Genomic DNA, 44728 nt, shown 5'->3' with positions numbered 1-44728 from the left:
ATACGCTGTCTGAGGCTTTTTTTTCCATGATTGATTAAGATTTAGAATGAAACATGGAATAAAAATAAGCTTTATGCCTCAAAATGAGAACAATACGTCCTGCTTTGAAATGGACTGCCGACGCAGTCGGTTTAGTTCAACATTTTTATGAGGTAATTGCTCATCTTTTTTCCGGACATAAAAGAGATCAGCGGGATGGTGAAGTCGTTGGTGGTAAGCTTACTATTGGCGGAGTCTCTACTGTAAAAGTCGATTTTATCTTTGTCAAAATCGCAATAGGCCGCAGTCATGCCGTAGAGCGCTCCGGCACTGGTGCCTCCCAAAAAGTCAATTTCTACCCCTTCCTCATAGAGTGCTTTGATCACGCCGAGATGAGCAAACCCTTTGGCCCCACCACCACCCAAGACCAGTCCAATGGCTTTGTTTGCCAAAATCCTGGCAAAGCGCCGGATATCCGGCCCATGATTTTTCCGGTAGTGAATGTGGAGATCTATTCTCCGGTCGACAAACCATCTTCGTGTATTTTCGGGAAATTTTGCCCTTTCGGGGTGAAGCAACAAAAGATAAATCTTCTTATTGAGGATGTTTTGGGAGTAAAGGTCTAAGTGCTTTTCAATTTCCTGGAGTCCACTTTCTTCATAAAAATCCGTAGCCAATACGACCAAATCCGCATAAATAATACATTGACTGGACCAGGCTAAATCTGCATCGCTGCAGACCAAAAAGTTTAATCCCGTATGCTCCTCCAGCGTATCATACATTTCCTGTGTCTCCAGATTGGCATGGGAATCATGATCCAGTATTTGGATGCTGACATTCAACGATTCAAACTCTTTTTTTACTGCTTCGGTGTATTCTGATATGTCGTTTGCCGACTGGAGATTTATGACTGCTATATTTTTGGCAGAAGTTTCCAGATGTTGCTGAAGTGCATTGCGACGGAGTCGGTTGACCACAAACCGGGTCAGTTTGCTGGAAAATGCGGGATGCTTCGACACGATGTCCAGATACTGGCTTTCTTTGATTTCCAAAACCACGGACTTTCGGATAGCCACGACAGATGCAGATCGGGGTTCGGCCATAAAAAGTGCAAATTCCCCGATAGGCTCGCCCTCTCCGATATCTCCGAGCGCATGCAGGAATCCGTCGTCCTGCTTAGCTAAGGCCCGGAATCTTCCGGAAATGACGATGTAAAGTGAATTATCTGTGTCCCCTTGATGAAACAAGAAGGTTCCTGTCTCCAGCTCCAGACTTTTCCCGTTTTCGAGAATTTGAGCTAATAACTCTTCCTCAAGTTCACCAAACAGGCGAAGGAGGATTTTTCTGTTGTGTGCGTTTTTACTGAGGTTAGGATCCAAGCTGAAAGAAATTAAGATGTAATGAGCGCTCTTTTTGCAAAAAAAGAGTTAGTCTAAAGTAAGAATTAATTGAAGCGAGGACAATTGCTTTTTTGAAAAATGTCGTTTTCATACAAATCTGTTGGGACGTGGATGAATTGATGTTTTTTCATGCCTTAAAAACAGCTCTCAAAAAAGAATTTAATGGGGGTAATGACCAATTGAATGATGGTCTGATTTGTGTTAACCCCGGGATCAGCCATAAGTTTTTAAGTTGATTTTTCCCCAAGTTTTACTTTTGGAAGTAATATGCTGAATCGGGTAAATTCTCCAACTTTTGATTCGATAGTCAATTTGCCTTCGTGGGATTTGATGATATCATGGGTGATACTCAGCCCAAGGCCAGTACCTTCGGTTCCTTTTTTGGTGGTAAAGAATGGCATCAGGAGCTTATCCCGAATCTCGTCCGGTACACCGGGACCGTTATCTTCCACTTTGATTAGAATATGATCTCCTTGGTCTTTGGTCTGGATTTGAATCTTGGCTTTGTAATCATTACCAAGGGCTCCGATTTTATCCCGCATGGCATCAAAGGCATTTTTGACCAGATTCAGGATGACCCGACTGAAGTCCTCTGCATTAAGATGAATAATGGGAAGGCTTTCATCCAAATCCAGCTGAATATCCACATTGATAGGATTTGGGTTGGCTCGCATTCCATGAAATGCCAAGTTTGAATATTCTTTGATCAGCGCATTGAGATCTGTAGGATCCATAGTCCCTGTGCCCCCTCGGGAATGCATCAGCATTGACTTGACAATACTGTCTGCCCGAGATCCGTGGTGCCGGATTTTGACAAGGTTGGATTTGACGTCTTCCAGCAGTTCGAGGATATTTTCTTTTTCCTTACTGTCGGATATTTTGGCCATTTCCTCACCGATTTCTTCTAAAAAGTCCACGCTCAGCTCCGAAAAGTTATTGACAAAATTCAGGGGATTCTTGATTTCATGTGCTATTCCGGCAGTCAATTGACCTAATGAGGCGAGTTTTTCCTGCTGGATCAATTGCTCTTGCGTGGATTGAAGGTGGTCAAGGGCATCTTGAAGCTCTTCTTTTTGTTTGAGAATCTCAGATGTACGCTCGGCGACCAGGGTTTCCAATTGGGATTTCTGTTCTGCAGTAGCTTTAAGTTGGCGCTCTTGTTCCTTTAAAAAAATCCGTTCGATCTCAATTTCCTTCATTTGCTTGCGGTGATTCAGCCACATCGTCACAGCCCAGATCAGTGCAAAAAAACCCGCGGCATTTAGATAATTTTCGAGGGTGTTATAAATGGAAGGACTGATCGTTTCGATCAGATATTTTAATAGTTCTACCCCCACTATCGGAAGTGGAGTGATGGCCATCGTTTTTTGAGATTCGAGCTCAGGAGTTAATAAGATTAGATAAACTATTCCCCCAACCAGAACAAAAGAAAGCAACTGAAAAAGAATCTGGGGAGGAAGATCAATAATTGCAATGCCAATTAATACCCCGGCAGCGATCATTCCATAGTTGAAGTATCGCTTAAGCTGGGCAGGAAATTCCTGAGTCCCACTGCTTTTTTTTAGGTAAAAAAGAAGGAAAAGTGAAATGACGTTGATCAGAATCATGGAGTTGTGCGGGCTGTCTTCTTTAAGTGATAAGTTTGCTCAGCGGGTACCTGTTTCGGCCGGGCTTTGAACTTGGGGATTATAGGTTTAATTGAGTGATTTCGGCGATTTCCTTTTTCAGATTTTCAAAATTTACGGGTTTTGTATAAAATTCCTTCGCCCCTGACTCCATTGCTTTTTTATAGTTTGCCTCATCTCCGTACGCAGAAATCATAGATACCTGAATCTTAGGGAACTTTTCTTTGATGATATCCAGCATTTCCAAGCCGCTCATTCCCGGCATATTGATATCCGAAAAGACGTATACCACCTTTGGGGGATTTTCACTAGCCAAAATCTCCAAGGCTTGTTTTGCTGAAAAAGCAAACTCTAGTTCCAGGGTTCCGCTTCGGATTTCCTTTCTCAGTTTTTGACGGAATAGATCTTCTACATCCCGCTCATCGTCGACGATTAAAATTTTCATAATTCAAAAGTTACAAGTTTTTACATAGGTAATAAAATTTCGAACGTAGTTAACTTTCCCGGCTTGGATTCGACATGGATTTCCCCTCCATGCACTTTCACAATATCATAGCTCAAACTCAAACCCAATCCTGTTCCCTGCCCGGTAGGCTTGGTAGTGAAGAAAGGCTGGAAGATTTTGTCTTTGATGGAGTCGGGGATGCCGGGGCCGTTTTCAGAAAGCGATATTTATACCCCTCCCGATTTATCGGGACGCACTGCCACCCTGATGATTTTGATGTTTTAGCAAAAACCGCTACCCTTTTAGAGGTTGAAATAAGACAAAGTTTCTTGGCAAGGAACCGGCCTTCCTTATTAATCTAACTTATTTTTTTGCCCGTATGCGCACGAAAATGTTCGGATAAATCTATGTTAATGTTCATTAACATGCTATTTACTCCACCTGAGGCCGTTTGACCATGGTATAAATTTGGTGTATTTCTGAAAATACAATCCCTTAATAAAAGTTGGAATATTCAGTTTCACCTTTATAAAGCCTTCTCTTATGTTAAAAAGTTATTTCTTAATTGGGATCCGTAATCTTATAAGGGAAAAGTGGTTTTCGCTTATCAAAATACTCGGTTTGGCTTTGGGGCTGGCCGCTACCTTCATCCTGGGATTATATATTCAGGAAGATCTTTCATTTGACAGGTTCCACCAGGATTCCTCGCAGATCTACCGGGTACTTACACTGGACATGGCTGAAGGGGTCAGTAGTAAATTAGTGGGTGTAACCCCCGTTGCCCTAGGCCCCGCAATGGTGGAGGAACTTCCTGAAGTCACCAACGCTGTAAGGATAAGACCTCTGGGGCGATTGAACATCAGTTATGAAGACAAGCTGCTAAGATGTGAGGGCTGCTTCCGGACTGAGTCTTCCTTTTTTGAGATATTCAACTTCCCCGTTTTGGATGGGAAAAAAGAAGGTGTATTGGACGAACCCAATACCATTGCCATTACTGAGACATTATCGAAAAGGATTTTTGGGGAAGAAAGCCCAATTGGGAAAACCATTAAGGTTAACCAAACTCTCGAACTTTATATCGTAGCCCTGCTGGCCGATCCACCTGCCAACTCCCATATCCAATTTGACCTGCTCAGGTCAATAGTGCCCGGACAGGATGAGGAGAACTACCGACAAAGCCTGCTACAATGGGGAGGCCTCAATACTTATACCTACCTGAAGTTTGATAGGGAAATAAATAAGGACGAGGTCGATGCCAAGATACAGGCTATAGCCCGAAAAAATGAGGCGGTGGAAGTCTTTGTCCCTACTTTGCAGGCAATGAATGATGTTCATTTGGGATCAAAAGAGATTCTTTTTGAAAGCAACTTCAATAAGTCCGACATGCAAAATGTGGTCACACTATCTATTGTAGCTGTCCTGATTTTATTTTTGGCCATCATTAATTTTGCCAATCTTGTCACTGCAAAATCCACCTCAAGAGCTAAGGAAGTTGGAGTCAGAAAGGTAATAGGTGCCTACCGTTCACAACTGATAGGACAGCATCTTTCAGAGTCCATTCTAGTGGTATTGTTATCCGCGATCATTGCCTATATACTGGTTTTGGGATTACTTCCTGTATTCAATGACCTATACCAACGAGGAGCGGAGACCCAGGCAATGTTCGATTATCAGAATCTTTTGATCATTGGAGGAATGGTCATTGCGGTTGGTTTAATCTCGGGATTGTATCCGGCTTTTGTACTTTCGGCCTTCAACCCACTTTCAGTGATGAAAGGGGCTTTCAAAAATACGGAAAGCGGAAAATCCCTTCGAAAATCCCTTGTCGTTTTTCAGTTCACCATCAGTATTGGTCTGATAGTGGGTACTGTCATCGTGTACCAACAGATGGATTTTATTTTCAATACAGATCTGGGTTATGACAGGGATCAGATCATTACCATTTCGCAAAATACCAGCAACAGCGAATTTCTCAAAAATGAGCTGACCCAAAACCCAAACATTCATGCCATAGGTACTTCCTCAGCACAGATCGGGCAACAGCTTCCAAGGGGCGGAGTAACGCCGCAAGGAGCCTCAGAGGAATCCACCTACATAGTCAGCGAAATGAATATTGACGAAGCATTCATTCCTACCATGGGCATGAGCATACGGGAAGGAAGGAATTTTTCATTGGAAACGTCAGACTCCTTATCCATCATTATCAATGAGGAAATGGCAAAGTTATTTGAATGGGAAGAACCTATTGGGATGAAGGTGGATTTAGGAAATGTAACTGTAGAAGTGATAGGGGTTGTGAAAGACTTTCATTTTGCCACCATTCGGCATAAAGTAGAGCCTTTGATGATGTTTTTCAATGCTCAAAACAGCCAAATGGCATTGAAGGTAGATGCACATAACCTCAACCAAACATTGGCTGACATTGAAGCTACCTGGAAATCGGTCAACCCGGAAACTCCCTTTGAATATAATTTCCTCGATGCGGAATTTGCCAACCTTTATCGAAACGATCAGGCCTTTTCTTCCATGTTTTTACATTTTGCCATTCTCGCGATTCTTATTGCATGCCTGGGATTATTCGGGTTGTCTGCTTACACGGCAGAACAAAGGCAAAAAGAAATCAGCATCAGAAAGGTGTTTGGCGCATCTCCGGGCAATATTATGGTGAAACTTTCTTTGGAATTTATTGGATTAGTTAGCATTGCCATTGTCCTCGCCACCATCCTCTCCTATTTTGCTATGAGCCAATGGCTGCAGGACTTCCAGTACCGGATCCAAATTCAACCATTGGTATTTCTCGTGGCAGGATTGATGGCCATACTCATTACATTATTGACCATAAGTTTCCAAACCGTTAAAGCCACTTTCAGTAACCCGATAAAATCATTGAAAAGTGAGTGAGGATTGCCGGGGAAAGGTTTGCCAAGTACTTTGTGAAAATACACTATTGGGTGATGAATTTTTTCTCGCAAAGATGTAGAGGCGCAAAAGAGTTAGTGAAAAAGCATTTTATAAAGAGATTTCCTATTTAAAACAACTTAGGTAGTGTGTGATGGGAAAGGTGTAAAAATCTTTATCAGTATCACTTGAAACCTAAAATATTTGATATGAAAAATGTAATCTTCATCATCCTTGTCTTCGGTTTGGAATTTTCTGCCTGTAGCGTCAACCATTCAAGACTTGACAGTACGTTGAATGAATCAGGTAAATTAGCTTCAATGTCACTAAAGGAACCTTCGGGCAATGTTTCCAGAGAAATCCCCATAGCAGAAGGCACATTGATTCCGGTTAAAAATATGCACTTCGCACGTGCAGCACATACAGCAACTTTATTGAACGATGGGACAGTATTGATTTGCGGAGGTTTTGTTGGAAATAGCAATAATAGTTTGTCTAGTGTTGAACTATATATCCCTGCTGTAAAATCATTTTCAAAAATCAACTCATTAATAACACCTCGATTTAACCAATCAGCAACCCTTTTGCCAAATGGGAAAGTACTTATTGCCGGGGGTTACAATGGCAATGCTCTTTCCGTTACCGAGATTTATGACCCTAAATCAAAAACCTTTTCCCAGGGACCGAATATGAATACTCCCAGGTATGGCCATACTGCAACCTTACTTCATGACGGAAAAATACTTATGACAGGTGGGGTGGGAACAGAATGGACTTTTCTGTCTTCTGCAGAAATATATGATACACAAACTAATAAATTTACGACTGCCAGTCCAATGAGCTTTGCCCGCGAATCGCATACCGCCACGCTTTTGAAAAATGGAAACGTACTGATAACAGGAGGACACAGAGACAGGAGAGAAAATTTAAAAGTTTACGATGTTGCGGAAATATTTGACAGCAAATCAAATCAATTCACGCCAACAGGAAGTATGAATATCCCCCGCCATAAACATGATGCAGTTTTGCTTTCTGATGGAAAAGTATTGGTCAATGGAGGTGCGGACAAACGGGATTCCCTGTATGCTTCTGCTGAAATCTACGACCCCAATACTGCCCAATTCACTTCCATATCAAACATGAATTACCCCCGTTTCAAACACATAGGGACGAGCATTTTGTTGTCGGACAACAATGTTTTGATTGGGGGCGGTTCTGACAAGGCCGAGATTTACAATTTCAGGACCGGTACATTCACCCCGCTTCAGGGCAACTTGGGCACCACCAGACTGTTTTCCAGTGCGACACTTTTGGAAAATGGAGAAGTGTTGATCACAGGCGGATATGATGACAGGATCACAGCAAGGAGTGAGTCGCAGTTATTTGTGAAAAACAAACCATAAAGCTTGTTTAATGTGTTGCCTTTACTTGCCCTGAACCATAAGTATTGGAAATAGCTACCAACAAATGCTGATAATCGGGCTGAGAAGTTTTTGTCAAGGCATCATTTTCCATAAAAGAAATTTTAAGAAATAGTTGTTGGTAAGATGATGGTGAAGGTTGAACCTACTTCTTCTTTGGTTTCAACCTTCAATTCCCCCCCATGTGCCTTCACAATATCATGTGTAATGCTCAGCCCAAGTCCCGTACCTTCGGTTCCTTTTTTGGTGGTGAAGAAAGGCTGCAGGATTTTGTCTTTGATTTCATCGGGGATTCCGGGGCCGTTATCCGCTATTGATATCCTAACCTGGCCATTTTCAAGATTTGTAGACACTACCAGTTTTGGCAGGTAGTCCAGGTCATTTCCCTCCTCTACTTCGTACTTGGTACTTTGTACTTCATACTTTTTGACTCGCATCGCGTCAAAAGCATTATTGCACAAATTGATAATCACCCGAATAAAATCCTCTTTGATCAGTGGTACTTCTTTTATTTTGGGATCGAGCTCAAAGTCAATTTCGACATCGATGGGATTTTTTCCTGCACGCATTCCGTAAAAACTCAGGTTGACATATTCCTTGACCAAAGCATTAAGATCAGTAGGGTCAAGTTTGCCCGATCCTCCCCGTGAATGCTGAAGCATCGAAGTCACTATGCCGTTGGCACGAGAGCCATGTTCATGAACTTTTTTGAGATTGGACTTAATGTCTATCAGAATTTCATCCACCAAAGACTCATCCCTTGCTTCGGGACCTTTGCTTCTCTCTTCAATAGCTTCATCAACCAGTTCAATCGACACCTCGGAGAAGTTATTCACAAAATTCAGTGGATTCTTGATCTCGTGGGCAATGCCTGCAGTGAGTTGGCCGAGGGAAGCAAGTTTCTCCTGTTGGACCAGTTGGGATTGAGTGGCTTTGAGTTCGTTCATGGCCGATTCTACTTCAGCTTTGGCCTGTTCCAGCTTGACAAAATCCTCGTACCTGGCGTATGCAATTGAAAATGCCTTGGCCAATGCCTGTACCAATTCCAATTCCTTTTCATCCAATGGATTTTCTGAACCCACATAGAGCATTCCCTGTGCGAAAGGAACAAAATGGAGATCGAGTGATTCCGGAGGTGCGGCCGATCCCTGATAGGTGCTGCTGTCCTGGATCTGATCCTGCTCCATCAATTGGTTGATCCACTGGACAAAGTCCTCCTTATTCCAGTGCTGTCTGTAAATCACTCCTTTACGCCAAGCCACCACTGTCTGATAGGTGAGTTCGCTAGCCTGATAAGGAAGTCTTAAAACACCAAGCGAGTTGCCATCCGGTGAGGAAAGATAAGCTTCAACAATTTCTTGCTTCTCCTGGATGATAAAAACCCCACAGCGGATAAATGGAATACCCAGCGTGGTCAATTCATGAAAGAAAAGCGGGGTAATTCTGTCCAGATCATCAGCATGCCGCATTGAAGAAATTTCTGCACGGACACGGTCCAATGATGCCTGCCGCATGGCGGCCCGTGCACTGGCTTCGGCCATTTGTAAATCCCTGAAACGGGTATAAGCAAATGAGAATACCGCTGTGGCGCGTTTCAAAACCTCCCAGCTTTCAGTCGAAATCTCTCCGGGAGCAGCGGCACCGATGTAGCCATTGGAAAATTTATACAAATGATAAGTCCGATCGGGTATAGTCTCTCCATAAAAATTGCTGGTTCCAAAAAGCTCAGTTTTTTCTTCGCAATAGCGGATCCATTCGATCCGTTGCCCACCCTGCATCAGAATGGAAGTGTGATTGGAGGGAGAGTGATAAAAATCAAGCATTTTCCTTCCCACCCAAGTATCCTGAAGGTCTAAGGTCATTTGATCAGTTATTGCCTTGCCTGGGTTTTGGGAATTCTTAATCGTGAACCAACATTGGGTTGTATTGCTGTCATTATCATGAATATAAATGGAGCTGGTCTCCAGTTCTTCCACCCCCAATGCCCCCATTTCTTCTCGGAGTAGTTGCGCCACCTCGATCAGTTCGTCAGGACTTTGCATGGCCAAAGATCTGGAACGAACTTTTTCAAGAGCATTTTCTATTTGCGCTTCCCGAGCCTGAGCTTCTGCTTTTTTCAGATCCAGAAAACGCGTGTAGGTTTGGTCAAAAACATTGGTGAATCGTTTGAAAATGGCATGTGATTCGGGCACCTTTTCATAGGTGATGAACAGAATAAATCCACCGTTGAATTTGCAGAGGTGGTTGATCTGATAGGTGGGTAGAGAAAGTCCAAGCCTGTCAATTTCGTCAAAAGTGGGCTTCAGGTCCGGGAAGGATTTCATGTGGGCATAGTGCTCCTCCAACGCTGTTCCGCCAAGTTCCTGTACCAACATGGCATGATCATTCAGGACGAATTCACCCATTTCTTCGAATGAATTTTCTCCCCATAAACGAAGCTGAAAGGGCGTTTGAAGGGTTCCTTCGCTACTCATGCAGCAGGTAGCTGATTTTTTATCCTCAGCGAGAATATTGTATCCACAGCTCCATGCATGGATTCCAAGTGCTCTCACTTCAGTAAAAAGGAGATTTGCTACCTCAGGCAGTTCATCACTGCTCTGCATGCCCATGGTTCGTGAGCGGACTTTTTCAAGGGCAGTTTCTATTTTGGCCTCCTTTGCCTGCGCTTCTGCTTTTTGGAGGTCGAGGAAGCGGGTGTAGGTCTGTTCGAAAACTTTACCGAGTCGCTTAAAAATATCATGGGCTTCCGGCACTGGTTCATAGGTAATAAACATCACGCTAACTTTGGCACCAAACACAAAATGTTCATACTGCTGAGAAGGGAGGAGCCCATCCTTCACCATTCTATCATACTCTTTCTCATCAATCCCGCTAATTGCCAGGTACAATTCTTTGATCTTTTCTTCCTCCACATACAGGACTTCAAATTCTACCCCGCTTTTCCTGGCATTACTGAGATCCTTTAATGCCTCAGCCTTTTCTGTGTGGACGGTATTAGGCCCAAAAATTTCTCCATTAAGACTTAAATAGTCCACGTAGGAGTTATTGTCTTCGCTCCACACATTAAAGCCGGCGGTCCATGTTTTAATACCCAAGGCACTGACCTGATTAAATAACAGACCTGCAACATCTGTCAATTCATCGCTGCGCTGCATCGCCATGGTTCGTGATCGGACTTTCTCCAATGCATTTTCAATCTGCGCTTCCCTTGCCTGTTCCTCTGCTTTTTGAATATCAAGGAAACGGGTGTACGTCTGCTCAAAGACTTTGGCGAAGCGTTTGAAAATATCATGTGATTCATAGGCAGGTTCATAGGTGATGAAGAGGACATACCCATATTTGAAAAATGCCACATGGTCAATCTGTGAGGTTGGAAACGGGATTCCGGCAGCCTTCATCTGAAGCAATTGTTCTCCTACCCCGGGCAGGCTGCACAGGTATTCATAATGCGCAGGACAGGCTTCCTCCCCGATTTCATTGACTAAGAGAGTTTCTCCTCTTTGGCCTGCTTCAAAATACCTCAGAAATACGCCTTCCCGTGGAGTTCTGTATTGGGGAAATGTACCCTGACCATTGCTTCCCCATTCCACAGACCCTCGGGGGTCATCATCGTAAATGTTAAATGCACAAAACCAGCTTTCCATGCCCAAAGTCTGCACCTGCTTGACCAACTCTAGTGAAATATCCGCCAATTCCTCACTTCGGTGCATAGCAAGGCTTCTTGCCCTCACCCTTTCCAAAGCCAACTGAATCTCTGCTTCTTTTGCCTGTGCTTCTGCTTTTTCCAAGTCGAGGAAGCGCTGGTACACATTTCCAAACTCATTGGCAATACGTCTGGTAATCTCTTTTGCTTCATCTGAAGGAGCTTTGCCTGCGCTGTAGCCTAAGTAGCCATATTTACAGTATCCATCAATGACGTATTCACCATTCGGATAATCCTTCTCTATTTGAGGACGTGCATCTTCCGGTAGTTTTTCAATTATTTCTTTAAAAATTTCTGCTATCTCTGGGAGATTTTCGTAGGGAATATAGAGTACATCTACATCGTTGGGATGGCCGGATTTCCAGTTCTCTACCTTTTGTTTCCATACAGGTGAAGCATCCAGATCTATTTCCTGTGTGGCAATTAAAGTTGCCCCATTTGTGCCGGTCATCCTGAAAATGCTTCGATTATTATCAATATCGAAAAAAGAGAGGAGGCAGTTTACAGGACGTAGGTTAAGCACCTCAAATTGTTCAAAAACGACAGTAAGGAAATCACTGAGTTCATCACTTTGCTGCATGGCCATTGCCTTTGCCCTGATCCGCTCGAGTGACAATTGGATCTGCGACTCACGTGCCTGTGCTTCGGCTTTTTCTAAATCGAGGAATCTCTGGTACACATTGCCGAATTCAGTCGCAATACGCCTTGTAATCTCCTTAGCTTCATCTGATGGAGGCTTATTTGCACTGTAACCTATGTAACCATATTTGCAGTATGCATCAATTACATGCTGACCGTCAGGGAAATCCTCTAGTTGAGGGCGTTCTTCTTCTGGAAGTTTATTTACTATTTCCTTAAAAATTTCGGCCACTTCAGGAATATTTTCCTTAAGAATATACAATCCCCCCACTTCGTAGGGATTTCCGGATTTCCAATTCTCAACATTTTGTTTCCACAAGGGAGTCGCATCCAGATCTATTTCCTGTGTTGCAATAATTTTTGCTCCCTTTATTCCCGTCATGCGGTAGGTGAACTGATTATTTTCAATATCGAAAAAAGAGAGATGACAGAATACAGGGTTTAGATCGAGCACATCAAACTGCTCAAACACAACCGTTAGAAAATCACTTAGCTCATCGCTGTGCTGCATGGCCATCGCTTTTGCCCTGATCCGCTCGAGTGACAATTGGATTTGTGCTTCCCGTGCTTGGGCTTCAGCTTTTTGGAGGTCGAGGAAACGGGTGTAGGTTTGCTCGAATACTTTAGCGAATCGAAAGAGTACGGCATGTTCCGCTTCTGAATATTGTATGCCTGAATAGTTTTGAATTCCCAAATAGATTCTATCTAAATACACTACCAATCTGGACCAGGTGGGTGCGGAGAGAACAAATTTCCTTCTCTCTTCAGGGACGTTTGTATGCTTGAAAAAATAATTAAAAAATTCGTTCTTCTCTTCGAAGGTGAAGTTGTCAGCAGATAGGGTGAGTCCCGCTTCCTTGGCGTATTTAACGGAATTGAATACGGGATTATTGAAGTATGGAATATGCTGTCGGGTTGGATAGGGTTGTCCGGGGACAGCTGTCCAAATGTTAATGTCGTCACTCTCCCGGAAGTTCACGTCAAACTGAGCGGAGTCTATATTGAAGTTCAATTGCCTTAGCTGCTCGAATACAAGTTGAATGACCTCAGGAAGTTCCTCACTCTTGTGCATGGCCAATGATCGCGAGCGCACTCTTTCCAAAGCCGCTTCAATCTGGGCTTCTCTCGCTTGTGCTTCTGCTTGCTTTAGGTCTGCAAACCGTCGGTAAGCTAACCCAAATACATTGGCAAACCTCCGAAGCAATTTGCGGGAAGATACTTCAGGTTGTTCAACAGTTACCATCAAAAGGGATCCTCCCGAAAAATCAGCAAATGACCAATAAGCCCGGTGCTCCTCGGAAGCTTCTATTCTCTCAGATTGTTCAATGACATCAAGTACCTCCGGTGCTACCTTCTGAATAAATTCGTACCATTGCCTGATCTTTTCGCCTTCATTAATTAGGACATAATCTCCTCGTTTTGAATAATAGGCTTGTAACTCTTCTTCTATGATCAGCAAACCCTTTTTTGGAATCCCTGCTGTTGAAACCATAATTTCTTCTTCACTGTCAGGTGGTCTCAGTGCTGCCCATCCGTAAATAAAGTCAGGGGATTCTTCGAGCAAATGGATGACACAAGTGTCCAAGTCTTTTTGTCCAAGCATGCCCATTTGCTTTCTGAGCTCATGGACTACGCTGCTAAGTTCCTGTGATTCATGCATGGCCATTGCCTTACCGCGAACCCGCTCCAGAGCCGTTTCAACCTGCGCTTCTCTTGCCTGTGCCTCTGCTTTTACCAGATCCAAATACCTTCGATAGGTCTGTTCAAAAAGCGAACCGAAGCGCTTAGTAATTTGAATCAGTTCAGGTTGAAATTCATAGGGAGTAAACGCATAAAAAAATCCATGCTCGAAGATGAAACAGTGTTGGATCTCTTTTTTGGGTAATTTCTCAATCGGTATCTGAATCTTATAGTCAGGCGCGGTATTGAGCATTCGGTAATAATCCAGCAAATCCTCTCCCTCCAGCACATACTTGTGGATGGGAACCTGCGCTTTCCATGCTTCCCGGGCACTTTTTAGTAGAGGATGCCAGCTCATATCCAGGTTCCCGATATGCATGTTGACTTCCTCTCCGTCTTTTCTGGCAGTCCAGAGCTGATTGTTTTCATTATCATGGTTCAGGATGCCGATTCCAAAGCGGGTCCCTTCATCCACGCCCAAGGCGGTAAGTTCAGCGAACATCTTTACGACGCAATTGCCCACATCCTCGCTATTGTGCATGGCCATGGTCTGGGCCCGGACCCGCTCCAAGGCAAGTTCGATTTCAACCTCCCTGGCGCGGGTTTCTGCTTTTTGAATATCTTGAAATCTGGAATAAGCCAGCGAAAAAACCTGATGGAATCGCTTGAACAATTCCAATGTTGAAGTATCCATTGGCTGGTAAAGCGTCAGGCCTAACCCCCCCTCACCTATGGACAAAAAACAGTGGCTGATTTCTTTGGATTCGTCCAAAATTGGGTCGGGAAAATGTTCTTCTGCTTTTCTGTGCTCTCTGAATTCCTCCAGTTCTCTTCCTGAAAGTGTCCCGGTGAAATGTCCGTCCTTCGATGCCAACATCTGCCTGACCATCCCATGTTCCACGGGGCTTTTGAGATATTCTGTACGTTCTACGGCCTCTTTGTCATAAGGGGTAAAATACTGGTAACAGAGATAGATTCCTTTCTCCTCATCGATGATAGCTGTCTGAATATTCCGGATTTTTTCGACTCCGAATTGCCGCAATTGCTCCGAAATGATGCGGCAGACATCGAGCATATCTTCGGGTTTTTTCATACCCATCGCAACGGTCCTTACCCGCTCGAGCGCTGCTTCGATTTCCAGTTCCCGGTTTTTTTGTTCCAGTTCGACGGTGCGTCGCTTGACCGCATCCCGTAGCTCCAGGTTTTCTCTGGTGATTTTTTCCAGGGCCAAAGTTTCCCCGTCCTGCACCCGCATGTCGGGCAGAGAACCGTGTTGCTGAATTACTTTCCAGCCGGTGTTAGTTTCATGGAGCAATGTGGATATTCGGATCTTGGAGTAAAACATCCATTCCGGTTCGGCCAAGACATAGATATCGCAGGTCTCATTGATCAAAACCATATCATCCAAAGGCTTAGCAGAAATCTTTCGGTTTCTCATTTCCGCTTTTCCCACGACTTCGGCCATCTGGGCCTTATAAAATTCGATGCCTTCCGATTTGCTGTGAGCAACTTCACTCTCGGAAGTACCAATCATTTCAAAATCCTCATCAAGAGTGGAACAGAAGATTTCAAAGTTTCCTTGGATATAGCTTTCCCAGTATTTTTCGTAAATACTTCTTGCCAGGGCCAGTTGATCGTTTGTTAATGCCATGAATTAGTCCTCAATGGGTAAAAAGATGATCATCTCTGTTCCCTCTCCCTCTTCGCTTTTGACGCGGAGATCACCGCCATGTGACTTGATTATGTCGTAGCTTAGACTGAGGCCGAGGCCGGTTCCGCTTCCTGTGGGCTTGGTAGTGAAAAAAGGCTGGAAGATTTTGTCTTTGATTGCCTTTGGGATTCCTATCCCATTGTCTTTGATGCACAGTTCTACTCCTCCATGAGTGCTAGTGAGCTCAACCGAGCGGGTCAGTACAGATACTTTTGGTTTGTAGGTTGATAAGCTGTCTTCGGAAGACTTTCGACTCCGCTCAGCACAAGCGTAAAATGCATTGTTGATCAGATTCAAAATGACCCTTCCCACATCCTGAGCGACCACATTTACGAGGGGTAGATTTGGGTCAAGATCGGTTTCGAAGTCAGCGGTGAAACTCTTGTCCTTGGCTCTCAAACCATGATAGCTCAGCCTTAAAAATTCATCAGCAAGCGCATTGATGTCTGTTGGTTTTTTGTCAGTAGTACTTCCTCGGCTGTGCTCCAGCATGCCTTTCACGATAGAATCGGCCCGTTTGCCGTGATGATTTATCTTTTTAAGGTTTTCTTTGAGGTCGTCTGATATTTCCACCACGCCTTCCATGTTTCCCTTTTCCAGTTCCTCCTTCATTTCATCGATGAGTTCGCTGCTTACTTCGGCGAAGTTGTTGACAAAATTTAATGGATTCTGAATCTCATGGGCTATGCCTGCGGTGAGTTCTCCGAGCGAAGCCATTTTCTCGGATTGGATGAGCTGAGATTGAGTGGCTTTAAGGTCGTCAATGGATTTTTTAAGTTGTTCGGTACGATGACTGACCTTTTCTTCCAATATGCGGTTTTCTTTTTTCAGGAACTGGGACCTCACATAAGCCATGGCATAAGCCAATCCTCCAAAGAGGGCAACAAAACCTAAATAGGCCCACCAGGTTTGCCACCAAGGAGGAAGGATGTTGAAGCTCAGCGATTCGGGTTCACTCCAGACCCCGTTGAATCCCCGTGTGGCAACTCTGAAGGTATACTCTCCTGGAAGTAAATTATAATAAATCCGCGAAGCAGGTTTCGGGCTTACATCTGACCATTCTTCATCCTCACCTTCGAGAATGTAGCGATATACGATCTGATCCCTGCCTTGGGCAGCCTGATTGACAAAGGAGAAATTAAAGGAATTCTGATCGTAAGGTAGTTTTAGGCCAATTGGAAGGTGAAAACCTTGGCTGATGCTATCCCATTGAATTTTGTTATGCGTTAGGTAGCTGCTGTCTGCTGGTAGATTTGACCTCGTCCATCCCTTGGAAAAGTCACTCTGCCATAAAGTATCGCCTTCCTGAAGTCCTGCTTGGTAAAAGGAGGGTTTTAGAAAAACCGGATTTTGATCCATGATATTCATGCCCTTAATGTGCACTATCGGTGCAATGCTGTCGATCCTTGGATCTTGGTGATTAACCACCAAAATAGGTGCAGCACCCCACCATACTTCACTGGTGGAGCTGACATAAGACGTCGCCTGATTATGATCGTTGTAAGGAAGTCCGGATGATTTGCCAAAATTCGTAAAGCGCCAAAGGGAATTTGCGAAATTTTTATCAGGCCTTTCCACCACAATGATTCCGTTTTCGGAGCCGACCTGAATTCTGCCCATGCTCTCATTCATGTCATAAAGGGAAGGGGGATTGATTCCTGATTTTCCGGATACGTGCATAATGGTTTTTTCTTTTTGGTTGAAAATGGAAAATCCCATATCTCCGCCCAGAATGATTTCACCTTTCGAAGTCTCAAAAAGCATGGAATTGTAATCCGTCATTAATCCGGTGCTTTTGTTTAAGACCCGTTGTGAACCACCCTTTGGGTCAAATAAATGAACTCCGGTATCTGTACATACCCAGATTTGGCCCATTTTATCCTTCTTAACTACAAAAGCCATATCCGATGTAAGGCCATTAAATTTCCCGAGTTGTTTGACAGTATTTGTTTGAGGATCAAATACAATTAGCCCAGCACCTGAACCCATCCAGATTTTACCATCTGCGGTTTTCTCCCCAATGAAAATGGTAGGTATTCCCATGGAAATTCGGGTGTCATAAATTGTTGCTGTATTGGATTTAAGGTCAAAAATGGAGAAGCCTCTTGCCATTCCCACAAAAAACAAATCCTCACCTATTTTATTAATTTGTCTGAAATCATTAGTCAGCTGATCACCGGGGAATTGGAAAAGGTAGAGCCGTTCTTTTTGGGAATCATAGATGTTCAGCCCTCTGTAGGTTCCCAGCCAAATTCTTCCTTTCGAATCTTCATTGATTCCCCAGACATCATTGCTGGCAATTCCGTTTTCGACTCGGAAATAATCCGAAAGCATTCCTTTAGGATTCAGAAGGAGGATCCCAACCTTATCTGTACCCAACCAAATAGTACCATCCCTTCCTACCATAGAAGAGGAGGGGAAATTATTGTCTCGGGTAACAGCGCCCGTGACAAGTTTTTTCATGAAGCCAGTTTGCGGATCCAAGATCCTGACAGTGTCCTCGGAAATGAGCCAAAGCCGTTTGCTTTCATCCAAAAGCACATCTGCGGTGCGTCCAAAATATCCTTGCTCCGGTCCCAAGTTTTGAATGGTTTGGCTTTCAAGATTTATTGAAAAGGCTCCTGGGGAAAAGGCTGAAATCCAAATATTCCCCTTTGGGTCTTCCGTGAATTCGTAAGATGTCCTTACAAAAAGACCCTCCGGGTCTCCAATCAGCCGGATGGATTTTTTGGCGGGATCCATGATCCCTATTTTTTGACCCAGACCAATCCAAAGATTTCCTTTCGAATCGTTTTTGACACCAAATACCGCTGTGTAGGTGTTTTCTCCGGACTTCATTTCTACATGTGTGATCAGTTTTTCATCCAAATCCATCAGATAAAGGCCACCGTTAACTCCCCAAAGTTTTTCTTGGGAATCAAAATTCATTCGGATAAACCCATTCTCAATCTGGAAATGCTCTACCAAGCCCAAGGTGATATCCAGGCGATAAACACCTGTCACCATACCTGAAATGATCAGCCTTCCCTGCTGATCAAAAATCAGCTCCGAAATTATCTCAACCGAGCCGTTATCTGCCCTGCCAAAAAAATTGTAGGTCAAAAATTCTGACCCATCGTATTTGGTTAATCCTCTATCTGTAGAAATCCACATGCTTCCGTAGGGATCGTTGACCATAGCATAGACTTTGTTTCCGAGCAATCCTTCGGTTTGGCCTAATCGGACAATGGCCGCAGTACCTCCCTGCCACACCGAAGGGACCGAGGCGGCTGAGATAATTGGAGCCGGCAACAAAAACTTTTTGACAGGGATGGCTTTACCGGGAATGGTATCCAAATCAAAAGAAATGGTTTCCAGCTTGTCCCATTCGAATGAGTTAGTCTTAGCAAGGGCCTTAAGTGGTCTGAATTCATTTGCAGAAAATGGCTTGTAAGGGAGGCTTTCCAGGTTGAGGTTGAATTTGACCCCTTTTGGTACACTGTCTGGAGGAAAGAATTTCCAGTTGACAGGTTCTGGTTTTGGTAATTCGAAAGGAACGGATTTGGGGATTTCAAAACCGGAGGGATTTTCGGGAAAAGGAATGTCAGAGTCCTTGGCACAGGAAGTCAAGCCGAGAAAAACAAGAAAAATAAAATTAGACGCATGAGCCAATTGAGAAGAAACCTTCATAGGTGATTAGATTAAAATTGAGCGCAATTATCCCTTGGAATACCAAGGCAATCTTGCTTGGATATTTCTGAGTTTACCTGATTCTTTGTTCCATCCTGGGCAACAATTCTTCTTGGATGTAGTGTAGGAACAGGTTTAATATCGCTTCAGGGCAAACCGGTTACCCTTAAGAAATAAGCTCAGATCTCTTGTGAATAGTAAAAAATAGTGGTACCCTCAATTTAGGATAAGTTTTTGAAATAAAGCAGGTTTGAATCGAGGCCGGAGATATAAATCGCATATTTAAGTTAGGGAAATACAAAAAAATGACTGTATTCAACTAAAAGGGAAGATCCCATGGGAGTGGTAATAATGAAGTTTGTCTACTCCCTAACTTGGCTTATGGTACCTAGGGTGATCGAATGTAAAATGTAGAAATGCCCCAATTTTGAATCTTTTCAATGGGAGAATGTATTCAGGAATTTTTTTGAGGCAATAGAGATCCTGTGTTTCAACTACATACTGGCTTTTTTGCAAAATTATTGTTTAAATTATCTATTGATAACCTTCATTAAATTTTGAAGATTTCAATTTAAACGAAACCCAAATCAACCATGAAGCCTACCAATACCCGGGATCCGGAATATTATCACAAAGTGGTGGATTGCCAATATGCCTGTCCGGCGCATACTCCTGTTCCTGAATACATCCGACTGATTGCAGCTGAAAAATATACCGAAGCCTACATGATCAATTGGGAGTCCAATGTGTTCCCCGGGATATTGGGTAGAACATGCGACCGTCCCTGCGAGCCTGCCTGCCGAAGGGTACGCGTAGAAAAGGAGCCTGTGGCCATCTGTAGATTAAAGCGGGTTGCCGCAGATCAAAAAGGTGAGGTAAAAAGCTTAATGCCCCAAGGTCCTTTTGCTTCCAATGGAAAAAAAATCGCCCTGATCGGCGGGGGTCCGGCTTCACTCACGGTCGCCAGGGATTTGGCTCCTTTGGGTTATGAAATCCACCTCTTCGATGAGCAGATTGCCGGAGGTGGGATGATGCGGAGTCAGATTCCATCATTTAGACTACCGGAGACTGTGCTGAATGAGGAAGTGGATTATATTCTTGACATGGGAATTCACACCCAATTTTTAACATATGTCAGTAGTCTAAAAGATGTGCTTTCTAAGAAGTACGACGCGGTTTTTGTAGGTACAGGAGCTCCAAGAGGAAAAGATCTACCCAAGTTGCCGGGAAGAAAAGATGGTGCTGCGGGGATTCATATTGGAATTGAGTGGTTGGCAAGCGTGGCGTTTGAACACACCAAATCCATCTCCCCCAAGGTCATTGTGCTGGGAGGGGGAAATACCGCCATGGATTGCTGCAGAACCGCCAGGAGACTCGGAGGGAAAGATGTCAAAGTGGTGGTCAGGAGTCCCTTCAAAGAGATGAAAGCTTCGCCTTGGGAAAAGGAGGATGCCATGCACGAGGACATACAGATTTTTGACAATCATGTGCCGTTGAGCTTTGAAGTAAAAGACGGAAAGCTAATCGGGATGAAATTCCAAAAAGTGAGAGCCGTCTATGATGAAAAAGGTAAAAGAGAGCTCATTCCCACAGATGAACCAGAGGTGCTCATCGAAGCGGATGAGGTATTGGTGGCCATTGGACAGCAAAACAGTTTTCCATGGATCGAGCGGGATTTAGGATTGGACTTTGACGAATGGGATATGCCTGTGGTGGACCGAAAAACCTTTCAGTCCACCCTGCCCAAGGTGTTTTTTGGAGGAGATGCAGCTTTTGGGCCGGAAAACGTCATCACTGCCGTGGCGCATGGGCATCAGGCGGCAGTTTCCATCCATTTGTTTTGTCAGGGAAAAGACCTTTTGGACAGGCCCTCTCCCTTTACAAATCTGGTCAGTCAAAAAATGGGGATCCATGAATGGAGCTACGATAGCCAAATAGCCGCTGACCAAAGGTATATAGTACCCCAGGCGAGAAAATCCATCACACTCAAAGACCGGAAGAAAGAGGTCGAACTGGGTTTTGACATTCAAACTGCCTATAAAGAAGCACAACGCTGTCTCAATTGTGATGCGCAGACTGTATTTTCCGAAGATCGCTGCATTGAGTGTGATGCCTGCATGGATGTATGTCCTACTTCCTGCATCACCTTCACTGCAAACGCGGAGGAGGATGAGCTTCGGCAGAATTTGTTGGTGCCCGCGGAAAATAAATCTCAGGATCTGCTGGTCTCCGACACCTTAAAAACCGGACGGGTGATGATCAAAGATGAAGACGTCTGCCTGCATTGCGGACTCTGTGCCGAGCGATGCCCGACATCTGCTTGGGATATGCAAAAATATTTCTACAGTGTCACCAAAGCCTATCAGATACCGGCTTCCTTACCCGCAATCCAAAAATGAAAACCCGCATCAATGATTTTATCGTACGTTTTGCCAATGTAAATGGTACCGGATCAGCCAGTGCCAATTATCTTTTTGCCAAAACCATATTTAGGATGGGTATCCCGGTTACTCCCAAGAATATTTTTCCTTCCAACATCCAAGGATTGCCTACCTGGTATGAGGTAAGAGTCAGTGAAAAAGGATACCTGGGCCGAAGAGAGGGGATAGACTTGATGATCAGTGTCAATCCTCAAAGCATGGCCAAGGACGTGCAAAGTGTAAAGCCCGGTGGGTATTTTATCTATGACAGCACCAAAAAACTGAATCCGGACTATGAGCGGGCGGACATTCATTATTTGGGGATTCCCATGATGGAAATGGCCACCAAGGCCTTCGAGGATCCCCGAAAAAGGCAACTGCTCAAAAACATCATTTATGTAGGGGCCTTGGTTAGACTTTTGGATATGGATCAGCAAACCATTCGGGAATTGATTTCGGAGCAGTTTGAAGGGAAAAAAGCATTGATTGAAGCTAATTTTCAGGCCTTAACTCTGGGAATGGAATTCGTCGAAAAGAACTATGACTTCCCGCTTTCCTTCAGGTTGGAAAAAAGGAATTTGCTGGAAAATAAGATTTTGGTAGACGGAAACACGGCCTGCGGATTGGGAGCGGTGTATGGTGGGGCTACCCTGATGGCCTGGTACCCGATTACCCCATCCACCTCAGTTGCGGAGGCATTTGAAAGTTTCTGTGAAAAATACCGCCGGGATGAGGACGGCAAAAACAAGTATGCCTTCATTCAGGCGGAGGATGAATTGGCGGCTATGGGTATGGTGATTGGCGCCAATTGGAATGGAGCGCGGGCCTTTACGGCTACTTCCGGCCCCGGAGTTTCCCTGATGAGTGAGTTTCTTGGGCTGGGGTATTTTGCGGAAGTTCCGGCTGTACTGATTGATGTGCAGCGGGCAGGTCCTAGTACTGGTATGCCCACCCGAACGCAACAATCCGATCTTCTTGCAGCGGGCTATGCCTCTCACGGGGACACCAAGCACATCCTGCTTTTCCCTGCCAGTCCCAAAGAATGCTTTGAATTGACGGCGGAGGCTTTTGATTTGGCCGAGCAGCTCCAAACTCCGGTTTTCGTGATGACAGATCTGGATTTGGGCATGAACGATCATGTCAGTGATCCCTTTGAATGGGAAAAAGAGCGAAAATACCAGCGTGGAAAAGTATTAACGACGGAGGATTTGGAGAATATCGGGAAGTATGGAAGGTATCTGGATTCAGATGGAGATGGAATCCCTTACCGAACCTATCCCGGCACGCACCCCACCAAAGGTGCATTTTTTACAAGAGGAACCTCCAAGGACGAATATGCGGCCTACACCGAAGACGGGGCAGCTTATAAACGCAATATGGATAGGTTAACACTGAAGTGGAACACGGCTAAGACCTTGGTTCCTAACGCGCTAATTCAGCATTCCGATACTTCTAGCAGTTTGGGGATTCTTTATTTTGGGACCTCAACTTTTTCTTCGGAGGAGGCCAGAGATATTTTGTCGGAAGAGGGGATTCAGGTAGACTCCCTGCGGCTTAAGGCTTTCCCTTTTGGAAAAGAAGTGGAGGATTTTGTTGAAAGTCATCGTGTGATTTTTGTTATCGAGCAAAACAGGGATGCCCAGATGCGCAAAATGATAGTCATGGAGCTGAATTGCCATCCCCAAAAACTGGTCCCTATACTCAATTACGATGGCATGCCGATTACTGCGGATGCCATCAAAAGCCAAATCGTATCGTATTTAAACACTGAAAGCAATCCCAACCATGAGCTATCTAAAGCCACTGTTTAGTCATCCAAAGCTTCCCAAAAACAAGTTGGGATACACGCTGAAAGAGTACGAAGGATCCCTGTCCACACTCTGTGCCGGGTGCGGACACGACAGCATCAGTGCAGCCATTGTGAGGGCTTGCTTTGAATTGTCGATAGAGCCACATCTTGTTGCGAAAATTTCCGGGATAGGTTGTTCTTCCAAAACGCCCACTTACTTCCTGGGAAATTCTCACGGTTTTAACTCAGTGCATGGAAGGATGCCTTCTGTGGCTACTGGGGCCAATATGGCCAATAAAGAGCTGGTTTATTTTGGGGTGTCTGGCGACGGGGATTCGGCTTCGATCGGGATGGGACAGTTTGTCCACGTGATCCGAAGAAATCTAAACATTGTCTATGTAGTAATGAATAATGGATGCTATGGCCTGACTAAAGGACAGGATTCTGCTACAGCTGATCGGGGGTCTAAAAATAAATCAGGTTCAGTCAATCCCTTTGAAGCAATAGATCTGGCAAGTATGGCGATCGAGTTGGGAGCATCATTTGTAGCCCAAAGCTTCAGTGGCGACAAGCAGCAACTAATTCCGCTGTTAAAAGCAGCCATTCAGCACCCCGGGTTTGCATTTATCAACGTGATTTCGCCCTGTGTCACCTTCAACAACAATCCGGGATCAACCAAATCCTATGACTATGTAAGGGAACATATTGAGGCCACTTCAGCCTTGGATTTTGTCCCGGTTAAAAAAGAAATTCGGGTAAACTATGCAGAAGGGGCATCCGCAGAGGTGGGATTGCACGATGGGTCAAAAATCCACCTGAACAAGCTGAGTATGGATTGGGATCCGGAGGATCGGATTTCAGTAGTCAATGCCCTTCAAAATGCCAAGGTAAAAGAGGAGATTTTGACCGGATTATTGTATGTAAATACAGATTGGAAGGATTTGTCTCGGACATTGAATATCACGGACAGTCCGCTCAACCGGCTTAAGGAATCCGATTTATGCCCCGGAACAGAAGAACTTCAGCATATCAATGAGGGGTTTAGGTAATTACCTCCGCTCCGGAGTCTGGTCGGGAGGTAATTGCCACTAGCGAGCTTTGAAAGGGGGATTTAATATTCTTAGCCTGAATAATTGAGCGGAAGCTGCTGAATTTTTTGGAATTATCTAAGTGAAGGGTTTTTCACGCAGTTCTCACAGGTTTCTTGGGAGAAAAATTAAATGATTAATTAGGTAAAATGATAATGAACTTGGTCCATTCGCCTACTTGGGTAGTGATGTCTAGCATGCCATTGTGTGCCTTGATGATGTCATGGGTGATAGAAAGCCCGAGCCCTGTTCCCTCCGTGCCTTTTTTTGTGGTAAAAAACGGCATGAGCAACTTGTCCTTAATATCATCCGGTACGCCAGGTCCATTGTCTTCTACTTCGATCAGGATTTTATCTCCGAGGTTTTTGGAGCGGACTTCCAATTTTGCTTTGTAATCAGGTCCTGCTTTGGCGATTTTTTCCCGCATGGCATCGAAGGCATTTTTTGTCAGATTGAGGATTACCCTGCTGAAATCCTCTGTGTTCAGTGGGATTTTGGGGAGGCTTTCGTCCAAATCAAGTGATAGCTCCACGTTGATTGGATTTTTATTTGCTCGCATCCCGTGAAAGGAAAGGTTGACGTACTCTTTGATGACCTCATTGACATCGGAAGGCTCCATGGAACCGCTGCCACCACGTGAGTGCATGAGCATGGATTTGACTATGCCATCAGCCCGGCCACCATGGTGCTTGATTTTAGTCAGGTTGATTTTGATATCGCCAAGGAGATCTCTCGCATTTTCCAAAGGCTCACTTTCCTCCAGTTTGTCTAATTCTTCCTCCACTTCTTCCAGAAATTCCAAGCTCAGTCCTGAGAAATTATTGACAAAGTTGAGTGGGTTTTTGATCTCGTGGGCAATACCTGCGGTCAGCTGTCCAAGCGAAGCGAGTTTTTCCTGCTGGATCAGTTGGGCCTGGGTGGATTTTAGGTTTTCGTGGGCCGATTCCAGCTTGGTGTAGGCTTTTTCGATTTCCCGGGCTTGTTCGAGTTCACGTTCCCGGGCCTTTTCCTGTTCTTGTTTGATCGCTTTATTCCGCTGATAGCGGTGAATCGGATAAGCAAAAGAAAGGAAAATCAAGGTGTAAGTGAGATATGCCCACCAAGTGCGATACACAGGAGGAAGCACTTTGAATGAATAGGCCAAAGGCTCCGTCCAGTCTCCAGCAGTTCCTTCGGTCGATCCCGTAAATCTAGCTCTGACTAAGAACGTGTATTCTCCTTCATGAATATTACCAAATGTGGCACTTGTCTTTTTCAGTACGGGACTCCATTCTTCGTCGTATCCTTCCAAAATGTATTGATACTCCACCAAAAAGGGCTTTGCAAGTTCATTGGAGCCAAAGTCTATGTTGATGTGATTGTGCTTGTATGGTAAAACTAGGCCTTGAGGAATTGGATAAAATGGGCTGGTTTCATCAAATTGTAGCCCTTTGAAGCGTTCACGAATGGGATCACGCTCTTGAGAAGTCAGTTCTTGCCCGAATACACTTTGCTCAGAAGATTTCCGGTGAATGCTGTTTGCTTCAGTTTGAAGGGATTCCCAAGAGATTTCCTCTTCATTGATCCGAAGCTGTTTGATGAAGATTTCCGGTTTCTCTTTATTTCTAGGCAACGCATCGTAATCAAATCGAACCAGAGCAGTTTTATTAGACCCTGTTCCTACCCAAAGGATTCCATTCTTATCTTGGTACATTCCATTTTGACCATCGGTGAGGTCTTTGGCAGGATATCCTGTACTGGAATTGAATATTTCCAGATTTTCCAAAGAAAAATCAGAAATAACCGAATAGGGAGTATTAAATATGGCGATACCAAGGTTGGTTCCAACTGCCATTTTTCCATTGGTCATTAACACTATTTGCGAAATCACATTGTCAGGAAGCCCATTTTCTGTTTTAAAAGTAAAAAAAGGATTTTGCTCAAGTATTTGATTTTCTATTATTGAGATGCGAAGTGAATCCGGCAGGACGTTCAATCCATTTCCGGTACCAATCCATAGGTTTTCTTCCTTGTCTTTTGTCAGGCTAATTACTTTATTATCAGCCAGACCTTGTTCTTTAGTAAGATTGCTGAATTTTTGTCCATCAAAAAAGCTCAATCCACCATCAAAAGTGGCTACCCAAATACCGCCATTTTTTTCAGGCAAAATCTTGTTTACGGAGTAGCCTGCCAGTCCTTGTTCCGGTCCGAAGTTGGTGAAACTAGTGCCGTCGAATTTGCTAATTCCGTTTTCAGTTCCGAGCCAGAGAATGCCATTATTGTCTCTTGCAATAGAAAAGATCTCATTTGAGGGAAGACCTTGAGATGTGGTGTAAGTTGTGAAAGTTTTTCCGTCATATTTGGAAAGCCCTCTTCCTGCAGTTCCCAGCCAAATGTCCCCGTTTTGATCCTCGATCATGGAATAAATAAAATCTCCTCCTAGTCCTTGAGATATCGAATAGGTAGTAAATCCTTTCCCATCAAAAACACTGACTCCACCTCCGTTTGTGCCAAACCACAAATTACCATTGCGATCCTCCAGCGTACTCATGACGATATTGGCACCCAAACCCTGATTTACGGTAAAGCTGGTAAATGCGCTGCCATCAAATCTGGTGATGCCACCTCCATCTGTTCCAAACCATAGTTTTCCTGATTTGTCGCTGGCAATTGCCAAGATGCTATTGGCGGGCATACCTTGTTCCCGCGTATAGGTAGTAAACCTCTTTCCGTCAAATCTACTGGTCCCGTTTCCTGTTCCAAACCAAATATTTCCATTGGAATCTTTTGAAATGGCTCGAACTATATTATCAGCAAGTCCGTCTTTGGTGGAATAGTTTTGAAAGTTTTTTCCGTCATATCGACTGACACCACCTCCAATAGTCCCTATCCAAAGTGATTCGTCAGAGCCTAAAGCAAAACTTCTGACGCGGTTTCCCGCTAAGCCATCCGATTCTGTGTAGTTAGTAAAAGTCTTTCCGTCATACCGACTCATACCTCCTCCATTGGTTCCAAAGTAAAGGTTACCCTTTGAATCTTTGATCACAGCGATCACAACATTATCCGCCAGTCCTTGTTCGGTAGTGAAATTAGTAAAGGTCTTGCCGTCAAATCGGCTGACACCGGCTCCTCCCGTTCCAAACCAAAGATTTCCGGCATTATCTTCTTCGATTCCGAAAACTACATCATTGGCCAGGCCGTCGCTGGTGGAATAGTTTGTAAATGAAAATCCATCAAAACGACTGATTCCCGCAATAGTCCCGATCCAAATATTTCCTTTACTATCCTCCATCATAATTCGGACAGTGTTGTCAACTAATCCTTGGGAAGTACTGTAGTTGGTAAAATTGCTACCGTCATATCGGCTGATTCCATTACCATTTGTGCCAAACCAAAGATGGCCTCTACTGTCTAAAATTGCCGTATTTATAGCATCCAACGCTAGTCCATCGTCTGTAGAAAATGATCTGAATTGGGAAACTCCTCCTTCACCGAGGATATAAGGTGTTCCACTGGGATTTTTTATGATTTCGCCGATATCATTCCTCAAAACCAGTAAATCTTGTCTAATCGGAGCCAGTAGCGGAAAAGTTTGGATTTCCCCACTTTCATCTTCAAAAGAATAGGTGCCTCCATCTCGTTGAGGGACTTGAATTACACGAGGTGCCGGAAAAGTGGTCAAACTAAGCGATTCTGGTTTGACAGAATCCGGCAGTGAAGAAATTTCGATTATTTCTGGAGGCGAAAAGGGAAGCTGAGCTTGAGTGCCGTCAAGTTTTCCTTCCTTGGAGCAGGATAGAAGCAAAAAAGCAAGTCCCAGTAGGGACAGGGTATGTTTCATTCTGTTTTTCAAAATAAAATCCAGTGAAAAGGAGTTTTTTAGAGCCTTTTCAAAAATCTGGAAAAAGATAGCTATTTAAATGAATGCAAAAAAATGCTTTTGATCTTGGGATAAAAGTGACTAACTGGATTTCCAAATGTTCACCTTACAATCATGGTTTTCGTTTTACCACTTTTTCACCATTTTTTCAGGCCCAATAGCTTTTCCCCCAATTCAGTCAAATCCGCTTTTGGGTAGCGAGTTTGCTCCCAGTTTCTGGGATCTCCGGGGAAAGCGTAGCCTTCAGGAGCAACTCTGTTTTTCCATGAATTGATACGCCATTCCACAATAGCTTGATCATGTTCCTGAGCAGGTACCATAGCTACATATTGAGCTATTCGCACTTTATCCTCAGAGCGATTGGGCCGAATTCCATGGGGGAGCGAACTATTAAAAATCAGAAGATCGCCAGCTTCCATTTTGACCTTTACCAGTTTATCTTCTAAGCCCGTGATGTCCGGTTGATATCGATTTCTGTCTGCGGGTTGTGTTAGCTTCCATTCATCATAATTCCGAAATAGCCACGGAATGCATTGAAAGCCCCCCATATTTTCATCTGTCTGATCGGCTAGTGCGAGGACTCCCTGTACATTTTGAGGTTTGGTATCCGGATCATAATCCCAGTGAATAAATCCTTTGTATTCGAATCCGGGGCGAATTGGGAAATTGAGATTCGCCCGATCAATGGATACCCACAATTTTTCAGTTCCCCAGATATCCACAAAAGCATCGTAGACTCGCTTGCTTTGGCGATTGTCCCAAAGCCGCTGATGATTATAGACTTCCACCATTCCTGTACCAACCAATTCTTTCATCTGCATTTCGGCACGGGGAGCAGTGTACCAAGTGCTTTTGTCTTCAGGATCTTTCTCCTCAAATTCCCAAAGAAATGCTACAGTTTGCGCTGCTTGTTCTTTCGAAACCGCATTTTTAATTACCACGTAACCGTTATTTCTCCAAAACTCCCATTGTTCCAAACTGAGTACCCGGAGCGAATCAGACGTGGCATGTTCTCTTAATTTCACCTCCTTCACCACAGCGGTACTTGGATTTCCGGGGATGGCTTTTTGGGTATTGGGATTGGTGGGCATGGTCATGTTTGTCTTCATCATAATCAGCAGATCAAGGGGTTATGGTACAATTTACCAAAAACAAAATCTTGTTTGACAGAAATCTAGAGTCAAACCTTAACTTATGTTACTTTTTTAACCGCAAAGATTTCGCAAAGAAAAAAATGAAAAGAAGTATTTATCTCTTTCAGCACCTCAGTGATTTAAGTGAAATCATTCCTTTTCAAGGTCACAAAGTAAAAAAGCTAAAGCTTTTTTAAGTTCCCAGGTAAATTTGAGGACTAACGCATCATTTGTTTTTTCAAATTATCCCCACAAAAAAACCGACCACTCTTCAGTAGTCGGCTTTAATTCAAGATTCTTCTGGATTTTACTGCCCAACCATAAAGATTGCGTTGCTTAATACCAGTTTTCCACTTTCCCAGAATCCTCTGAAAATCGGGTTATCCACAAAGTAGACGATCTGTCCCCGTCCCTGACGTTCTGCACCTATGGCTAGTGATCCACCCATTTTGGATTTGATCTTATACCCAATGTATCCGGTCCGATAGGAATCATTTGCGGCGATGATACCGGCATTGGCTCCACCATTGAGGTAGGCGAATCTGTTGGAATTATTTTTTAGTGTGTAGAATTTTCCACCAGTTCCATACCCTAGTGGGTGCGTTTCATCCATTTTAACTTCATAGATTGCTCCTGCTGTTCCGGAGGAAATACCCAATCTTTCCACTTCGGTGTAAGGCTCTAAACGTTCTTTCTTGGCAAGTTCTTCTGAAGCTTTTTCAGCGGCTTTTTTCTCGTCTTCCGTATCAAAATTCTTCAAAGCAAAGCCTTCCTTATTTGCGAAAAGATTCAAAGCCGCGTCCAGCGCAATCAGTTTACCTCCAGCTTTTACCCAATCGGTCACTTTTTGCTGCGCAGCGCCATTAAGCGCAGATCCAAAGGTTGAAGGCATGATGATCACGTCATATTTGCTCAGGTCATAGCTTCCCATTGCTGCCGCATCCAGGTTGCTGAGCGGATAGTTGAGATCCTTTTCGAAGAAGTGCCAAATCTCTCCATAACTCAGCGAAGAAGTTCCCTGTCCGCCAACCAAGGCTACTTTTGGGGCTTTGATCACACGGACATTTGGCGATCCAAAGTCTTTGCCTTTGTCCACATAGCCTGTTTGGCTAGTGGCCAAGGGAATGCCGAATTTGTTGGCTGCTTCAGTCACTTTTTTGTCAAAATCAGCCACGTATTCATTTCCGCCTTTGGTGATGATGAGGGATCCTGCGGGGAAGTTTTTTCCTTCTACCTCAAACGGAAATTCGGCATATTTTACACGAATTTTCTGATTGAGCAAGTTGGCCAAAAATGCAGCATCACGCGTTCCCTGCCATTTGACAAGGTAAGCTACTGGAGTATTTCCCGCCTGATTTGGGCTGAAAGTTGGGTTTGAATATGCGCCTGCTGCATCTAATCTTGTTTCCAATGCGTAGCCCTGAAGTCCGTAGGCATAGGGCATAGCCCAGCTCGTGATGTCATAGGTGATGGAGTCGTTCAAGGCGGGATTTGGTTCGAAAAGAACTTGGGCCAAAACGGACCTCGGCTGGTAAGCATTGATGATGATGTCTTTTTCAGAAGTGGAAAATGTCACGCCAGTCTTTCCACTTTGATACTCGAAACCCTTCAGGCCGGATCTTGCACCTGCCCTTCCGTATTTGATGCCATTTTTATCCAAAAGCTCCAGCAATTTGGCTACTTGGGCAGGATTGCTTTCGCCTTTGATTACGAAGCTTTTGTATTTGCCTTTGGGATTGGTGGAGTTGTTTTTGAAATAAGCAGCGAATTCATCAACCAATCTTTTGGCATTTTGGCTGGTCACTTCTGCAGCTGACATTGCAGCAGTGTAATGCCCTTCAATTCGGCTTCTCAAAGTCACTGTATCGCCAACTGAATTGTAGCCGCCGATTCCGCCTCGGCCTCCGCCGCCCTGCTCGATTGTCATTCCGATAGCACCGCTGTACATCGGGTAGGTGTCGCCATAGGATGGATACAGCAGATCAAAGCGCTCTTTGGTGAAGTAGAATCGACCCATTTGATCGAAGTATTTCGCAGTATTTCTGCCAAAAATATCCTGAAACTCATGCTGAAAAGGAGTCAGCTGCTCGTGCAAAGGTTCTGCCGCCGGAGCCATGTAAAAGGGATTGTCAATTCCCTGTTCGTGGAAATCCAGGTGCAGCTGAGGCATCCATTGTTGATAGATTTTCAGTCGTTGTTGAGACTCGACTTGTACTTGCCAGGCCCAATCACGATTTAGGTCAAATAGGTAGTGATTTGCACGTCCTCCCGGCCAAGGCTCATTGTGCTCCTGAGACTGAAGGTCAGGCTGCAGCGTGGTGTTCATTTTTTGATTGTACCAGTTGGAATAGCGATCTCTGCCGTCCGGGTTGATGCAGGGGTCGATGATCACAATCTGGTTTTTCAGCCATTCCTGAGATTTGGCATTGTTCGGATCTGCCAAAGTATAAAAAGAGGATATGGCCGCTTCCATCCCCACGGATTCATTTCCATGAACATTGAAAGACATCCAGTTGATCGGGATTTCAGTGCTTGGAGATCCCTCCATCAGTCCTGCCCGCTTGAGGTTATCTGTGCGGATTTGCTCCAATTTTGCCATGTTTTCCGGACTGGATAGTATGGCGATAATCAAAGGGCGTTTCTCGTTGGTTTCGCCGTACTGGATCAGTTTGATGTTGGGATTTTGCGATGTGACATACTCAAAGTAGTCGACCATGCGGTGATGAGGTGTGAATCGGTCCCCGGGTTTATAGCCCAGGAATTGCTCGGGAGTTTGCAATTGGGCCAAAGCGCCAAAGCAAGCCATTAATACAAATGCAATTGAAAGTAAAATCTTGTTCATGCGGGTATTTTTGTTTCAGCGGGGAAGTTAATTGGTTTTGGATTTCGGAGCGTAACCGATTGGGTAAAAGTGTAAAATAGCCTGATTTGGATTTGATCTTTGAGTTGAATTTGTAGGATTGCAAACAAAAAGCTTGAGACTAAATCAAAAAAGACAAGTCATAGCTTGTCTTTTTTGATTTATATCTGCTAAAGCAAAAATCGAATCTTATAGAAATTTATTCTACAGCCTTCACATTCACTTCAATATTCCCTCTTGTCGCTTTGGAATAAACGCAATGCTCGTGGGCAAGGTCGGCCAACTTTTGTGCATGTTCGAGTGAATCAGCATGCGGGATTTTTACCTCGATATCCACGGCCAAGCCAAAGCTGTCAGGACCATAGTGTCCGAGATGAACTTTCGCTTTTATCTCGGAATCTCGCAAACTCGTTTTGCCCGCTACAGCAGCCAAAGTACCTCCAAAGCAGGAGGCATAACCTGCAGCAAAAAGTTGTTCAGGATTGGTTTTACCTCCTTCGCCTCCGATTTCCTTCGGCATAGTGACATCAAAATCCAGCAATCCATCTTCGGTTCGCACATGTCCTTTTCTTCCTCCTGTGTTGACTGCAATTGCAGTGTAGTCCACGATCAATTTTTCCATTTTAAGTTTTGAGTGTTTTGAGTTTGTTCAAAAGCTCCTCCAGTATAGGTAGAAGTATTTGGACTTCGCCAGGTTGTTGGAGTTGAATTTGTTCATCCAACAAAACCAGCGCACTCAAGGTTTTGGATTGAAGTGATTTTCCAGGATAAGTAAGGTGAATGCTTACCGTTCGCTCATCTTCTTCTCCCCGCTTTCGCTTCAGTATATTTTGGCTTTCCAGTTTTTTTAAAAGCGGGGTGAGCGTTCCGGAGTCCAAATTCAGCTTTTCGCCGAGTTGGTGAACTTTCAGCCCGTCTTCTTCCCAAAGGATTGACAGCACCAAAAATTGTGGATAAGTCAGGCCAAATTCATTCAATGTCAACTGGATTCGCTGAATTAAAAGCCGGGACGAGGAGTAGAGTAAGCGGGAAAGCTCAATTGAAGGGAATTCTGAATTAGCCATAAAACGAAAATTAGGATTGGATACAATCTACTTGTTTCCAATCCTATTTCCTAGTTTCCAGTCTCAGTTTTCAGTAAGTAGGGCAGACCTTTGAGGTTTTTTAACCTCGAAGGTCTCTAAAAGGTGGTAATCCTAAATTCGTAAATCCTAATAATATCTTCCGATCATCGGATGATCCACAATTGCTTTTTTCAATTTCAATGCGTCAATAGTACCGGGTACTCGATAGGCCACTTTTCCTCCCGGTTCGATCAAAAGGGTAATCGGTAAACTCCCATCCCAATCCGAACCAACCACTTTGATCACCTCATATTTGTCATTGGTGTCCATGATGTAATTTGGAAGGGCTGATTCTTTTCCTTTCAGGAATTTCAATGCTTTGTCAGCTTGATCCGGTGTGTCCATACTCACAGAGACAAACTGAAAATCTCGCTCTCCATACATCCGCTGAATGGTCACAAACTCCGGATATTCGATGATACATGGCCCACACCAAGTCGCCCAGAAATTGACCAAAAGCAACTCGTCGGTATCATTTTTCAACAAATCCGCCAAACCGGATGGAGAAAGCTTTTCAATTGTAACTGGTCTTTCTGACCAGTCTTTGTTTGTTTTGATGGTGTATTCGTTTTTCCAAGCCCATTTCATGGAGCAGCCAAAAGCAGGCGTTTGAGCAGATTCTGCTGGAAGCGCCTCGCCTCTCAAAGTAGCTTCAATTGCCGCACGTAGATCTTCCGAATTGCCGGTTCCGGGTTTTTCTGAAGCGTCGATTCTACCCGAGTAAGTAAGTTTTCGGTTTTTGTCAAAAACAAATACATGTGGAGTTGCCGTTGGGCCATATGCCAAAGAGAATTCATGAGTATCACCATCATAGAGGTAAGGGAAATTGTACCCTTTATCCACAGCTCGGATTTTCATTTCCTCATAATAATCACCCAAGTCTGTATAGCCCAATTCTTCGGGCAAAACTGCAATTGGACTGTTGGAAGAAATAGCAATGATTGCAACGGATTTTCCTTCGTACTCTTTCACTAAATCAATGTACCGATCTTCATACGCTTGAGCTGTTGGGCAATGATTGCAGGTGAAATTGACTACAAACACTTCCGAATCTGCATAGTCTTCAAGGCTATGGAATTTCCCATCCACGTCAGGGAGATTAAAAGGTGGTGCTTTATCACCAATTGCCAGTTTGGCAATAGTCTGTTCAGACACCACCTGTGGATTTGGAACAAAAGAATCCGCACTGACAGCGACTGGTTCCTCGGTTGACTTGCTACTTTTCCCGCATTGGAAAAACAGAAATGCTGTGGATAAGTAGACAATACATAAGAATATTTTTCGAATAGAATAGTGCATGGGTGAAGTGGATATTTAGAATTAAGTTAGCTTATATCCGTTTTGGTAAGTATAGTGCAGCTTGGTATTAGCTTCCCAATCATCTTTGAACACCTGAGCGATTGGATTCCATTTTAATGATTTTCCAAGGTCTGCTGCAATATTTCCGATAGTACAAACTGTGCAAGTGCTGTGTCCGACTTCTACAGGTACAATCGGATCCTTTCTTTTCCTAATTGAATCAATGAAATCCACATGATGGGCTCCAAATGTGAAGTTTTCAGGTTCCTTTCCTAAATCCAATTCTTTGACAGAAGTATCATAATTTCCTCTTGAGACCTTAATCCAGCCTTTTTCTCCCATGAATTTGACACCCTGTCTGCCCTCATCGAACTTAGTTATCAACATTTCAATGCCGTTGGCATAGCGATAGGTCAGGGGCCTATCACCAATTCCCGGAACAACTTCCACAGGGCCGTTTCGGTCCATGCTGAGTCCCCATTGCGCGATATCAATCATATGGGCGCCCCAGTCGGTCATTAGCCCACCCCCTGTTTCCTTGTACCAGCGCCAAGCGCCCCATGCTGCTTCGTTTTTCTCAGGATTTAACGTAATCCCTGGATTTAACAGATCGTTGAAATGCAATGCAGGGATCGGTCCCAGCCATTTTTCCCAATTCAGTCCGGCAGGAAGCGTTTCTTTTGGCAGGTCGTATGGTTTTGGATGAGGATTATCTCCGACATGGACTAAGACTTGGGAGATTTTTCCTAGGCGTCCTTTTTGCACATGCAGGGCTGCTGTTTGGAAATTGACTGCAGCGCGTTGCATACTCCCTACCGCTAGGACGATTCCATTGGATCGAACGGCTTTGACTAGCTCCTGACCTTCTTTGATCGTAAAGGTTAAGGGCTTTTCCAGGTAAATATCTTTTTTGGCCTTGCAGGCGTCAATTGCCATGATGGCATGCCAATGGTCGGGACTTGCAATAACTACGGCGTCCACTTCTGGATTGGCCAAAAGTTCCCGATAGTCTTCGTAGAGTTTTGGGGCTATGGCAGTCTTTCCTGCTTCGCTCTGATTCTTCTGAACGCGAAGTGAAAATCGCTCTCGCTTAATGGCGTAGACGTCTGCTCCTGCAACGACTTCTACACCTGGGATTTTCATGAAATTATTTAAAAGGCCCACAGCTTGTCGACCAACACCGATAAAGCCCAATCGAACGCGTTCGTTGGCAATGTTGAACAATGGAGAAGCTGTAGAGGCAAAGCTCAGACCTGGTATTAGGCCTAGCCCTGCAGTGGTGAGAAGGCTGGCTCCAAGGAACTTTCTCCTGGAAAAAGAGGAATTACTCATGATAGGTTTTTTGGGTTATTGATTTTCAGTGATATAATCGGAATAAATTAGGCTTTTTTGGAAGGGAAGGGAAATTTTTAAAGTCTTATTTGATTAAAACCACATGGAAGAAGATTAATGGTGCATTATGGCATGTATTGAATTGGCGATCGAACACTTTATCCCGTTTCTTTGATTATCTTAATAGATAAATTCTATTGAAATGCCCAAGAGAAAGTTTTTTGCCCAAGGGAATGATAAGGCATGCTATGTGGCCCTTTTAAACTTATTAAAATCAAATTAAATGACCATTCAACAGCTCGAGTACTTAATCGCGGTAGATAAGCAGCGCCACTTTGGACATGCTGCCGAGTCCTGTTTTGTGACTCAGCCCACCTTGAGCGCGCAACTGAGTAAGCTGGAAAAAGAACTCGGAGTGATTCTCTTTGACCGAAGCAAGATGCCGGTTATTCCCACAGAGATCGGCGTGCAGATCATCGCTCAAGCTAAAAAAGTGGTGTCGGAAAGTAAAGGAATTATGGAACTGGTTGCTCAGCTAAAGGGAGATATTTCCGGCACAATCAAACTTGCGATCATTCCCACCTTGGCGCCATACCTTCTTCATCTGTTTATCCGGAAGTTTTTGGAAAAATACCCCAATGTAAAGCTTGAAGTTCAGGAAATGGTCACTGAAGAGATTGTCAAAAGGCTGAAAAATGATGAATTGGACCTTGGGATTATTGTAACGCCACTTGATGAGACAGGCGTAGTGGAAAAGCCGATGTTTTACGAAAAGTTTTACGTGTACCTATCCGTGAATCACCCACTTTTGAAAGAAAATGAAATTCGTGCAGATCAATTGAAATCGGAAGAGCTTTGGGTTTTGCAGCAAGGCCACTGCTTCAGGGATCAGGTAATCAGTTTCTGTGATCAAAGTATGGCAGGTCATAAGAATTTCCACTATGAAAGCGGTTCCTTGGAAGGCTTGAGGAATATGGTTAATCGCTACCAAGGGGTCACGCTCCTTCCCGAATTGGCGACTCATGGGCTTTCTCAGGAAGAGAAAGGCAGGTTAAGGCCTTTTGCAGGAACTGCTCCAATCCGGGAAGTGAGTATTATTTTGAATCGAAGCTTCCTAAAGCAAAAATTGGTAGAACTGCTTTACAAAGAAATTACCGAAGCGATTCCGCATGAGATGACTTCAAAAGCTCACGGGAAAATTGTGCGGTTTAAGTGAGCTCACTTTCTTTTGAGTATATACTGATCGGCCAATGCTCCCTCAATTCGGTGGCCGGCTTGATCCAAGTACCAAAGTTGATCTTCTCCGACTTTGAATTTGCCCGGATAATCACCAATTAGTCCTTGGAGGGTAACATTGGAACCCGATTTATCCCATAAGAATTTGCCGGTGAAAATTTCTTCCCGAGCATCGTTTAGACCCAGGTAGTTTGTCTTGAGCTCAAAAGTACCGTCCTGATTCAGTGTAACCCAAGTTTCAATTCCTTCACAACTTTCGCAGGGGAGGGTATTAAAGTAGGTGCCTTCCCAGTCTAAGGAAGTCTCGGAATTGTCGCCCGCCGGGAGTGCCTTTTCTTCAACAACAAATTCTGTGGAATCCGTAAAGTCCCAAGAAACTGTTTCGGTTGGTTTATTGCAGGAATAGTGGAAAGTTAATAGACCAATAAGAAGGTAATTGGACTTTTTCATCAAATTATTGATTTTAAAGAATCGAAGTTACAGCAAAATTCAAAAAGATCTACTGGGTATAGTCCCTGTTACCTGACGGGTGCTTACCTGTCCAAAAACCTTGATGTCAATTTGATTGAGTACTTGGATTTGCAATTTTTGATAAGCTAAGAGATCTGTTGTTGCCTCTTCTTCCATACCGAGTTGACGATGAATTTGCGAGCGTAATTCCAGGCTTTTGGTATCATAGGGATTTTCATTAACCAGCCGATCAGCAATTTTAAGAGCCTTGTCTGCCTTGCCTTTTTGTATCAGGTTAATGGCTGATTTGATTCTTTCTTGTTTTCCACTAGTCCCCTCTTGAATCATAATGAAATTGTATACTAAAAAATAGGTCCCTCCGGCCTTGCGATCCTCAAGCATATTGGGTGACCACAGATGACGCATCGATTCCACAGCCGCCAAAACCTGATCATCAAAATAGGGTGCTGCTTTTTTCTCTAAATTTATTTCTCCCAGATTTCCTTTTTCATCTGTACCGAGAGAAACCACAACAACGCCTTCTTTTCTAGCGCGGAGCGCTTCGATGGGATATTTGATTTGTCGCGTAATTAATACCTCCCATTGTGCTAAACCAGAATTTTGGGATTGGGAAAAAAGAGGTTGAAAAAAAGTGAATACGATAAGGAAGAATAGTGGAATACATTTAAATCTAGTCATACCTGTAAATTAACCTTTCCGATTCATCACGCACAAGAAATTTCAGATAAAAGGATGTTTTATGGGATTGGAATTGGATGCCGCTACACCCCAAACTGTGTCAAATGATGATCCAGATGCTTGTAGAATTGATTGTTCCACTCCTGAGCGGTCATTGGGCCAAAAGAAAGTGATTCTTTTCCTTCGAAATGATCTCGACCCAGCGAAAGGGTATGCTCCAGATAGGTGATCAATCTGGCTTTTTCTTCTTCGAAATTCTTTCTTTCCGTGATAATAAAGGCAGGAGCAGTTCGGATGTTTTTTGAGTAAGGTACTTCATTCACCACTCCTTTTTTCACAAATGCTTTTAACAGAAATCGCAAGAAGGCATTCGGCTTTGGGTGCTTATTGGTAAAAGCCATTTCATAGGCTACACAGCAATGGGCGAGCATTTGATCCACAGTCATTTTGCCCCACAGTGCGGGAGTTTCGGGCTTGAGTTGATTTATTCTGGAAATAAGTTCAGCTGTGACAGGGGGATCAAATATGTTTTTCATGGCAAAATGAGTTTTTCCAAGTTAATACGTTCATTTCGAGGTTGTATTTCTTCAGACCTGAAATCCCAAGTTTCTGTTATTTGGGATAGAAGCAGACTTCACAGGGTACTTTTCCGGGTAGAGGATCCAGGTTACTTCTCAATATGAATTTAGGTTTATTCCATCAAATTTTTTCTGATCAGCCAAGTTCTCCCAGTTAATTTCTTTGGGATTGAAATTCCTTAGGTCAAATGTCCTTGGCTTCCCAATGGGTTTGCTAGTTTTGCAGGATCAAAAAATTACCTGTCCATGACCCTTTTTCAATCCATCATCATCGCCATCGTCGAAGGCCTGACTGAGTTTTTGCCCATTTCATCCACGGGACACATGATTTTGGTGTCGGCAGCGATGGGAATTCACGAAGATGAGTTTGTCAAGACGTTTGAAGTTTTCATCCAGCTCGGAGCGATTTTGGCCATTGCCTTGATGTACATCAAGCGATTTTTCAAAAGTATTGACATTTACCTGAAGCTTTTTGCGGCTTTTTTGCCAACCGCGATTGTCGGGCTTGTGGCTTATCCATACATCAAAGCATATTTGTTTAATCCGATTGTGGTTTCGGTATCGCTGATTTTGGGTGGTGTTTTCTTGATTCTCATTGACAAAAAAGTGATTGCTCAGAAGTCTGACCTGGCCGAGGTGGAGGACATGTCCTATAAAAATGCATTTTTTATCGGCCTTTGTCAGTGCCTCTCCATGGTGCCGGGGACTTCCCGTGCCGCAGCGACGATTATCGGTGGGGTGTTCAATGGGCTGGATAAGAAGCAGGCGACGGAGTTTTCCTTTCTATTGGCTGTGCCGACTATGATGGCCGCTGGCGGATATGATCTTCTCAAGTCTGAATTGACCTTCACCGAAGGACAATTGCTTATGCTGGGAGTGGGTTTTGTGGTTGCCTTCATTGCAGCCTGGATTGCAGTGAAGCTGTTTTTGAAATATGTCTCTAATCACGGATTTACCGCTTTTGGCTGGTATCGGATAGCACTAGGGATCTTATTTTTGATCTTTATGTGGGGGACGGATTTGGGCTGAAATTTACTTTTCTCGCAGATGACACAGATTTGCGCAGATTCTGAATAACCATTTAGAAAATTTAGGGAATTAAGTTTTAGGGATTGAGCTGAAGTGGTGATTTGAGGCGTTTAATTTTCTTGATTCCTTAATGGTTGAAATGTTTGCCTTGAATTATGGAAAGAGCTTTTAAAATTCCATTCATAGATTTAAAGCTATGTTTCCAAACCTCCAGCGGATTTCTTTTGCCTTTTATAAGGGGTAAAATGTAAAAATGCCATTCCACTTTAGCTGCTTGGGTTTTTGTATTAAAAAAGCCCTGTCTGAAAATTGAAATCAGACAGGGCTTTTTTGGTGTTTTGAGATTACTTCTTCGTATCCAATTGATTTTTATTCTTCACAAACTTCTCTAACCAGGTATCCATTTCCCAAAGCGTATGAAGGATGGATTCTTTGGCCGCATAGCCATGACTTTCGTGTGGGAGGAATACCAGGCGGGTAGTGACCCCATGGCCCTTCAGCGCATTATAGTACCGCTCGGATTGAATCGGAAACGTTCCGGAGTTGTTGTCCGCTTCGCCGTGAATCAGGAGAATCGGAGTCTCCACTTTGTGGGCATAGGAGAATGGGGACATATTGAAATACACTTCCGGAGCTTCCCAATACGTTCGCTGCTCATATTGAAATCCAAAAGGAGTCAAAGTTCTGTTATACGCGCCACTTCGTGCAATTCCTGCGGCAAACAAATTGGTATGAGAAAGCAGGTTTGCCGTCATAAATGCGCCATATGAGTGTCCACCGACTCCGATTCTCATTCGATCCCCGATGCCCATTCCAACGATCTGATCGATGGCAGCTTCGGCATTGGCCACTAACTGTTCGATGAAATAATCGTTGGGTTCTTCCTCACCTTCGCCCACAATCGGCATTTCGGTCTGATCCATGATCGCATAGCCACGCGTCACCCAGTAGATCGGCGAACCCCAGCTTAATCTGGTAAAGGCATATTTGGAGCCTCTGACTTGCGCGGCGATTTCGGCTGATTTATACTCACGGGGATAGGCCCACATTAAGACGGGAAGTGTTCCGTCTTTTGTGGCATCGTATCCCGCAGGCGTGTAAACCACCGCGGAAAGGCTCAGTCCGTCTTTTCTTTTGTAAGTGACCAATTGCTTCTTTATTCCTTTGATGGATTCGTAGGGATGAGCAAAGTTGGTCACCTGAAGCGGGGCGATCCTTTTTTTGGTATTGATCAGCCAATAATTAGGCTGAAGATCTGTACTTTCTTTTAGTGTAATAAACTCTGATGCATCTTCATCCAGTACTTTGACTACCCGCTCGTAGTACGGAGCCTGTGATCTCCAGAGGATGTTCTCTGTTTTATTCTTGGTGTCAAAAGCAGAAAGGTAAGGCATGCTACCATCCGGTGAACCACCCTCGCTTGTCATATAGACCAGATCACCTTTACGAAGAAGGACACGCTGACCAAATTTGTTCACGGTGTAGACAGGATTTCCCGGATCATTGTAAATATCATCCGATGAACGATCAATAATTACTTTTGGAGATTGCCCTGCATTGGATGGATTAATCACGGATTTCCGATCCATTCTTGTTTTAGACCAGCTTTCCGAAAGGATAGCAAAGTTATCGTCCGACCAGGCGATGCCGCCAAATCGGTAGGGAGTGCTCGCCAGCTTTTGTTTAACTCCCGTAAATGGAGCTTTTAGCGTGTAAATAATTTCTCGCTCTGCAATTTCAACTTTGGGATCCCCACCGTCCTGAGCCTCCACCCAATATAATGTGGCGGGTTGATCTGCTCTCCAATTGATATTGCGGGGGCCTGCGACAGTGGCATCAAAACCTGTGGGACGATTTTCATCCAATGGAATTTGTGCCAAAGTTTTTACCTTTTGTCCTGCTTTGGTCCAAATTTCCACATCATAAGGAAAGCGGTTTGCAGGTACCAGATATGAAAAAGGTTTTTTGACAGTTTCGACGATTAGATGGGATCCGTCGGGAGATAGATCCATTGACTTGATCATACCTGCCGGGCCGATTGGCTTTTTAGTTCCATCCAAATTAACCATCATTAGCTGGGAGCTCATGAAATAGGCAAACAGTGCCTCGTCATGTGGGTTAGTAAGCAAATCCTGATAGGTTCTGCTTGGAGCTGCATTGCCTGAAGTCTCCTGAATTATTGGTCCGGCCGGAGCTAGGGGAGCTTTTGGAATTTCTCCCCGTACTGGATTGACGGCTTTAATTAAAATTTGATTGTCCGGAGTCCAGGCAAAGCTTCCTCCCACGATTTCATTTAAAATGCTCTCAGTGAGTTTACGAGCTTCGAAGGTGGCTATATCTATCACCCAAAGACTGATCCCATTAGCTTCAGTCTGCGTAAAAGCCACATAATTATCATCTCTGGAAAGCGAAAAACCGTTCATTTTTGGATTTGTTGGGAGTCCTTTGATTTGGACTTCTTCTCCTCCCTTGGTCATTTTAATTTTCAGATTTTCCACACTGCCGGTTCTACTTGGTCCGGAGGTGGCTGGATTTATACGCAGACCGGCGATACGAAGCTCAGGCTGAGACAGATCTTCGATGGAAGGATTCCCTGCCCGTTCAAGTAACATCATCCAATCTCCATTTTTGCTAAAAACAACCGAAGGGGTACTTGGTGCATTGACCAAATCGGCTATAGCCTTGGGTGGAGTCTGATAAGTAGTCTGTGCAAAATTGGACCCAAGGCACGCTCCGAATAAAGCGAGCGCCAAAATTGATTTAGTTAAGAGTTTATACATATTAATTTGGGTTAATTCTGCATGAAAATACTCTTGAATTTTAGAAGTCAAGGATTGAAATACGCCAATGGTAAAAATTGGAGGGAAAGTGGAGTTTCCTGATGTTTTGACTAATTATGCCATTAAAACAAAAAAGCCCGGCATTTTGGGCCAGGCTCACTTTTATTACATTTAATTTTTATTTTCCTTTTTCACCAATGGAGATCATTGCACAACGGAATCCGATGTGGTTTGTGGCAGAATCTTGGTGCATAAATCTACGTGTACCGGGTGCCAACCAATAGGCCACATCCTTCCAAGAACCACCTTTATATACCCTGATTTGGTCCGTAAATAAAGAAGTCTCATAATTTTCCTCTTCGTCATACACACCATCTTTTCTCACAGGGTTAAGATCATCTGAATCCTGAAAAGTCATCGGCCTGTAGATGTCATAAACCCACTCGTTCATGTTACCTGCCATGTGATAAAGACCAAAATCATTTGGAGCCATATCATACACGTTGGTTGGAAGAATGTCTCCATCGTTCCTTTGATTACCTGAGATACCAGCATAGTCACCTCGTCCCCGCTTAAAGTTAGCAAGGAAATCTCCCTGCTTACCTTTTCGCTTTACGTTGTAGGGATTACGGACGCCACGACCATCCCAAGGATAGATTCGGCCATATTCCTGATTTTCATCCAAATATTGAGTTCCGATCATCGCTTTGGCGGCATATTCCCATTCAGCTTCGTTTGGAAGTCTAAAATCTGCCATTGCTACTCCTCGTTCTATTAATTGAACTTTAGTGAAGGATGAATCAATGCCTCTTTCCTTACGAACTAAATCCTGAACGAAATCAGTTCTCCATTTTGAATATACGCTTGCTTGTTTCCAGGATACTCCTGCCACAGGGTAGAAGTTGAAGCCAGGGAATCTAAAATAGTATGATTGATACAAGTCATTGAAGGACATTGCACTCGCCCAGACTGCTTCAGAAGGTTCGAGTTTCAAAAGCGAATCAGCACTCACTTTTTTCTTCATGTCAAACAAAAATTCCCGGTAATCATTATTGGTGATTTCGGTTTCATCCATGTAAAAATTGGCGATCGAAACAGTTCTCTCCAAGTTATCTCTAAAAGCCATTACGTCCTCTTCCTGTGAACCCAATACGGTACGGCCGCCCTGAATAAACTTCAAGTTTGGACCGGGAATTTGCTCTGCTCTTTTGGAAACAAAAAAGTTTGTAGAATCATTTTCCTCAAAAGAAAATGCTGCTCCGGTAGTAGCACTTTTCTTACCAGGTTTGTCGGCGGTTCTTCGGCCATACCCTGGAGTTTTGTTACAGGAGGATAATACAGTAGCGGAAACCAGCAAAAAAGCTGTTGTCCACATTCCCCATGATTTGTTATTCAGACGCATATTTTGATGTTTTGGTCTATTTCAGAATGCTAATATAGATGCATTGGAACCTACTTCCAACGCTTTTCAATTTTCAGGTTTATTCAAAATGGCCCCAATTGAATCATTTGAGGCAAATTCAACAAAATTCATAATCGAAAATGCAATATTTATGCCAGTTAAATTTTGATAAATTTCTTATAAACTCATTTCCAAAAGAACCTTTTGGGCCTTTTGAATGGTCGGGACTCCTTCGATGGTAAGAATCAAACGGTTTTTGTGTTCTTTTATTTTACACTGCTTACTATGGACTTGTGCAAACTTCATGATTTTACCAAAAGCAGAGGAGGAATAGAAGTCATCTCGATTGGAGGGCAAAAGATAGCACTTCATTTGCCTTCCTTTCAAGACAAGCTTCTCAATTCCAAGCTTTTCTGCTAACCAACGTAAACGAACTGTCTCCATTAAGTCACTGACTGCCTGTGGGAATGGACCAAAACG

Annotated in this window: 26 protein-coding genes (1 of these 26 running past the window's edge); 7 read left to right on the top strand and 19 right to left on the bottom strand. The window is 43.9% G+C overall.

Translation table 11 applies throughout. The features are described from left to right. Positions 1-131 precede the first annotated feature (131 nt). The 4 genes from Q8M62_RS09420 to Q8M62_RS09405 form a co-directional block, all read right to left on the bottom strand. Complete coding sequence (locus tag Q8M62_RS09420; RefSeq protein WP_304901484.1) at positions 132-1358, bottom strand: cyclic nucleotide-binding domain-containing protein; 1227 nt, start codon at positions 1356-1358, stop codon at positions 132-134. A 248-nt stretch (positions 1359-1606) separates the two neighbouring features. Next, positions 1607-2986 carry a sensor histidine kinase gene (locus tag Q8M62_RS09415; RefSeq protein ID WP_304901483.1) on the bottom strand — a complete coding sequence of 460 codons (1380 nt, stop codon included), beginning with the start codon at positions 2984-2986 and terminating at the stop codon, positions 1607-1609. Between the two features lie 79 nt (positions 2987-3065). Beyond that, on the bottom strand, positions 3066-3449 hold the full coding sequence (locus Q8M62_RS09410; RefSeq protein WP_304901482.1) for a response regulator: 384 nt from the start codon (positions 3447-3449) through the stop codon (positions 3066-3068). A gap of 20 nt (positions 3450-3469) precedes the next feature. Beyond that, on the bottom strand, positions 3470-3676 hold the full coding sequence (locus Q8M62_RS09405; RefSeq protein ID WP_304901485.1) for a sensor histidine kinase: 207 nt from the start codon (positions 3674-3676) through the stop codon (positions 3470-3472). A 316-nt stretch (positions 3677-3992) separates the two neighbouring features. On the opposite strand from Q8M62_RS09405, the gene Q8M62_RS09400 reads away from it, so the two are divergent. Together Q8M62_RS09400 and Q8M62_RS09395 are read left to right on the top strand one after the other, a co-directional pair. After that, positions 3993-6350, top strand: a complete 2358-nt coding sequence (locus Q8M62_RS09400; protein ID WP_304901481.1) for an ABC transporter permease — start codon at positions 3993-3995, stop codon at positions 6348-6350. A 206-nt stretch (positions 6351-6556) separates the two neighbouring features. After that, complete coding sequence (locus Q8M62_RS09395) at positions 6557-7750, top strand: kelch motif-containing protein (RefSeq protein ID WP_304901480.1); 1194 nt, start codon at positions 6557-6559, stop codon at positions 7748-7750. Between the two features lie 122 nt (positions 7751-7872). On the opposite strand, the gene Q8M62_RS09390 is transcribed toward Q8M62_RS09395, so the two are convergent. Together Q8M62_RS09390 and Q8M62_RS09385 are read right to left on the bottom strand one after the other, a co-directional pair. Then, positions 7873-15441: an ATP-binding protein gene (locus Q8M62_RS09390; RefSeq protein WP_304901479.1), complete on the bottom strand. Its 7569-nt coding sequence runs from the start codon at positions 15439-15441 to the stop codon at positions 7873-7875. Positions 15442-15444: 3 nt separating this feature from the next. Further along, complete coding sequence (locus tag Q8M62_RS09385; protein WP_304901478.1) at positions 15445-19170, bottom strand: ATP-binding protein; 3726 nt, start codon at positions 19168-19170, stop codon at positions 15445-15447. 593 nt (positions 19171-19763) lie between these two features. Between Q8M62_RS09385 and Q8M62_RS09380 the strand changes: the two genes are divergently transcribed. The 3 genes from Q8M62_RS09380 to Q8M62_RS09370 are packed head-to-tail and all read left to right on the top strand — an operon-like array spanning position 19764 to position 24428. After that, positions 19764-21569, top strand: coding sequence for an FAD-dependent oxidoreductase (locus Q8M62_RS09380; RefSeq protein WP_304901477.1), 1806 nt, complete (start codon positions 19764-19766; stop codon positions 21567-21569). Continuing rightward, positions 21566-23401, top strand: coding sequence for a 2-oxoacid:acceptor oxidoreductase subunit alpha (locus Q8M62_RS09375; RefSeq protein ID WP_304901476.1), 1836 nt, complete (start codon positions 21566-21568; stop codon positions 23399-23401). Before Q8M62_RS09380 ends, Q8M62_RS09375 begins: the two co-directional genes overlap by 4 nt. Further along, positions 23376-24428: a 2-oxoacid:ferredoxin oxidoreductase subunit beta gene (locus Q8M62_RS09370; protein ID WP_304901475.1), complete on the top strand. Its 1053-nt coding sequence runs from the start codon at positions 23376-23378 to the stop codon at positions 24426-24428. The genes Q8M62_RS09375 and Q8M62_RS09370 overlap by 26 nt, the downstream gene beginning before the upstream one ends. 175 nt (positions 24429-24603) lie before the next feature. On the opposite strand, the gene Q8M62_RS09365 is transcribed toward Q8M62_RS09370, so the two are convergent. From Q8M62_RS09365 to Q8M62_RS09335, 7 genes are all read right to left on the bottom strand, one after another. Then, positions 24604-28287 carry a sensor histidine kinase gene (locus Q8M62_RS09365; RefSeq protein WP_304901474.1) on the bottom strand — a complete coding sequence of 1228 codons (3684 nt, stop codon included), beginning with the start codon at positions 28285-28287 and terminating at the stop codon, positions 24604-24606. A gap of 176 nt (positions 28288-28463) precedes the next feature. Next, positions 28464-29438 carry a phytanoyl-CoA dioxygenase family protein gene (locus tag Q8M62_RS09360; RefSeq protein ID WP_304901473.1) on the bottom strand — a complete coding sequence of 325 codons (975 nt, stop codon included), beginning with the start codon at positions 29436-29438 and terminating at the stop codon, positions 28464-28466. Positions 29439-29766: 328 nt separating this feature from the next. Next, entirely contained in the window at positions 29767-32301 is a 2535-nt protein-coding gene (locus tag Q8M62_RS09355) for a M14 family metallopeptidase (protein WP_304901472.1), read from the bottom strand. 217 nt (positions 32302-32518) lie between these two features. After that, positions 32519-32941 (bottom strand): organic hydroperoxide resistance protein, encoded by a 423-nt coding sequence (locus Q8M62_RS09350; RefSeq protein ID WP_304901471.1) that lies wholly within the window; start codon positions 32939-32941, stop codon positions 32519-32521. A gap of 1 nt (position 32942) precedes the next feature. Continuing rightward, the gene (locus Q8M62_RS09345; RefSeq protein ID WP_304901470.1) at positions 32943-33383 is read right to left on the bottom strand and encodes a MarR family winged helix-turn-helix transcriptional regulator; all 441 of its coding nucleotides are present in this window, start codon (positions 33381-33383) and stop codon (positions 32943-32945) included. A gap of 147 nt (positions 33384-33530) precedes the next feature. Further along, entirely contained in the window at positions 33531-34742 is a 1212-nt protein-coding gene (locus Q8M62_RS09340; protein ID WP_304901469.1) for a redoxin domain-containing protein, read from the bottom strand. Positions 34743-34763: 21 nt separating this feature from the next. Next, on the bottom strand, positions 34764-36074 hold the full coding sequence (locus Q8M62_RS09335) for a Gfo/Idh/MocA family protein (protein ID WP_304901468.1): 1311 nt from the start codon (positions 36072-36074) through the stop codon (positions 34764-34766). Positions 36075-36357: 283 nt separating this feature from the next. Here Q8M62_RS09335 and Q8M62_RS09330 point away from each other — a divergent pair, with 283 nt between their 5' ends. After that, complete coding sequence (locus Q8M62_RS09330) at positions 36358-37290, top strand: hydrogen peroxide-inducible genes activator (protein WP_304901467.1); 933 nt, start codon at positions 36358-36360, stop codon at positions 37288-37290. Between the two features lie 2 nt (positions 37291-37292). Here Q8M62_RS09330 and Q8M62_RS09325 read toward each other — a convergent pair whose 3' ends face one another. From Q8M62_RS09325 to Q8M62_RS09315, 3 genes are all read right to left on the bottom strand, one after another. After that, positions 37293-37760 carry a copper resistance protein NlpE gene (locus tag Q8M62_RS09325; RefSeq protein WP_304901466.1) on the bottom strand — a complete coding sequence of 156 codons (468 nt, stop codon included), beginning with the start codon at positions 37758-37760 and terminating at the stop codon, positions 37293-37295. Positions 37761-37799: 39 nt separating this feature from the next. Continuing rightward, complete coding sequence (locus Q8M62_RS09320) at positions 37800-38459, bottom strand: TonB family protein (RefSeq protein WP_304901465.1); 660 nt, start codon at positions 38457-38459, stop codon at positions 37800-37802. 83 nt (positions 38460-38542) lie between these two features. Next, the gene (locus Q8M62_RS09315; protein ID WP_304901464.1) at positions 38543-38995 is read right to left on the bottom strand and encodes a hypothetical protein; all 453 of its coding nucleotides are present in this window, start codon (positions 38993-38995) and stop codon (positions 38543-38545) included. Positions 38996-39283: 288 nt separating this feature from the next. Here Q8M62_RS09315 and Q8M62_RS09310 point away from each other — a divergent pair, with 288 nt between their 5' ends. Then, on the top strand, positions 39284-40066 hold the full coding sequence (locus tag Q8M62_RS09310; protein WP_304901463.1) for an undecaprenyl-diphosphate phosphatase: 783 nt from the start codon (positions 39284-39286) through the stop codon (positions 40064-40066). Between the two features lie 344 nt (positions 40067-40410). Here the strand turns inward: Q8M62_RS09310 and Q8M62_RS09305 are convergent, their stop codons facing one another. The 3 genes from Q8M62_RS09305 to mfd form a co-directional block, all read right to left on the bottom strand. Further along, on the bottom strand, positions 40411-42846 hold the full coding sequence (locus tag Q8M62_RS09305; RefSeq protein ID WP_304901462.1) for a prolyl oligopeptidase family serine peptidase: 2436 nt from the start codon (positions 42844-42846) through the stop codon (positions 40411-40413). 178 nt (positions 42847-43024) lie between these two features. After that, a complete protein-coding gene (gene gldJ / locus Q8M62_RS09300; protein ID WP_304901461.1) occupies positions 43025-44248 on the bottom strand; it encodes a gliding motility lipoprotein GldJ in 1224 nt (407 codons plus the stop codon). A 177-nt stretch (positions 44249-44425) separates the two neighbouring features. Beyond that, positions 44426-44728: the 3' end of a transcription-repair coupling factor gene (gene mfd, locus Q8M62_RS09295; protein ID WP_304901460.1), read on the bottom strand. 3048 nt of this gene lie beyond the right edge of the window; 303 of the gene's 3351 nt are visible here — the last part of the coding sequence; its start codon lies off the right edge, out of view; the stop codon is at positions 44426-44428.

Origin of the sequence: Algoriphagus sp., from assembly GCF_030694375.1 — a bacterium.
GTDB lineage: Bacteria > Bacteroidota > Bacteroidia > Cytophagales > Cyclobacteriaceae > Algoriphagus.
This window is presented reverse-complemented; position numbering and strand designations above follow the sequence as displayed.

Coding starts and splice junctions, on each gene's coding strand:
- Q8M62_RS09415 (WP_304901483.1), bottom strand. CDS start 2,986: ATGATTCTGATCAACGTCATTTCACTTTTCCTTCTTTTTTACCTAAAA.
- Q8M62_RS09410 (WP_304901482.1), bottom strand. CDS start 3,449: ATGAAAATTTTAATCGTCGACGATGAGCGGGATGTAGAAGATCTATTC.
- Q8M62_RS09400 (WP_304901481.1), top strand. CDS start 3,993: ATGTTAAAAAGTTATTTCTTAATTGGGATCCGTAATCTTATAAGGGAA.
- Q8M62_RS09395 (WP_304901480.1), top strand. CDS start 6,557: ATGAAAAATGTAATCTTCATCATCCTTGTCTTCGGTTTGGAATTTTCT.
- Q8M62_RS09390 (WP_304901479.1), bottom strand. CDS start 15,441: ATGGCATTAACAAACGATCAACTGGCCCTGGCAAGAAGTATTTACGAA.
- Q8M62_RS09385 (WP_304901478.1), bottom strand. CDS start 19,170: ATGAAGGTTTCTTCTCAATTGGCTCATGCGTCTAATTTTATTTTTCTT.
- Q8M62_RS09380 (WP_304901477.1), top strand. CDS start 19,764: ATGAAGCCTACCAATACCCGGGATCCGGAATATTATCACAAAGTGGTG.
- Q8M62_RS09375 (WP_304901476.1), top strand. CDS start 21,566: ATGAAAACCCGCATCAATGATTTTATCGTACGTTTTGCCAATGTAAAT.
- Q8M62_RS09370 (WP_304901475.1), top strand. CDS start 23,376: ATGAGCTATCTAAAGCCACTGTTTAGTCATCCAAAGCTTCCCAAAAAC.
- Q8M62_RS09365 (WP_304901474.1), bottom strand. CDS start 28,287: ATGAAACATACCCTGTCCCTACTGGGACTTGCTTTTTTGCTTCTATCC.
- Q8M62_RS09360 (WP_304901473.1), bottom strand. CDS start 29,438: ATGATGAAGACAAACATGACCATGCCCACCAATCCCAATACCCAAAAA.
- Q8M62_RS09355 (WP_304901472.1), bottom strand. CDS start 32,301: ATGAACAAGATTTTACTTTCAATTGCATTTGTATTAATGGCTTGCTTT.
- Q8M62_RS09350 (WP_304901471.1), bottom strand. CDS start 32,941: ATGGAAAAATTGATCGTGGACTACACTGCAATTGCAGTCAACACAGGA.
- Q8M62_RS09345 (WP_304901470.1), bottom strand. CDS start 33,383: ATGGCTAATTCAGAATTCCCTTCAATTGAGCTTTCCCGCTTACTCTAC.
- Q8M62_RS09340 (WP_304901469.1), bottom strand. CDS start 34,742: ATGCACTATTCTATTCGAAAAATATTCTTATGTATTGTCTACTTATCC.
- Q8M62_RS09335 (WP_304901468.1), bottom strand. CDS start 36,074: ATGAGTAATTCCTCTTTTTCCAGGAGAAAGTTCCTTGGAGCCAGCCTT.
- Q8M62_RS09330 (WP_304901467.1), top strand. CDS start 36,358: ATGACCATTCAACAGCTCGAGTACTTAATCGCGGTAGATAAGCAGCGC.
- Q8M62_RS09325 (WP_304901466.1), bottom strand. CDS start 37,760: ATGAAAAAGTCCAATTACCTTCTTATTGGTCTATTAACTTTCCACTAT.
- Q8M62_RS09320 (WP_304901465.1), bottom strand. CDS start 38,459: ATGACTAGATTTAAATGTATTCCACTATTCTTCCTTATCGTATTCACT.
- Q8M62_RS09315 (WP_304901464.1), bottom strand. CDS start 38,995: ATGAAAAACATATTTGATCCCCCTGTCACAGCTGAACTTATTTCCAGA.
- Q8M62_RS09310 (WP_304901463.1), top strand. CDS start 39,284: ATGACCCTTTTTCAATCCATCATCATCGCCATCGTCGAAGGCCTGACT.
- Q8M62_RS09305 (WP_304901462.1), bottom strand. CDS start 42,846: ATGTATAAACTCTTAACTAAATCAATTTTGGCGCTCGCTTTATTCGGA.
- gldJ (WP_304901461.1), bottom strand. CDS start 44,248: ATGCGTCTGAATAACAAATCATGGGGAATGTGGACAACAGCTTTTTTG.